Origin of the sequence: Nonomuraea antimicrobica (assembly GCF_039536965.1) — a bacterium.
Taxonomy (GTDB): domain Bacteria; phylum Actinomycetota; class Actinomycetes; order Streptosporangiales; family Streptosporangiaceae; genus Nonomuraea; species Nonomuraea antimicrobica.
Window position 1 is genome coordinate 1 of the sequence record NZ_BAAAZP010000074.1, and the last position, 55,747, is coordinate 55,747.

The window sequence follows — 55,747 nt, forward strand, 5'->3', positions numbered from 1 at the left end:
TACGAACACCTGGGGACCTCTACTTGGCCACCAGCGGCGACACGCACTCGGCCGTTGACAGAGGCCCCCGCCGGAGGCGTGGTTCTAGACGTCCAGATACGTGAGGCACGCGATACCGACGATGACGAGGCCGATCCCTAACAGAATGATTCCGAATACGTTGAGGGAGCCCCAGAACAGCCAGAGCCACGCGCCCGTGACTGCGAGCGCCAACAAGAGCCAGAGTCCAGCTCGGACTGATCCACCGTACTCACCTGAGACGATCAGCGCTAAGGCCCCGAGAAGGATATACAGGCCGATCCCCCAGAGCAGCAGGCGCCCGAAGTCCTGGTTGGAGCCGAATAGCTGTAGCCGTTCCACAAGGGTTGGGACGGCGACCGGGAGTTGCGCTTGCTCGGGGTTCGAAGGATCGGAAAGGTGCCCTTCGCCCCACGGGGCTCTCTCGTCCCAATTCAGGAAGGTCATCACGGCGACCATGAGAGCTGCGACGGTGGCTACTTCCGCGAGGATCGTTAACCGGCTGCGCATCTTGCCATCGTCTGCTGTTCGGAACTGTCGTGTCCAGACGGTGAGTCGAATGCGCTGCGGTGGAGGGGCGCGAGGGTCGGCGGCTTCGATTGGTACGGCGAGAGCTGACGCGGGCCGGCCCGAGGCGCCGCCGTCCGGGACCGGCCCCCAGGCCGCATGCCCGGACGGCGGGCGCAGGCGGGCCGGTACGGCGGCGCGCCGCGCCGACGGTCTCGCACGCGGCGCGCCTGACAAGCCATCGGGCACGCAACGGGCACGAGGCCCCGAATAGCCCCCAGGAAGATCAAAAGCCCAGGCCACTGACCTGGGCTTTTGTATGTGTGGAGCCTAGGAGATTCGAACTCCTGACTTCCTGCTTGCAAACGAGAGCCAGTCACGATGTGGGGACCTCCTCTCCCTGCTCGGGCGGTAGATGCCGTCCAGTGGCGAGTGATCGTGTGAGGCGGTGTTGCTGTACGACGCTGCTGTACTGCTCTACACAGCGACCCAGTCGACAGTAGCCACTTCGTCCGTTGGCAGGTGGATCCGCACTGCAGGGCTGCCAAGCCTGAAGAGCGGAAGCCGCGCGGCAGCTAGCGTGTCTTCTCAAATAGGAAGAACGAGGTTAGAAAACCGTAGATAAGCTCTGACCTACGGAAGCATCCTGATCGGCATACTAGTTGGTCACGAGTGGTTCACCTATAGCGCACGAACGCGCCCCAGGGCCCGCCTGGCTCAGTCATCGATTCCCAGTCTGCGAGCCACGTGACGTGGTCGACGCGCTCTAAAGTACTCCTGTGGAAGCAGACTCGGACCGCATGGAGCGCATCGGTGTGCACGGCGTCGCCATGCTGGTCGTCGAAGCACTGGGCTGGAAGTTCCGTGAGCAACATGAGTCCGATCAAGGAATCGACGCCATAATCGAGATCGCATCACAAGGGCGGGGTACCGGTAGGCTGGTCGCACTGCAAATCAAGTCAGGGCCTTCTTGCTTTCGCGAGAGAAACTCCTCAAATGCATGGATCTTTAGAGGCCCCAAAAGACATCTCACGCTATGGCTGGAGTATCAGTTGCCAGTCTTGGTCATCCTTTTCAATCCCGGAACCCGCCAAGCCTACTGGGCTCACGTCAATCAGAAGTCTGCGCAATTTACACCAGCAGGATACCGGATAGACGTACCAACTACACAGCTTCTAGGAAACTCCTCACGTGATCAAATTGAAAGAATAGTAGAGCAGTGGACCCCTCTACGGGGAGACAGCTGGTCTCGAGTCCAGAACGCCATAGCCCTTTGCCGCGCGGAAGGGATACCGGTCCATCCCTCCGCTACACTTTGGGATAGGTTCACTAGGGCGAAAAATGAAGCAGCCCCAAGGTTGGCTTCCTCTGTGCTGACTTGCAATCTTGCGCTAGCTGGCGATGCACCGGCCGTTATGTTGTCAGCACTTTCTCGCGGGCGACCACTCTCCCTCGCTCTCAATGAGTTGCGAGGGGCATGGTCCGTGCCACCAGACACTTCTGTATTTGTTTGCGAAAACCCTCTCATTGTAGAGGCGGCTATCGCAGCACATGGAACGCAAAGCCATCCGCTAGTGTGCCTTGGCGGCTTTCCGTCGATTTCCGTTGAATATCTGCTGCTAGGGCTCGGATTCTGTGGCGCACAAATTAAAGTGCATACAGATAACGATTTCACGGGGTCTCAAATATTGCGAACCCTGTTCGCTCGTACCATCGAGTATGAGGAATGGTGTCAGCGAAGAATCAATGACCGAGCACCATTATATGAAGAGGACTGCCTTAAGCATATACTAGAAGATCTTGCCCTCTGAGATGCCCAACGAAGTCATGCGCTGAGTAGCTACCGCATGCTGGCTGGTGCGGGAACTGATCCACCGGGCTGTCCAGGCCGGTGCTATCGGGGGACGGCGCACTGAGTGCAGGTCCACCTCCAAGGATGAAGGACTTGTGGACCACAAATGCTGGCAACGCCCCCTCCGCGATCGTTCAAAACTGTTGTGAGCAACTCCGTTAGCAAGAGCAGACCTTAGCCTTCATGCTCAGTAGCAAGCCGACCCGGACCGCAGGGCCGCTATTAGCACTGGAAGCGGTGTGGCAGCCGGACCCTCCGCCTTTCAGGCAAGCAATCACCCTGCTCGGCTGATCGAGACTGTGGTCGGGCGCGTGTGTACGGTGGCGCGAATGCTCGGTGTGGGCGGCTGTCACCCCAGCCTGGTCACCCGGTGCCGGGGCCCGACGAAGGAGGGTCTCGGCGTCGATCGCCCCAGCCCGTATGGTGGATACCGAAGTCGGCGATCGTCACGGCCTCAGCCAGGCGCGACGCAAGGTTGCCACACCCATACGCCGAGCCGATCTCACATGATGCCTAACCATGCGCCCACCTGTCATGCACGGATGATGATCAGGAGGATGCATGCAGGATGGAAACATCGCCTCGATCCTTTGCCGGGAGGTCCGATGGGCAGCATCCTGGATGAGAAGGTTCTTGGGTCCTAGATCGTCTTTCCATGGAAAATGACTATTTGTTCGGCAATAAAGCGCATCAACGGCACTTCGAGTTCAAGGTCTGAATCATGCTTAAATGGAGCATACTTTGGGAGCGCCCCTTCCTTTGAATGAACAAGCGCATTTCTGACTCTGTAGATACGTTTGGCGAGGGCGTTTACTACTGCAGTCACATTCGGGTTCGATAGGTCTACGGCCGGAGCATCCGCGAATGACACCCCGGTATTAGCATAGTGCCTTACGAGGTTGGCGTCGTATGCGGTAAGATCGTCAATTAGACGGGCGAGATCTACAAACCTTTCCAGGACGAGTTGGAGTGATCGTTGCTCGTTGATGCCCCCCTCTACTTTGACTTGGTCCTGAGCTTTTTTGACGAGCCTTATTATTCTCTGTATATCTGTTGAGCGTCTAACCGAAAAGGACGGGTCGATCATTCCCTTTCGCACCTGCTCCACGAGATCGTCGTCGAAGACTTTTCTAAAGAAATGTTCGGCGACATGGTAGAATGAGAGGTATTCCAAAAGGGGAACGCTTGCTGCTACACCCATAAGATAGTGCTGAGTAAGCTCGTGCTCGTAAGCCTGTCGTGGAACATCGAACGTCTTGACGCTTGATCTACGGAGTCTCTGGATCCTATTGCTTCTCGTCAGTTGCTCGAACCCATTACTAAGACGCATCGCAGAATCGAAATTGTATGCCCAGTGGAACAGAAAAGACTCCGCAAGAGATTCGAAATCACTGCGCCCTGAGGGGGCAATTATCTCAAGCGTTCGAATCGGAAGCAAGGTGCCTACGAAGGCGAGCGCAGATACCTCCTGCGCGAGAGGTTCAGCATCGTCCGACAAAATCGGTGCGCGACTACGCTTTCTGAGACGCAGTCGGTCCCTAACACGGTATAGCGTTGATGATCCTCTGCCCAGCAAATTGTTTGCAATGAGCACCAATAAGAACATAACGAATTCACTCGAGGGCGAACCCAGTCTATAGGAGATCGAGCCTTCGCTTGTGTCACGCACTTCTAGTTCTTCGGCTAGTAGTGCAGCTGGACGATCCTCTAAAAGCGAGATCATAAATTCAGCTCGCGTTGGCCAAATTAGCGCTGACTTATTGTTGAGCCTCGCAGCCTCTAGAGCTCGGATGACTTCATCGATTTCATTATACGCGATTAGATTGTCGACCCTTCCCTCGAAATCTCCACTATTATAGGGAAGGATAATTCCTTCCTTCGTTTCCTCTATATCACGGAGAAGCAACTTTAAGCCAATAACTATCTTTTCCTTAGTGATTTCGGGAAGATTCTCCAAGCTGGTCACCGCGTTTCCTTTAGTGTGGGTATTGGCGAATGTCTGGGTTGTGAGAGTCCCCCCAAGCATGCCAGGCAGTTCTTCAGCGCGCTACGGCTTCGATCTATGAAAGGTGTGCGAGTGGCGGCGCTGGCCGCGACCGGCCGAAGAGCCGCAGCGCGGCCAGCGACCGCCCGACGCGCGCGGGGCGCCGCAGGCGGCACGCGCCTTGAAACCGTGGAGCAAAGTCTCATCCGGTCGAGCTAGGCGCCGAGTTTTGTGCCTCTTAGCTGTGGTTATGCCACTGGATGTCAGCGGATGCTGATGCTACTGGCCCTGGATGGTTCAGCCGATGTGCGCACTTCCGCCTTGGAGGTAGTGACTGATCCTGAGCCGCATGGAGCGGTGCATGACGTAGTTGCTGACCTCGTGCCGCGGTACCCAGCAGGCTTCTCGGGATTCGCTGCTCGGCGTCGGCTGCCCATCGATAGGCCGGGCTGCGAGGACGATAGAGAACTCCTGGCGGACCTCGTCGTTGCTGGTGTAGTGGATCACGTGTTGAGGGTCGCTGTAGGTGCCGACCAGGCCGGTGATCTCGCAGGTGATCCCGGTCTCTTCGAGGATCTCCCGGATGGCTGCCTGAGGGATGGACTCACCGAGGTCGATGGCGCCGCCGGGGAGGGCCCAGTTGTCGTTGTCTGAGCGGCGGATGAGGAGCAGGTCGCCGGCGTCGTTGGTGACCACGACGTTCACGGACGGGACGAGGCTGTTGGCGGCGGGCGCGTTCGGGTCGTTGTAGTAGTCGATCCGCTTGCTCACGTCCCGGGAGCCTACTCCGTCGAGGACCTGCCGCTGAGGGCGTCCGTGTCGGTTTCGCGGTCGGTCTTCACGAAGCTGCCCAGGTTGGGGACGGTGTAGATCTTGCCGACGCTTCTGAGGCGTTCCATAGCCTTGCGTATGGTGGGGCGGGCGACTCCGAACTCCTCCATGAGTTTGACCTCGGAGATCTTGAACTTGGGTCCCCACTCGCCCGAGTCGATGCGCGCCGTGAGGACTTCGAGGATCTGCTCCCAGCGGGAACGGTCCTCATCGAACTCCCAGGTGCGCGTGTGCTCGATATATCTGGCCACGGTATGAGGTTAGGAGGGCGTTTCACGGCCCTTCACGCCGGATCGTGGAGCTCCATGGAGTTTCATGGAATAGACAGGTGCTTACAGGCTTGCTAGCTTGGGAGGTATGGCGTTGGTGGGCGTAGGTCCATGGCCCCTCCGGGTGGGGCTCCGCAGGTGCGCTCCGGCTGGCCGCCTTGATGGGGCGCCTCCTGCTGTCAGAGATGGCTCCTCGCTCACCAGCGCCTGTTCATCGATCGCGATCTTCCAAGGCACCGTCGGCGCTACGTGGGTGATCGCTCGTTGCGAAGGACGGTGTACCTGTGTCGGATCTGGGCGATTTTCACGGCACGCACCCCACCTCGCCTCGTCCGGATGCGGTACGGGTGAGGTGGTTCCCGGTCAAGCGCCGCCCGGACCGGGCCCGGGTCCGGGACTACACCTGCGAATGCCTGTCTCTGGTCTTCGAGCAGTGCGTTGCCGGCGGTCAGGGGTTCATCAGGCGGCACGACCGGTCCGTCTCGCCCTGGGTCGTCGCCGAGAGCCCGCGCGTTCGAGTCGTCGACGCCGAGGCGCTGTGGCAGCAGCTCATGAACGGGGAGGCGAGGTAGCCAAGCACCGAGACCCGCAGCCCACGCACACGTAGCGTCACAATGCACAACTGATTTGTGACTGACGTTTCCGCAGGTCGAGGGCCGACCTGCGGTTTCGCATGCCCTCCGACTGGCAGTTTTTCTGCCAGTGACTCAGGTCACCCGTCTTATCGTCGAAGCAAGCGACGACGAGAAGGAGGGGCTCGGACGTGGCAACAGAGTACGTGACGCAGGGCCAGCGGATCGCACGGGCTCGTCACCGCAAAGGGTGGGATCAGACCGCTCTCGCCGAGAAGGTCGGCCGTTCCGTCTCCTGGTTGTCCAAGGTGGAGAACGGGCGGCTACCTCTGGACCGTATGAGCGTGGTGGGGCAACTCGCCGAGGTCCTCGGGGTGGAGGTCGCCGAGCTCACAGGGCAGCCGTACCAGCACGAGACGACCGAGCTCGACTCCGGGCACGCGGCGGTTCCGGGGCTACGGCTCGCGCTTCAGCAGGCTTCGCTGCCCAACGGTGTCTTGCGGGTGCCCAGACAACCGCGGTCGCTGCAGGAACTCGAGGCGAACGTCCGTCTTGCCGAGCAGCTTCGTCAGGACGCCAAGTTCACCGCGCTGGGAGAGGTGCTGCCCAGCATCCTGACTGAGCTCATCGCCATCACCAACGACTCGTCGGCCGAGCGCGACCGGGCCGAGGCGTTGATGCTGCGGGCCTGTCACATGGCGCGGGTGTCGTCCAACCTGCTGGGGCATCATGACCTCGGCTGGACTGCCGTGCAGCGTGAGCTGGTCGCCGCTCAACGAGTCGGCGCTCCTGACCTGGTCGCCGCAGCGAGCTGGGATCTGTGCGGAGTTTGGCTGCACGAGGCGCAGCTCGACCCCGCCAAGGACGCGGCTCTGTCGGCGCTCGATCAGATCGAACCGCACGTGGGCGGGGACGACACGGTAAAAGCGATGTGGGGCGCACTGCACCTGCGGGCCGCCGTGGCGTACTCCCGGCTCTGGGATCAACGAGAGGCGGAGAGCCATCTTGAGGAGGCTCGCCGGGTCGCCGAAGTGCTACCGCGGGACGGCAACGTCTTCCAGACGCAGTTCAACCAGGTGAACACGACGATCCACGCGGTTGAGGTCAGCATGGAGCTGGGCCGGCCGCGCGATGTCATCACCCGGGCCGAGCACGTCGAGATCGCGAACATCGCCTCGTCCGAACGTCAGGCCCACTACTGGACCTGCACCGCGGCGGGCTATCACATGAACAGAAAGGACAACGAAGCGGCAGATGCCGTGCTCCGAGCCGACCGGATCGCTCCTCAGCACGTCCGGAATCGTCCGTTGGTCCGCAACATCGTGCGCGACCTGCGAGACAGCGGCAAGGTGCATCGTCAGCGCGAGATCCTCAACCTCGCGAAGGTGATGCGCCTGCTCTGAGTGCGGCACAGGAGGGCTATCCGCGCAATGGCTCCCCATCCGTCAGGTAACCCGGGGGCGCTTCGGCGTCCTGCCTACACAATGGGGTGGTACGTGGGTCTCAGTGAGATCGAACGACAGATCCTGCTGCGTGAGCTGGCGGAGATCACGGTCGACCTGGCCGAACTCCAGCGGCGCACCGAAAGGATCACTTCTCGGCTTGATCAGGACGAGTCCGGGCGTCCAGCTCGTCCAGCCTGACCGTCAGCTTCTGCACATGCTGACGGATCTCGCTTAGCTGCTCGGAGATGATGCGGAACTCTTCGCTGTGCTCGCCGGGGGTGGGGGTGGCGGTTTCGTCGTCGGGAGCCCGGCTGACGAAGCTGCCGGCCCCCTGGCGGGTCTCGATGAGTCCCTCATCGCGGAGGACGGCCAGGGCGTTGCCGATGGTCATCATGGCAACGCCGTACCGGTCCGCCAGTTCGCGGGCCACGGGGAGGCGTTCCCCGACCGCGTATCGGCCGGATGCGATGTCGCGCCGGATGTCCTCGGCGATCTTCAGGTACGGCCGGCGGCGGTCGGTTGCCATGACCTAACTTTAACGGTTCTAGGTGCCTAGGTCTCTGGGCAACCTGTAAGGAATTTCGAAGCAACTTAGCTATCTCGGTTTACAGAGCTAGATATCTAGGTATCTTTATATCTAGAACAACACCTCAGAAGGAGACCAGCTCTCGTGCGTACCATCCCGATCCCTGTCGACACCTCCAAGCTCACGATCACCTGCGTGAAGGCACCCAAGCCGCGCCTGCTCAACAAGGACACCGGCGAGATCAAAACCGACAAGAACGGCAACACCGTCTACGAGATCACCGTCTCGGTCGAAGACGAGTTCGGCCGGATCGAACTCGTCAAGATCGGAACCTCGGGGGAGCCTCCGATCGCCGCAGGCCAGCAGGTCAACCCGACCGGCCTGGTCGGGTACGTCTGGGAGATCGCCGGACGGTGGGGCATCTCCTACCGCGCCGCCGCGCTCCTACCTGTGGACACGGAGCCGCTCCGTGTCTGACACCACGCTCATGGTGCTCGGAGTCCTGGCCGCTTCGGCGGCCGGGCTCTGGGCCTGGCGCCGCTGGCACTACCCGTCGTTCTGGCTCGCGGCCGCCTTCCCGCTGACTGCGATCAGCGTACGGGCGTCCTGGCGCAAGGTCGCCCTCGGCTGCAACCTCACCAAGAAGCGGCAGCGCTTCTGGTTCACCACCGTCCCGGGGCTGGTCGCCTCGACCGGTGTCGTCCGCGTCCGCCGGAAGTGGCAGCGCATCGCCGTGGACACCAAACCGTTCATGTGGCTGCCCAAGCCCACCCGCCACGGCTGGCGCGTCACCCTGCACACCCTCGAAGGCCAGATCCCCGCCGACTACACCAACGCCGCCGAACGGCTCGCGCACTCCTGGGGCGTGCACGCGATCCGTGTCTCGTCCCCGCGTCCCGGGCGGGTCGTCCTGGCCGCCACCGTCCGCGATCCACTCGTCCGGGTCGAGACCCTGCCTGCCTCGCCCGAACTGCTCAAGGTCATCGTCGGCCGTCTGGAGACCGGCGGTCCGTGGATCATCGACTTCAAGACCGTCCCGCACCACATCAACGCCGGAGCGACCCAGTCCGGCAAGTCCAACCTCGCCAACGCCCTGGTCCAAGGGCTCGCTCCGCAACTGGTCGCCCTGGTCGGCTTCGACCTCAAGGGCGGCGTGGAGTTCACCCCGTACAGCCCACGCCTGTCCGCCCTGGGCACCACCCGGACCGAATGCACCGCCCTGCTCGATGACCTCGTCGGCCTGATGACCAGCCGCATGGCCCAGTGCCGCGAGGCCGGCGCCCGCAACATCTGGCAGCTCCCGGACGACCAACGGCCCGTGCCCATCGTCGTCCTGGTCGACGAACTGGCCGAGCTGTACCTGATGGCCGACAAGAGCGAGAAAGACGAGATCGCCAAGACCTCGACCGCGCTCCTTCGGGTGGCACAGCTCGGGCGGGCGTTCGGCATCTACCTGTTCTGCTGCGGCCAGCGGATCGGCTCCGACCTCGGCCCCGGCGTCACCGCCCTGCGGGCCCAGTGTTCCGGGCGGATCTGCCACCGCGTCAACGACCCCGAAACCGCCACCATGACCCTCGGCGATCTCGACCCCGCCGCGCTCGCCTCGGCACGCGCCATCCCCGCCGAAACGCCGGGTGTCGCGATCGTCGCCTCCCAGGACGGCCAGTGGTACCGGGCCCGCTCCTTCTACGTCAGCGAGCAAGCCGCCGAACTCGCCGCCACCACCTACACCGACCTCACCCCGTCCTGGGACGAGGTCGTCTCCGGCCGCACGACGCCGCCGACCGACGCCGACCTCGCCACCTTCCTCGACTCCATCCCGGACCCGCGAAAGGCATGAGCCGATGCGATGCCTCGTCCGCTGGCTGCTCGACACCGGCCCCGTCCTCGTCCTGGCCCTCATCGCCGGAGCCGGGTCCTTCACCCACATCCGCGACACCGCCAGCGAACACGGACAGTCCGGCTGGATGGCCTGGGCGATCGCGGTCTGCATCGACCTCACCTGCGTCATGGCCGCCCGCGAACGCCAACGCGACAAGAAGACCGGCCGCCGGCGGCGCGGCCCGATCTCCTGGCCCGTCCTCGTCCTGACCGGAGGCATCGTCCTGTCCCTGGCCGCCAACCTGCAACAAGCCGACCCGACCTTGTGGGGCTGGATCACCGCGGCGACTCCCGCCGCAGCCTTCCTCGTCGCCGTCTCCATGCTCGAACGCCGGACGTCCGGCCCACGTCCCGAACCGTCCCCAGAGCCTTACGAGCCGTCCCAGACAGACCGCCCGTCCCGTCCTCGTCCGGACGAAACACCGGCCGTCCCCAGCCATGATCGTCCCGCTCTCGTCCCCGCTGAGGACAGCGAGGACGACAGACCCGAACCGTCCCCAGCACTGATCGACTACGCCCGCCGAGTAGCCGACGAACACCACACCAGGCACGGGAAGCCCATCACCCGCGACGTTCTCCGCGCCCGCCTGGGTGTGTCCAACCAACTCGCCTCCGACCTGCTCCGCGCCCTGCGGACCGTCCCAGACACCACCTAAAAGGCGGATCACTATGAGCAACGACCGAGACACCCTCATCGCCGGGCTCATCGCCCTGGCGGGCTTCCTCAAAGCGCACCCTCAGGTGCCGACGTCGATAGCACCCGTCATCATCCGCGCCTTCCCCGCCAACGGCCCGGACGACGAGATGCGCGCCGAAGTCGACCAGGTCGCCGCCCTGCTCGGCACCGAGATCGACCCGTATCACCTGCCCTACGACCACTACATGACCGGCATCGACTTCGGACCGGTCCGCTACGAGTTCATCGCCATCCTCGCCACCGCCCGCGCCCGCCACGCCGCCGAAAACAGCTACCGCGACTGCATCCAGACCGACAACACCCAGGAGCGATGACCATGCGCATCCGCCTCGAAGGCAGCCGCGCCGAGCTCACCCTCGGCATGATCCACCTACGCCAGCACTTCACGGTCACGTCCATGTCGCGAGCCTTCCCCGCCAGGAACCGAGCACGGCACTACCGCATCTACCTCACGATCACCCCGCGCGAGAGAAGCTGACATGGCCCCGGAAGAACCCTGGACCGGCTGGCTCCAGATCCTCGCCGCCATCCCGTTCCCGCATGGCTGCTGCTGCACCTGCAACGGCTCGGGCCTCGACGGAGACGGCAACACCTGCCGCGACTGCGACGGCATCGGCATCGACAACCACGGCGCATAGCGCCGGGACCCCCTCACCTGGCCACACAACCGCCAAGTTCCGCGCCAGGTGAGGGGCCATCCCACTCCAGAACGCATCCGGATAGGACGGATCCATCTTGCACCACCCACACGCCATAGCCGGGATGATCGCCCGACTCCATGACCCCGACTACAGTCGCTGGGCCCACCAGATCAAGCGCTCCGGCGGCTGCCGTCAGCCCATCCACCTGCACGGCAAGGTCGAACACTACGACCAAGCCACCGGCCAACTCCTGCACCGCTACACCACCCGCACCGAACCAGGCGGCGTCCTACGCGTCCCGTGCAAGACCCGGCGGGCCTCCCGCTGTCCGGCCTGCGCCGAGGTCTACCGCGCCGACACCTACCAACTCGTCCGCGCCGGCCTCGTCGGCGGCAAGGGCGTGCCCGAGACGGTCAACTCCCACCCGTGCCTGTTCGTCACCCTCACCGCACCATCATTTGGAGCGGTCCACGTGCAGCGGGAGAAGAACGGCAAGGTCCTGCCCTGCCACGCCCGCCGCAACGCCGAAACCTGCCCGCACGGGCAGACGATGTCCTGCACCGAACGACACAGCGCCGACGACCCGCGGCTCGGGGAGCCGCTCTGTCCCGACTGCTACGACTACGACGGCTCGGTCCTGTTCAACGCCATCAGCCCTGAGCTCTGGCGCCGTTTCACCCTTGCCCTGCGTCGACGCTTCGCCCGGCTGAACGGCCTGACCGTCAAGGCCCTACGCGCGCAAGCAAGCATCGCCTTCGCCAAAGTCGCCGAATACCAGCGCCGCGGCGTCGTCCACTTCCACGCCGTCATCCGCCTCGACGGACCGGACGGCCCGGACACACCGCCACCGGCCTGGGCGACGGCCGACGCCCTGGCCCAAGCCGTCCAGCACGCGGCAGCCGCGGTGACAGCAGAGGTCAAGCCCCTGGGCCGCACCTTCCAATGGGGCACACAACTCGACGTCCGCCGCATCACCATGGACGGCGACCTCACCGAGCAAGCCGTCGCCGCCTACGTCGCCAAGTACGCCACCAAGGCGGCCGAATGCGTCGGCACCCTGGACCGGCGCATCCAACCCCTAGACGACCTGAACGCTCTCCCGGTACGGGAGCACGCCCGCAGCCTGATCGCCGCCTGCATGCACCTGGGCAACCACCCCGGGCTGGCCGAACTCCGCCTCACCCAATGGGCTCACATGCTCGGCTTCCGCGGCCACTTCTCCACCAAGAGCCGCCACTACTCCACCACCCTCGGCGAACTCCGCGCCGCCCGCGAAGAACACATGCGCGCCGAAGAGATCTCCACCGGACGTCTCCCCCTGTTCGAGGAGGACACCGTTCTCGTCATTGCGCACTGGCAGTACGCCGGACAGGGACTCTCCATAGGCGAACAACTCCTCGCCGCCGCACTCACCGGCCACCACGTGCCGAACCTCGGGGGACCAGATGACGCCTGAGCTGCTCACCGTTCCGCAAGCCATGGCCACCTTGCAGGTCAGCCGGTGGACCGTCTACAACCTCATCCGCTCCGGCGAACTCGGTTCCGTCGTCGTCGGCGTGCGCTGCCGCCGCATCCCCCGAACCGCCCTGAACGACTACGTCACCCGACTCTGTGAGGAGGTCGCTTGATGCCCGACAAGACCGCACTCGCCTCCCCGGAGGAGCCGACGCGTCCGCGTAAGGGCCGCCGCACCCGCGCCAACAACGAAGGCTCGATCTTCCCGTACAAGACCGGCTGGGCAGGCTACGTCTGGGTCACCACACCCGAGGGCAAGCGCACCCGCAAGTGGGCGTACGGCAAGACCCGTGAGGAGACCCACGAGAAGTGGCTTAAGCTGCATGAGCTGGCCCGCAGGGGACCGGTGGTCACCAAGTCGCCGAAGCTCTCGGACTACCTGGCGTACTGGCTCACCAACGTCGTGGAACCCAACCTCGCGCCCAAGACCGCCGCGAACTACGAGATGTTCGCCCGTCTGTACATCACTCCGGCGCTCGGCTCCAAGAGGCTCGACAAGCTGACCGTCAGGGACGTCCAAGGCTGGCTGAACAAGCTGCGCCGGACATGCCTCTGCTGCGACCAGGGCAAGGACGCCGCGCGCCCCGAGACCCACAGCAACCCGAAGCGTCGCCGACACTGCTGCGCCATCGGCAAGTGCTGCAAGTCACTCCCCTCAGACTGGACAGTTCACGACGCCTACATGACCCTCCGAGCCGCACTGAGCAACGCGGTGCGAGAAGAGACGCTGACCCGCAACGTGGCGGCCAACGTCAAGATGTCGGTTCCGCGCAAGCGCAAGGTCAAGCCCTGGTCCGTCGAGGAGGCACGAACCTTCCTGGAATCAGCCCGCCAGAACGAGGACCCCATGTACCCGGCCTACGTCCTGGTGCTCGTCCTCGGGCTGCGCCTCGGCGAAACGCTCGGCCTGCGCTGGGAAGACGTCGACCTCGACCAGGCCGAGATGACGATCGGCTGGCAACTCCAGCGCGTCGGAGGCAAACTACTGCACCGCCAGACCAAGACGGACGCCTCCGACGCCACACTGCCCTTCCCCGAGATCGTCACGACGGCCCTCCATGCCCGTCAACGGGCACGCGACACCGCCCGAGATGCAGCGGGGGATGACTGGCGGGAGACCGGCCTCGTCTTCACCACCGGCAGTGGCCGGCCGATCGAACCGTCCAACTTCCGCCGCAGCTTCGCCAACGCCTGCGCCAAGGCAGGAGTGCGAAAAGTCCACGTCCACGCCACCCGCAAGACCTGCGCGTCCTTGCTCGTCGCCCTCGACGTCCACCCTCGCGTCGCCATGCAAATCCTCCGCCACTCGCAGATCGCGGTGACTATGAACATCTACAGCGAAGTGTCCTCGGAGGAGACACGTAAGGCACTCAAGCGCCTGGGAGACCATTTGGAACGATAGAGAGCGCAGCATTGGAAGCCAAAGGCCATCCCTTCGGGGGTGGCCTTCGTGTTGCGGTGCCCTACGCCTGATGAAGAGTCAGTCGTGGCAGATAGCGTCACCCGCTATGAGTATCGCGTACGCATGGTCTGATCTCTTGCCGAAGGATGAGCCGATGGCCGAAGGTCCAAACCATCCGCCGTTGCCGCCGGGCCACGGTCTCCACCCTCCGGCCGGCGAGTTAGAAGTCAGTCAGCTCGAAGAGCGGTTGGGTGTGAGCCTGCCGCCGAGCTATCGGCAGTTCCTGCTGTTCTCTGACGGCTGGGGCGTCGAGGAGTACTCCCTGTGGCCGGTCGCGGAAGTCGGCTGGCTCCGTGACGTCTGGCCCTCAACGGTCGAAGCCTGGACATCGCCCAGAGACGAAGAGCGCCCGAGCGTGCCCGATGACCTCTACTTCGTCTACGGAAAGGAGCAGAACAGCCACGACATCAGAAACGAATACCTGCCTGACACCCTTCTCGTCGGGCAGTGGGATGGAGACCTCCTTCTCAACCCCCACGTCACGACCTCTGATGGCGAGTGGGAGGCCTGGCTTCTCGCGGCCTGGATGCCTGGCGCCAATCGCCACAGGTCCTTCTGGGATCTGATGAAGGACCTGTGTACCCCACGCAGACGACTTTGAGTCCTCCGGCGGTAGGGGACCGCGTCCATCCCCGCCCGGCTATGCCTCTCCACACGGGCCGATGTGATCCCGGCGAACCTTTCCGAGCACCGCACCAGTGATCAACGGCCGTGCAGGCAGGCGGCTACTGGTGCGGCATTGATCGATCAAGAACGCCACCGTGCGATTGAGATTCGCCTGGCGCAGAAGCAGGCTTGGACCATGCCCGGTATCGAGTCCGGCCAACGCTGGTAATGATCGCGTTCGCAATGCCGAGCCCTGAGCAGGTCCAGATATGCCACAGCGGCCATGGCTCGGTGGGGTCCAAGAACACGAACCCTGCACCCGAGATCAACCAACCGATGTTGAAGAACACCATCGCCAAAGCTGTTCTGTGCCAGAGGGACCGCCGGTACTGATCCATGGAACACACGATTCCACGAACGGATCTTGCCGCCTAGAGGTCCGCTCGAGGGTGGTGGTTGAGCAGCGCCGCCGTTGCTGTACTTTGCGGCTGTACAAGATCGAAAAGGCCACTTCCTGACCCGAGGAAGCGGCCTTTGACCTGGGGTGGAGCCTAGGAGATTCGAACTCCTGACTTCCTGCTTGCAAACAAAATCGAACGTGCGTTCGATCGTTAAGAGTGGCCATGCAGCCAGCATCGGACTGTCCACCAGCGTCCACCTATGTCCGTGACCGGCTTCCGTCGTTGTCACCCAGTTGGACACCCAGAAGCCAGCGTGAAGGCGCTTCGCGTGACAGCAGCCCTCCTCCAATCGTGCGAAGCCCGCAGGGGACGCGCGAAGCGCCTTCACGCTGTTAGAGAATCTCGGGATCGATGGTGATCGGGTGATCAGGGTACTCGTACATACCTGAAAGCGCCGGCGCGAAAGCTTCGAGGTGCTTTCGCCACAGCTCCCCCAAAGCTTCTCGGGCAGGCCCGTCCGTGAGCGTCAGGAATCGGAAGTGCCTGAGCCCGTGTAGGAGCACATCGACATGGCGGGGAAAGGGCTCACCGCGGGGCGGGGTTGGGATCGGTTTGCCGACGTGGGGAGCCAGGTCAGGAGAGAGGGGGGCAGCTTCGGGCCACCAGGTGCGCACTGGCGCTCCTGAGGGCGTATCGATGGCAGCAACGTACGTGAGGATGACATGGCCGTCTTCAGCTCGCCAGCTTGTGGAGTGGATCACTCGAAGCCGGTCAGAGACGCTGTGGGTATCCAGGACGATCTCTACTTCATCGCGGGGCCCCGTGTCGTAGGGCACGTTGTCACTACGCCAGGCATCTAGCCCACTGATCAACCAAAGGCCGACCCCGTCCGCAGCGACAGGCCAGATCTCGACTCGGACGTTTGCCGTCTCGTTCACTCGCTGTCTCCTGTCTTGGGTTGAGCTGCACGGATGATCTGTCCAGCGCGGGTTTTGCTGACACCCCACCGTTCAGCTAGAACGCTAAGGCTCAGCTTCTCGGTCTCATAGATGCGCGCGGCAACTTGGGACCTCAGCGCGGTTAGGTCTTCGTACAGCTTCCTTACATGCTCGCTGGCCTGATCCACCCTGCGGTATGCGCGATCAAGGTCTTTGTCTGTCAAGACCGCATGCTTGGTGCGCTCGGACGCGAGGGTGAAGGCGTTGAGCAGAGAGGCCAATCGCTTGTCCTCTGCGTCGTTATCCATGGTCACAGCGTACGTGTAGTGCCCCCTACCGTAAAGTGGCCATTTCCGTGCAGGGGGGCTTGCCAAACCGTGCAGGGGGGGCTTACAGTCTTGGAAAGCACCCCTGCACGATGGGGCGCCCGCAGCCAGGAGGAATGGCCCAGTGAGGAACATCGCCGTACCGGCCCAACCGCAGAAGCGTGGCGGTGGCCTGCTGTCCCTGCTCATGTTTCTGGCCGTCGTTGGCGCGATCGTCTACGGCATCAACGACCCCGTGGGGGCGGCTCACGCCGTCAAGACCGTTTTCCGCGCGGTGGGGACCTTCGTCGAAACCCTCGCCAAGAACTGACTGCCCACCCAGGGTGCGGCCCTCATCCGCCAAGACACGAGCCGCCCCCTCGACTCCCGCAAAGGAGCACCACCCATGATGACCCGCTTCGGCGGCATGACCAAGTCGGACTACTGCACGTCCGACTGCCGCAACGGCGTGATCTGGAACCCCGGTTCTGGCCCGTACCCGTGCCCGATCTGCCAGGGCAACAACGGCGCCGCGAACAACGGCAGCAAGGGCAGCCGATGACCGGCCGCGCTGCGCTCGCCCACCCGGCCCTGGCGCTGCTGGCTGCTCTCACCGAGGGCATGCCGCGCCATCTGGCCGATGAGGGGTCGTGCCGGTTCGACCCCGAGCTGCACACCGGTCCGGACGCCTTCACCGACGAGCCCGCCGACGAGCGGGCCGCCCGTGAGGACGTGGCCCGCGAGGTGTGCCAGCAGTGCCCCGTGTTGGCCTCGTGCCTGTTCTTCGCCCTGGACGTCCGTCCAGAGGCGGGGGTGTGGGCGGGGCTGACCCCTGACGAGCTGCGCGCGCTGCCTACGCCGCCGCTTGCCACCGCAACGCCGTCTCCGATCCGGAGGTGACCCCCATGAGCCGCTTCCGCTGCCTCGACTGCGGCCAGCGCTCCGCGAACGTCATCGGCTGCCGCCGCTGCGGCACCGCCACCGGCCGCCGCGTCCAGCTCTGCCCGATCCACGGCGCGACCTGCCTGCCCGGCTGCCGCACCTGCCGTATCCGCTTCCGCTCCCCGTCCAGCCGCTAGGAGCCACACCATGACCACCTCAACCACACGAACCCTGTCCGCCCCGATCGCCGGTCCGGTCGCGTTCGACCTGACCATGGCGCACGGCCTGATCCGGGTCACGGTCGGCGGCACCGACCGCGCCGAACTCACCCTGACCACGCCAAGCCCAGCCGACAGCCCCGCCGGTAAGGCCATCGCTGCGGCCAGCCTGTCCGCCGACGTGCGCGTCATCACGGCGCACGTGCCGACGCCGGAAGCCGGGGTCACGATCGTCAACCACCACGGCGGCGGCCAGGTCACCATCACCGACACCGGCGGCGGTGTCATCATCGCCAGCGGCGGCACGATGCACATCTCCGGAGCCGTCATCGGCCGTGGTACCCGCATCACCAGCCTGAGCGGCGGGAACGTCGCGGCGGGCGTGACCGCTGAACTTCGCCTGCCCGCCGGATCGGCTCTGGGCGTCAGCACCAAGACCGGCCAAGTGACCACCTCCGGTGAGCTGGAGTGGGCGCGCTTCACCTCCACCTCCGGGGACCTGGCGCTGGACGCCTGCGGCAAGCTGGTCGCCTCCTCCAAGTCCGGCGACATCGCCGCCGACGTCGCCGACGTGGTGGAGGCGCGCACCGTCTCCGGTGACATCCGGCTTGGCCGGACCGACGCCGTCAAGGCGAACTCCATCTCCGGGGACGTCGCCATCGCCGACTTCGGCGGCAGCGCCACCCTGGGCACGGTGTCCGGGGACATCACCGTCCACGCCACCGAGCCCGGCCACCTGACCGCCACCTCCACCTCTGGCGACGTCACCGTCACGGCCCCCGCCGCGCTGGCCGCCGCCACCGGCCCGGACGCGCTCACGGTGAACGCCCGCTCGGTCTCCGGCGACGTGCGCACCCCGCGCCCCGCCGCCACCACCGCCCGTCCGCGCCGTCCCCGGCACCGCTGAGGAGCATGACATGGCCGACATGATGACCGTCGTCACGCACCTGATGGCGCTGCTCGCGGGGTTCCTCACCTGCGACGCGCTGCGTGTCCTGCACGCCCGCCGGATCGCCGAACTGACCACCGCCGACTGGGACGCCGCTTGCCAGCAGTGGGCGGCCGACCCGCACAACTTCTGCGACCGGCCCGGCTGCCCGCGCTGCTGGGGAGGGTGGGGACACTCATGAGCCGCATCCGTGCCCGCTTCTGGGACCCCACCGGCGCCCGGCACAGCATCCCCACCTACCCATGGCAGATGGCCCCCGCCCACCTGCTCACCCTGCGCCAGCTCGCCGCGCGCGGGCTGCGGCCCGGCGGGCAGGGCGTGCAGGCGCAGATCCTGTGGCGTTCGAGCCGCTACCGCGCACGCGGTGGGGTGCGGGCCGCCTACCTGTACGACGTGCGGTTCGCCCTGCCCAAGCGCACCCCGAGCCCGGCCCAGCTCGCCGCGCTGGCCAAGGCCAACGCCGCCCGCCGGACCTGCCCGACGTGCCGCCGGGACGCCGGTTACGTGCTGCCCCGTCATCTCGGCACGTGTCTCGACTGCGCCGAAGGGTGGGCCGCATGACCTGCCCGAGGAGGACTGACCAATGACCGCCACCGTCACCGAGGACACCGCGACGGCCAAGACGCCGGCACGCTGGCCGCTGTACCTGATGGCGCTGCCCGCCGCCGTCGCGACCTGGTCGGGGTGGGTCGGGCTCGGCAGGATGACCGGCTTCGGCGTGGTAACCCCGCTGCCCGGCATCGCCGATGACTTCCAGATCGACACCGCCATCACGCTGCCCATCGGCGTGGAGACCTACGCCGCCTACGCGCTGGGGGCGTGGTTCTCCTCCGCCACCAGCATCAGCCCCGGCACCCGCGCGTTCGCCAAGTGGTCGGCCATCGGCTCACTCGCGCTCGGCATGCTCGGACAGGTCGCCTACCACCTGCTGGAGATCTCCGGACAGGACAAGGCACCGACCGCCATCACCACCCTGGTCTCCTGTCTGCCGGTGCTCGTGCTCGGCATGGGCGCCGCACTCGGCCACATGCTGGCCCGCGACGCGCACAACACCCCGGCGCCCGCCCCCGAGGAAGCCGAGACCGCCATCGCGGTAGCGGCCGACCCGCCGGAGGAGACCCCGCCCGCGCTGCCCGCCGCCGGTCCGGCCAAGCCGCGCAAGCCCCGCACCGCCAAGACCGCGCCCGCGTCGGCCAAGTCCCGCCGCACGACCGCACCGCCGGACGTGGACGACCTGATGCCGCTCGGCTGGCAGATCGCCAACGATCTGGACGCCAAGAGCGAGCCGCTCACCCGTGACCGGTTGCGCGAGGCCATCCGCGAGAGCGGTCAGTCCATCTCCACCGACCGCGCTGGGGCGCTGCTGGCCCGGCTGCGGACCGAAGCACCCGCCGACCCCTCGACCGCCCTCGACACCCCGCCCGCCGACCGCGTCAACGCCGACGCCGCCTGAGAGGACCGACCGCCCGTGTTCACCACCATCTTCACCATCGCCGCCCTGATCAGCCTGGCGTGCCTGGCCGTACCAGTCTCCATCTTCGTCCGCATGCTCATCGACGGCCCCCGCGTCCGCGCCCGCATCCGGACCGGCATGAGCGCGGTTCGCTGCGAGCACCTGACCCACCGCGACACCGACCAATGACCGCCCGCATGGACCGAGCGCGGACCGACCGCGCATCGTCCCTGGCCACAACCGAACAGGGCACGGCCCCAACTCCGCCAAGAACCGTGGCCGTGCCCTGCCACCCCGCCCGCTGCAACGCACACGAGGTGCACACATCATGACCCACCACCCGTACGAGCCCGACGACCGCCCCACCGAGCACGCCCCGGACCGGTCCGACCTGACCGCCGCTGAGCGGACCGACCGCCCGGACGACAGTACCGACGACAGCGAGGGCGGGCGCGTCGTCCCCCTCGACGCCCACCGCCGCGCCCGCCAGGCCGACCCCGACCCGGGCACCGGACCGACCGGCGAGCCGACCGAGAACGGCACGGGCACGACCGCGCGACGGTCCGCCGCCCGTGACACCTCCTACGAGATCGACCTCGACCCGTCGCCCGCCGACACCACACCCATCCCAGTGGACCTGCCCGACAGTGCGGTCCCGACCGCTGCGCCGGTAGAAGGCCGCCGCCCGATCATCCCGACCGGCCTGCACAAGGCGAACCTGCCCGCCACCGCCCGGCAGACGGCGGGCCGGTGGGCGCACACCGCCGCCTTCCACGCCGTCCGCGCCCCCTGGTACGGCGGGCAGGTGCTCACCTTCGCCATCCGCGGGGCGTTCCGGCTGATCAACCGGCAGCTCCGCTGGTGGTGGGTCAACGAACAGTACGCCCTACTCCAGCAGGCCGCGAGCGACAACGACCCGTCGATGTGGCTCAAGCTGCACCGGGAGGGCAAGGCCACCCGCCGCTGGCGTGGCGTGGTGCTGTTCTTCCAGGCCATCACCCTGACCGTCGCCATCGTGGTGGCCGCCCACCTCGACGCGCTGTGGCAGACCGCGATCGTGGCCGCCCTCGTGCCGGTGCTGGCCCGCTACGGACGACCCGCCGGACGGTCCATCATCCCGGCCGCCGTGGTCACCCGCCGCTACCGCAAGCTGAACAGCGACATCGTCCTGCGCGCCTACTACGCCGCTGGGCTCGGACACCCCGACCGGGCGAACATGCAGATCGAGTTCGGCACCGGCATGGCCCGCGAGGGTGACGGCTCCAAGGTGCTGGTCAACCTCCCGTACGGCAAGACGTTCGCCGACGCGGTCAACGCCCGCGAGAAGATCGCATCCGGTCTGGACGTGGCGCTCGCTCAGGTCACCCTGTCGCGTGACCCGCAATCACATCGGTCCCACTGGCTGTGGGTGGCCGACGCCGATCCGCTCGCGACACCGGCGGGCCGTACGCCGCTGTTGGCCTGCAAGGAGACCGACATCTGGCAGCCCGCCCCGCTCGGGGTGGACGAGCGCGGGCGCGTGGTCGCGCTGCTGATGCTGTGGGCGTCGATCCTGGTCGGTGCTCAGCCCCGGCAGGGCAAGAGCTTCACGGCCCGCCTGCTGGCCCTGTACGCCGCCCTGGACCCCTACGTCCGGCTGGACGTGTTCGACGGCAAGGGCTCCCCGGACTGGCGCAAGTTCGCCCTGGTGGCGCACTCATGTTCGTTCGGGTTCACCCTGACCCGCGACGGCGACCCACTGGAGACGTTCGTGCAGATGCTCCGCGACCTCAAGGCCGACGTGCAGGCCCGCTACCAGAAGCTGTCCGAGCTGCCGGTAGACGTGTGCCCCGAAGGCAAGCTCACCCGCGAGATCGCCCGTGACCCGCGCTACGGCATGCCGGTACGGCTCGTGGTGATCGATGAGTGTCAGGAGTACTTCGACACTGGCGACAAGGAGCTGAACAAGGAGATCGCTTCGCTGATGGTGTTCCTGGTCAAGGTCGCCCCTGCTGCCGGGGTGATCCTGGTGGACGCCACGCAGAAGCCCGGCGGAGTCGGCACCGGCGACGTGGCCACCGCCTTCACCAGCTTCCGCGACAACCACCAGGTGCGCGTGGCGCTGCGTACCGGCTCGTGGCAAGTCTCTGACCTGGTGCTCGGGTCCGGCGCCTACTCCGAGGGGTTCGACTCGTCCGCGCTGCTGCCCTCCTACAAGGGTGTCGGCATCCTGCGGGGTGCCGGGGACGACACCCCGACCGTACGGTTCTACCTGGCCGACGCCGAAGACGCGGAAAAGATCCTGCACGCGGCGCGCAAGCTGCGCGAGCGCGCCGGGACCTTGTCCGGGTTCGCCGCCGGGCAGGCCGCCGTGCGTGAGGTGCGCGACGTGCTGGCCGACGCCCTGACCGTCTTCCAGAGCGGAGAGACCGGCCTGCCGTGGGCCGTCATCGCCACCCGGCTGGCCGAACGCATCCCCGAGCACTACGCCGACCTGACCCCCGAAGCGATCTCGGCTCAGCTTCGCGCGCTCGGCGTGCCCAGCGTGGACATCAAGCGCGACGGCAAGGCGCTCAAGGGCGCCAAGAAGGCCGCCGTCACCGCCGCCATCGCCCGGCGGGAGGCCACCACCGGATAGCCGGTGCCGCACCCGGCGAACCCCCGATTGGAGGGTTCGCCGGGTCGCGACCCGCCCGCGACCGGTCGCGGTGGCGCGACCCGCCCCGCGACCCACGAAACAGCACCTGACCAGCCCGGATATCCGCAGGTCGCGGGTAGCGGGCTCGGCTTCCCACGCCCTGAAACCGGCTCTGGAGACCTTCCATGACCTTCCTGGCCGCGACCGCGACCAACCAGCCCGCGACCAACATCGCGACCATCACCGACCTTCTACCGCCCCTGCCGCTCGTGCTCGCCGCCGCGTTCCTCGTGGCGCTGGTGTGGGTACTCGGCTACGCCGCCGCCTGTGCCGCCAACCCGTTCGGACGCTGCCACCGCTGCGACGGACACGGCAAAACCATCAATCCCAACGGACGCGTCAAGCGGTTCTGTCGGCACTGCGACGGCACCGGCCTACGCCTGCGCCTTGGCCGCTGCCTCTTCAACTACCTACGTCGGCTCCGCCGCGACGGCACCCGCTAACCCGATCAAGGAGCTTCACCATGAGCGTCACCATCCGAACCTGCTTGGTCATCACCTGCACCCGCTGCGGTGAGGTCAACGACGAATGCCAGGACGTCCACGCCGACACCATCGACCAGGTCCGCGACTTGTTCACCGACTGGCAGTGGAGCACCCCCGACACCCCGGAGCTGTGCCCGGACTGCGTCGCCCACCTCGACTGCGAACGCGACGGCCACCAGTGGGACGACTGGCACCTCCTCACCGCACTTCGGCGCCGCTACCGCTGCTGCCAGCACTGCCGGGCCATCGACGGGCAGGAGGCCGCATGAACGACCGGACCCGCTACGCCTTGGCCGCTGCCCGCCGCGGCTGGCACGTCTTCCCCGTTGCCATCGGGGACAAGCCCCCGGCCAAAGGCTTCACCGACTGGGGGGCCAACGCCACCACCGACCCCGATCTGATCCGCCGCTGGTGGACGCGGGCACCGTACAACATCGGCATCGCGTGCGGACCCTCCGGCCTGGTGGTGGTGGACCTGGACACCCAGAAACCCGGAATGGAGGGGCTTCGCCCCCCGCCCTCCTGGGACCTGCCGGGGGTGACCGAAGGCGCGGACGTGCTCGCCGTCCTGTGCGAGCGTGCAGGACAACCCCTGCCGTTCGAGACGTTCACCGTGCGGACCCGGCGCGGCGGAACCCACCTGTACTACACCGCCCCCGAGGGCGTACGGCTCGGCAACACCGAGGGCGACAAGGGCAACGGGCTGGGCTGGCTGATCGACACCCGCGCCCACGGCGGATACGTGCTCGGACCCGGCAGCTACGTGGACCTGCCGGACGGCACCGGCACCTACCAGGTCATCCATAACACGACCCCGCCCTCGCTGCCCCCCTGGCTGTCCAAGCAGCTTGCCGCCCCGCCCCCGGCGGCGGCCAAGCCCGCCCGTCTGGCCCTGCCCGATGACCGGCGCGGTGCGTTCCTGCGTGCCGCGATCACCGGCGAGCTTGAACGGCTCGCCGCCGCACCGGTCGGCGAGCGCAACCGCACCCTGTACCTGGCCGCCACCGCCCTTGGGCAACTCGTCGCAGGCGGGGCGCTCGATCAGGCCGAGGTCACAACCTTGCTTGGACAGGGAGGGGGCGACGTCGGGCTGAGCCCCGCCGAAACCCGCCTCACCATCGCATCCGGGCTCAAGAACGGCGCCCGCCGCCCCCGGAGCGTGGCCGCATGACCACACCACCACACGCTGGGAGCACTGATCTCATGAACCGACCCACCACCCACGGCGCTACCCTGCTGGACGCGCTCTTGGCCGCGCTCACTCGCTACGTCATCCTGCCGACCCCCGAGGCCGCCCACGCCGTGGTGCTGTGGATCGCCGCCACGCACGCACAACCTGCCTGGCCCCACGCCCCGCGCCTGGTCATCCGCGCCCCGGAAAAGCGGTGCGGCAAGTCCCGACTCCTGGACGTGGTCGAAGCCACCTGCCACGACCCATTCATCACCGTCAACTCCTCATCCGCCGCCGTCTACCGATCCATCACCGAGGACCCACCCACCATGCTCGTCGACGAAGCCGACACCATCTTTGGTCCCAAAGCAGACGGCAACGAAGACCTGCGCGGCCTGCTCAACGCCGGACACCAGCGCAACCGCCCCGCCAAAAGGTACGACGCCAACACCCACTGCGTGGAATCCATCCCCACCTTCGCCATGGCCGCACTCGCCGGAATCGGAGCCATGCCCGACACCATCGAAGACCGCGCCGTTGTCGTCCGGATGCGCCGACGCGCCCCCGGCGAAACCGTTGCCCCTTACCGCCACCGCCGCGACCGCCCCCCGCTCCGTCAACTGGCGGAAGACCTCCGCGCCTGGCTACGCGCCGACCTCGACACCCTGGAGAAAGCAGAACCCCCCATGCCCGTGGAAGACCGCGCCGCCGACACCTGGGAACCACTCGTCGCCGTCGCCGACCACGCCGGTGGACACTGGCCGGACCGCGCCCGCTCCGCCGTACTGGCTCTGACCGCCGACGCCGACGACAACGGCGCGACCTCCAATCGGCTCCGTCTGCTGGCCGACTGCCGCACCGCGTTCGGAACAGACACCGCTCTACCGACCGCCGTCCTACTCGAACGGCTCAAGGCCGACCCGGAAGCACCCTGGGCTGACTACGGACCCAACGGGCTGACGGCCATGAAGCTCGGTGCCCTGCTGCGCGAATACGAGATCCGATCCACCACCAGCCGCTTTCCCACCGGACAAGCCAAAGGCTACGAACGCGCCGACTTCTGCGACGCCTGGACCCGCTACTGCCCTGCCCCCGACACCCCGTCCCTACAGGCCACGCACGCGCCGTCCGAGGGCGACGTGGTGCCCTTCGGCAGGGGTAGCCGTACCAGCCGTACCAGCCTCATTACCGCAGGTGAAACACGGTACGGCTTGGAACCCGGTACGGCTCAAGCCGTACCACCGGACATCCCCGGTACGGCTTGAGCCGTACCAGAAAACAAGCCGTACCAGCCCCGACCAGCCAAAACGAGGCTGGTACGGCTGGTACGGCTACCCCCCTCAAACTGCCACGCCCATGGTGAGGAGAGCCACCCATCATGACCGCCTCAACCCCGGACACGGTCCGCCTCGACGACACCCAGCTCTACCGCGTGCCCGACGCCATGCGCCTGCTGCGCATGAGCCGCAGCGTCATCTACGAACAGCTCCGCGCCGGACGACTCCGCTCCGTCCGCCAGGGCCGCACCCGCCTGATCACCGCCAACGGCATCCGCGCCTACATCACCCTCCTGGAGAAGGAAGCAGAGGAAGCAGCCTGATGACCAAACGACGCAGCAGGGGAGACGGCGGGCTCCGCTGGGATGAGACAAGACAGCGATGGGTCGCCACCCTGACGGTCGGCTACACACCCGCAGGGAAGCGCATCGTCAGGAAGGGCACCGGCAAGACCAAGACCGAAGCCAAGAACAAGCTCAAGGAGATCATCAGGGACTACGAGGACGGGCTGACCATAGCGCCGGGGGACTACACCGTGGCCGACGCCGTAACGTACTGGCTTGAACACGGTCTCAACGGTCGCGACGCGAAGACCGTACGGCTGTACACGGACTTCGTGCACCTGCACATCATCCCTGCGCTTGGTGCTCGCAAGCTGCGCGACCTGTCGGTGGAAGACGTGGACAAGTGGCTGGCAGGGAAGGCCGCCCTGCTGAGCACACGATCGCTCAAACTTCTCCACTCCATCCTCAACCGCGCCGTCAAGAACGCCATGAGGAGGGACAAGGTCAAGCGGAACGTGGTGGACCTCTGCGACGTCCCAGACGGACGCGCTGGCCGCCCCTCACACGCGCTCACGTTGACGCAGGCCGAAGCCGTAGTCACCGCCGCCGAGCGGGCAGAGGTACGCATCCGCGCCTACATCCTGCTGTCCCTGCTCACCGGCGCACGCACGGAAGAGGTACGCGCCTTGACCTGGCCGCACGTAGTGGCGTTTGACGAGCGGCGGCAGGCATGGCTACCTGTCGAGGAGATCGGATGGGATCACCGCGAGTTCGCGGTCTACGTCTGGCGCTCCGTCCGGAAGAAGGGCGACACCAAGACCGTGAAGTCGCGCCGCACGCTCAAGATGCCTGCCCGAGCGGTGAACGCCCTTCGCCTGCTCAGTGAGGCTCAGGACAAGGTGCGAGCCACCGCAGGCGACTCGTGGACCGATACGGGCCTGGTCTTCTGCACCAAGACCGGTACGCCGCTGACCGCCACCAACGTGCGGCGCGACTTCCGGAAGGTGCTCGAAGACGCCGGGCTCACCGCCGCAGAGTGGACGCCGCGCGAGCTCCGGCACAGCTTCGTGTCGCTCCTGTCGGACTCCGGTGTCCCCATCGAAGACATCTCACGACTGGTAGGCCACGCGAACACCGTAGTGACCGAGACGGTCTACCGCTTCCAGCTCCGGCCTGTCCTGCTGCAAGGGGCAGAAGCCATGGACGACATCTTCCCCATGAGCGGGGAGGCGTAGGCACCCAGTTAGTCACCCACCCCCACTAAGCGATCATTAGTGGGGGTGGGTTTTTGCTGGTGGAGCCTAGGAGATTCGAACTCCTGACTTCCTGCTTGCAAAGCAGGCGCTCTGCCAACTGAGCTAAGGCCCCTTCGACGAAGATAGCTTACCGGGCGGAAGAAGCTACCTGCGTCGTACCAAGGTCGTCGCTCAGGACCAAGCTCGGAAAGTCCGCGATTGAGTCGAGGATGTGGGTGGCACCGCCCTTGAGCAGGCGTTCCCGGCTGTGTACGCCGGTCATCACCCCCGCCACGATCGAGGCGCCGGCGCGTTTGCCGCACAGCATGTCGCTCTCCGAGTCGCCGAGGACGGCCACCTGGCGTACGTCGTCCACCCCCGTGCGGAGCACCGCGTGCAGGACCATGTCGGGCCAGGGGCGGCCGCGGCCGCCGGCGTCCTCGGGGGTGATGGCCAGGTCGATCTTGTCGTGCCAGCCCAGGATGCCCAGGACGCGGCTCAGCGTCGCGCGACTGAAGCCGGTGATCAGGGCGAGCTTGATGCCGGTGCCGCGGAGCTTGTCGAGGACCTCGAGGACTCCGGGCATGGGTGTGAGACCTGCCCGCTCGATGGCGCCCTCATAGGAGCGTTCGAACGTCAGGTTCGCCGCCTGGGCCTGGGCCTCGTTTCCGGGGAAGATCCCGCGGAAGACGTCGATCTTGGGGCAGCCCCGGGACCGGTGCACGTGAACCATGGCTCGCGCGTACGCTCCGGTCCCGGGCACAATGCCTTGGGTCGCGATCGCCTCGGCGAAGGCGCGCTCCACCATGGCGATGTCACCGACTGTGGTGCCTGCCAGGTCTAGGCACACCAGCTTGATGGGGACGATGTCACTCATCGCCTCGCCGGTCGGTTAGTTCTCGCTGCCGGTCGCCTCGGTCCAGAGATCGAGCTCTGCGCGGTCGGCCTGCACCTTGCGCCAGATCAGCAACCCCCCAAGGGCGATCAGCGCCAGAACGAGCAGCTTCTTCACGGTGTGACCCCACTTCTTCGACGGCCTCACCTGCCGGGGTGAGACCCAACGGTTGACAAGCAGCCTAGCAAGCTATGGCTGCGCTCCCTGTGTTGCGCACGGGTCAGATGTGCGGAATGCGTGAAGGGAGGGCGTTCAACCCCTGGTGGGGTCGCTATACCCGTCCCGTCTTGGATGACATCCCAGACGACAACGTTCTGGGCATCCGTCGTTCCGGGCATCCATCCTGGGCAACAGCTCGATCATGCCAAATATCCTGCCGGGATGCGCAGGCAGGTCGTCCCACCTCACCTTTTATGTCCTCTTCGCGGCACATGTTTTTTCGTTCTGGACCCTGTACCTCTCCGGTGACCGCCCTGCGTGGTCGGCAACCAGCCACACAAAGGTGCCGACTCAAGGGTGCCGCTTCAGCCGCCTCACGGGTGCCGCTTCACGTGAAACGGTCGTCGTCTGGCTCCTGGCTGGGCGCGATCTGGTCGGGCTGCCCATCTGACGGCCGGGCCCATCGTCAGGCCCGCCGCCGCGAACATCGTCCCCGTGAGCAGCCAGCCCGCCGTCCCGCCGCCCAGTACGAGCGTGGTCAGGACGACCGGCCCGAGCATGCGGGCCACGGCCGTCCCCGTGCCGAAGAACGCCTGGTACTGCCCCTGCTGATCATCGGGCGCGAGCGTGAAGCCGATCTCCCAGGCCCCCGAGGCCAGCGACAGCTCGGCGATCACCTGGAGCACCGCCGCCACCAGCAGGAACACCCATCCGTACGGGCTCAGCGCGAACACCGCGCAGGCCGCGAACATCACGAACCCGGCCCGTCGCACAGCCGCGGCGGCATCCCCCAGCCCGCGAACACCCCTGGCCACCCGCACCTGGAAGAGCACCACGCCGCCCGTGTTGATCAGCAGCAGGACGGAGACCACCCAGGTCGGCGCGCTGGTACGGTCGGCGACCCAGAGCGGTACGACCACACTGAGCAGCGGCATGTAGAACAACATCACCGCGTTGATCAACGTGATGAGCGCGTAGGGCCGATCCCTGAGCACCGCCAACCGAGGGCCGGAGGAAGTGGGCGCGAAGGGCGGCATGGAGGACGGCACGGAGGGCGGTACGGGCGGCAGTCGCAGTAGCAGTGCGGCGGCGAGCAGGAAGCCGGCGGCGTCCAGGGCCAGCACCGCCAGATAGCCCTCCCGGGTGCCGGCGTGCAGCGCGAGCCCGCCCAGCGCAGCGCCCGCGGCCAGACCGCCGTTGAGGGTGGCCTGCAGCATCGCGCGTACGGAGGTCCGCTCGGCGGGCTCGACCAGGGCGGCGAGCAATGCCTGGCGGGCGGCCGACAGGCCGGTCTGCGCGGTGCCGTACAGGCAGGCCACCAGGGTGAAGAGCGCGAACGAGCGCACGAACAGGAACGAGGCGACCGCCACGGCGGTGGCGAGCGCGAGCACCACGGCGACGCCGCGCGGCCCGCGCCGGTCGGCCAGGTGGCCGAGTGGCACGCCGGCCACGGAGCCGACGGCCCAGCCCAGGGTCAGGCCGAGGCCGATCTCGGTGGCGGAGAGGCCGACGATCCTGGCGAAGTAGAACGCGGAGGTGACGAGGTAGACGCCGTCACCGATGGAGTTCGCGAGCTGCGCGTGTGCCAGGATCCGCTGGTATCTCATGAGTCGTGCGGTGCTTCATGGCTCACGAAGACACCCCTCATGGCTCCACGACACACCTCGTGGCTCCCGACGACACACCTCACGGCTCACCAGGACGGATCTCATGGCTTGTACGACTCCGGCGTCATCCGCGTCGCGGCCGCCATCCGGTTCCAGGCGTTGATCGCCGCCACGGCCACCACCAGCGCGGCCAGCTCCGGCTCCGAGAAGCACCGGGCGGCCGCCTCCCAGACCTCGTCGGTGAGGTCATCCGTGGACAGCCGGGTGGCCGCCTCGGTGAAGGCAAGCGCCGCGCGTTCCTGCTCGGTGAAGAAGGGCGCCTCGCGCCAGACGGCGACGGCGTGCAGGCGGGCGTCGCTCTCCCCCGCGGCCTTGGCGTCGGAGCTGTGCAGGTCGACGCAGTACGCGCAGCCGTTGATCTGGCTGGCCCGCAGGCGTACCAGCTCCAGGAGGGGCTTGGGGAGCGTACTGTGGGCCACGAACCCGTCCAGCCGGGCCATCCCCTTGTACGCCTCGCCGGCCAGCGTTCCGAGATCCATCCGTTCGGTCATGGGCTCATCTTCGCGACCCGACTTGTCCCGAGATAAGCTCCAATTTCCGGCAAGTTGATTGGGCCAAGATGGACGTTCACATCAACCTCGACAGCGGCCGTGACCTGGCCGCACAGATCTACCGGCAGCTCCTCGACGCCGTGCTCGACGGTCGGCTCAGATCGGGCGAACGGCTGCCCCCGACCAGAGAGCTGGCCCGCCGCCTGGAGGTCTCCAGGAACACCGTCGCCCTCGCCTACGACCGCCTGGTCGCCGACGGGTTCCTGGTGGGGCGGGCGGGCGCGGGGACGTTCGTCTCGGCGGAGCCGGTGCGGGGCCGGGCCGCGCCGAAGGGCGTCGTACGGCCCCGTCCGGTCTGGCGCGACCTGCACTTCCCGGAGGACGTACCCGCCGCCCGGTACGACTTCCGCGTCGGCACGCCCGACGCCCGCCTGTTCCCCATGGAGAGCTGGCGCCGCCTGGTGGCCAGGGAGTTGCGGGCGAGCGCCGCAGGCTACGCCGACCCCGCGGGGCACGAACCCCTGCGCGCGGCCATCTCCCGGCACATCGGACTCAGCCGCTCGGTGCACGCGGGCCCCGGCGACGTACTGATCACCAACGGCGCCCAGCAGGCCCTCGACCTCGTCGGCCGGGTCCTGATCGAGCCGGGCGCGGTCGTGGCCGTCGAGGAGCCCGGCTATCCCCCTGCCCGCCTGCTGTTCCGCTCGCTCGGCGCCCGGGTGGCGGGCGTTCCCGTGGACGCGGAGGGCATCGACGTCAGGGCCGTCCCGGACGCCGCCCGCGTCGTCTACGTCACCCCGTCGCACCAGTTCCCGCTGGGCACGCCCATGTCGCTGGCCCGCCGCGCCGCCCTGCTGGCCTGGGCCGAACGCCGCCGCGCGGTGGTCATCGAGGACGACTACGACAGCGAGTTCCGCTTCGGCGACCGTCCGCTCGAACCCCTCCAGAGCCTCGACCGCGCCGGCCGCGTCATCTACGTGGGGTCGTTCTCGAAGACCCTGCTCCCCATGCTCAGGCTCGGCTTCCTGGTCGCGCCCGCCTCGCTCGCGCCCGCACTGCGCGCGGCCAGGCGGCTGTCCGACTGGCACGGCGAGTTGCCCACGCAGGCGGCGCTGGCCCGCTTCATCGACGAGGGCCTGCTGGCCCGGCACATCAGGAAGGCGACCCGCGAGTACGCCGCCAGGCACGCCCTGATCGCCGAGCACCTGGCCGCCGACGAACGGCTGCTGCCGGTCCCGTCGACGGCCGGGCTGCACCTGTGTGCCCGCTTCGCGCCGGGCGTGTCCATGCGGCCCGGGCCGGGGCTGGCGGTGGAGGGGCTGGAGGCGTACTGCGGTGAGCGTCCGCCCCAGCGCGGCCTGGTGCTGGGCTACGGCGCGATCGGGACGGACGCCATCCCCGCGGGCCTGCGCCTGCTCACGTCGAGGATCAGGCTGACGATCAGGTCAACGATCAGGTCGAGGCCGGGGTCAGGGATGTCGGCGGGTCCAGAAGCGGCGGCTGCGCTCCCCTGAGAGCTGCGGGTCGTCGGGCGGCGAGGGCTGTTGCACGATCACGACCGTCGTACGCGCGTGGCGGGCGCAGTACATGCTGGTCGAGGGCAGGAAGATGCGGCTGAGCAGGCCGCGCCGCCCTCGTCCGAGCACCAGCAGGTCGCCCTCGCGCGCCAGGTCGACGAGGTGATAGCCGGGATCGCCGACCCGGCCGATCACGGCGATCCTGAGGTCGTCGGGCATGCCGCCCGCCACGTCCTCGAACGCGCCCGTGACCACCTCGGTGCAGCGCGCCTCCTCCCCCACCCGAACCGCGTGCTGCACGGGCAGCGCCTCGGGGAAGGGATGAACGGGCGCGCGACTGACATGTACGGCCAACAGAGCCATCCGGTGCAGCCTGGCCGCGCCGATGGCCCAGGCCAGAGCCCAGCGCGCGGCAGGGGATTCGTCGACCCCCACGATCAGCCGCGGACCGCCGGGCAGATCCTGTTCCACGGTGCCTCCTGTCGAAGTACGACCATAGTGCGCCCACCGGCTGGTTACCGGGAGGTGGCACTTTGCGAACTCCGGAGTCCCTCACGAAGGCGGGCGTCGCATGCGGGGGTGGAACGAGGGTGGGTGCAACCCCGTCCCGCTCTCGATTGGCGGGCTCGACGGGGCACTCGCGCGGGAGTGGGAGGCGTTCAGACCAGTTTGAGCAGGACGTCGTGCAGGGTTTCGCGTTCGGGCTCGGACAGCACCTCGTACGGCGCCGCGGCCCGCCGGTTCGTCTCCGCCTCGATCCCGGTACGCAGGGGCCCGCCCGCCAGGCCGACGATCTCGGTCGCGGACAGGCCCGCCGCCTGCCAGGCCGCGGCGTGCGCGTCGGCGCGGTGGTAGCGAAGCGTGGCCAGCCGGTTGAACAGCAGCAGGCCCGGCCCCGCCCCGTCCGGCTCGTACGGCGGAGCGAGCAGCTCCAGCGCCCCGCCCGGCAGCCGTTCCGCCCCGTCGAGCATCCGGCCCATCAGCGCGGCCGGTCCCGCCAGGTCGTGGCCCGCCCAGGCGCGATGGGTGGCGGCGGCGTGCCCGTCGTACAGCCGGTGCACGAACTCCAGCCCCTTGTCCGTCAGCGACAGCCTCCCGTCGGCGTCCTCGGTCAGGGCTCCCTGGCTCAGGTGCTCCTGGAGGACCGGTTCGTGGTCGGACGGGTCGCCGTACCGGTGGATGACGGCCAGCGCGGGACGGGTCAGCGGGCGCAGGGGGAGCGAGAAGCGCAGGTCGTACAGGTACCCGGGGGTCAGTCCTGAGGTCGCGGCGAGGTCGGCGACGGTGCGGGCGGCCGAGGCGTGCACGTTGACGTGGGCGGCGTCGATGATCGGTGCGATGGACGCGGCATATTCCGATAGGTCCTGAAATTTCGGCATCGGGTTGATTATGGGGCGATAGGTTGCGGATCCGCAGGAAATCGCAACGCCCCTACGCCGAACCTGACCTCACGTCCAACCCTCCCGACCTGAGCTGAGCATTAGCCGACCTGAGGACTGGCCGACCTAAGAGCTGGCCGACCTGAGGGCTAGCCGTACCGCCCGCGGGCGGCCGGGCGCAGGGCGGCGGCCAGGTCGTCGGCGAGCGGCTCGATCTCCCCCACGTCCAGCGGCGAGACCGTCAGCCGTACGGCGGGCGGCGTGCCGATGCGGTTGCGGGCGCCCGGCGCGCAGGCCCATCCCCGGCCCAGCAGCCGGGTGATCGCGGCGGCCTCGTCCGCGACGGGGATCCACACGTTCAGCCCACTGCGGCCGTGGGCCGGGAGGCCGCGTTCGGCCAGCGCCGCCACCAGTCCGTCCCTGCGCAGCCCGTACGCCCTGGCCACCGCCGCGGTGTCCACCGCCCGCGTACGCCAGAGGTGGGCGACCGCCCGCTGCAACAGGTGGCTCACCCAACCCGCCGCCAGCCGCTGCCGTCCCCGCAGCCGATCGAGCGTGACCGGATCGCCCGTGACCGGCGCCAACCGCAGGTCGGGCCCGAACGCCTTGGCCGTCGAGCGAACGAGCACCCACCGCGCCGTGACCCCCGACAACGCGTGCAGGGGCAGGTCCACGAACCCGGACCCGTGATCGTCCTCGATCAGCAACACCTCCGGGTACGCCGCCAGCACCCCCCGCAACTCCCCCGCCCGCCGCGCGGAGACGGCGGCGCCGGTCGGGTTCTGGGCGCGGGCGGTGATCACCGCGGCCCGCGCCCCGCCCCGCAACGCCCGTTCGAGCTCGTCGGGCAGCGGCCCCTCGTCGTCCAGCCGCATCGGCACCGGCCGCAGGCCCATGACGCCGACCAGGTCGAGCAGGGCCGTCCAGCCCGGGTCCTCGACCGCGATCGCGTCACCGGGACGCAGATGGGCGGCCAGCACGCGCTCGACCGCGTCGAGGGTGCCCGACGTGATGGCCAGCGCCCCCTCCGGTGCGCCGTCGGCCCGCAGCCGTTCCCCGGCCAGGGCGATGAGCTCCTCGTCGTCGCCGGTGCCGTACATGGCGGGTCGTTCCTCGTGCGCCCGCGCCGCGGCGGCCAGCGCGTCGTGCAGCGGCGGGAGCAGCCGGGGATCGGGGTTGCCCTTGGACAGGTCGCGCACGCCCGGCGGCACCTCGATCTGGATCTCCTCCCTGAAGGTGCTGGCCGGACGCGGCCTGACGCGGGTCCCCCGGCGCCCGGCGGTCTCCACCACGCCGCGTTCACGCAGCAGCCGGTACGCGGCCGCCGCCGTACCAGGGCTGACCCCGGCCGCCACCGCCACCTCGCGTACGGGGGGCAACATCGTCCCAGGTGACAGCCGTCCCGCCGACACGGCCGCCTCGACACCCGCCGCGATCTCAGTGGCCGTCTCACCGACGATCCGGTATGTTTCTGACACAAAGCACATTATGTACTAATACAAAGGGGCTTCGCGTGCTTATTCACCCGTGGGACGCCGCTCGGGACTCCGACGAGTGGCGAAGCTGGCTGCGTACGCGCGACTTCGGCCAGATCGTGGCCAATGGCGTGGACGGCGCGGCACCCGTGGTCGTGCCGACGCACTTCCTGTTCGACGGACAGGAGGTCGTGCTCCATCTCGCCAGGCCCAACCCGATCTGGGCCGCGCTGGAGGCCGATCCGGCGGCGGTGGTGAGCGTGCACGACGACTACGCCTACATCCCGACCGGCTGGCGCGCCGACTCCCCCGAAACCGGCGTGCCCACCAGCTACTACGCCTCCGTGCAACTCGTCTGCCAAGCCGAGATCGTGGACGACAAGGAGGGCAAGGCCGACATCCTGCGCCGCCAGCTCGCCCACCACCAGCCCGATGGCGATCATGGGGAGGTGTCCGCCGACGGGGGCCCGTACCGGAAGATGCTGTCGGCGATCCGGGGGCTACGGCTGCGGGTCGTGGACGTACGCGCCAAGTTCAAGTACGACGACCGCCGCCCGGCCGAGTTCCGCGAGCGCGTCGCCGCCGGGCTCGCCGAGCGCGCCCACCCCGGCGACGCGGGCGCCCTGGCCCAGCAGCGCAGACGCGGCGCCACCAGCTGACCCGCGAGCCGACCGACCCACAGCCTGTGGATAAACAGCGCACTCTGTGGATAACCCTCTCCACCCCGGAGGCCACCCCACGCGCCGAATGCGGATGCTGTCAGGCCGTGGACACACCTGCTCGCAGCCCCTGCCGACCTCGCCCTTGGCCTACAGTTTCCCAGCTCAGAGCCCCATCGCCGACGCGCGGCGACCGCCCGCCCCACCTGGACGACCGCCCTCGCCCGACCTCCCGCACCCCGCTCCGACGCCCCTCTCCGCCCCCACATACCACAACCCACACCCTGTGGACGACGGAGCCCTTCCGGGGCATTCGCCCCGAGGTACGCAGCCGGTAGTGCTGATCCCAGTACGCCTGAGCCGCCGCCACGACCGCAGCGTGACGTCGAAGCCGATGTTGTAGGCGGAGCCCTCCGCCCAGAGCACCTCGAAGCTCCCGTCGGGGAAAGGCAGGTCCGCCATGGACGCACGGACGGGGCAGCCGCACAACCAACTGCCGAATGTTCAGGCTCAGTGAGTCTCGTTCACCGGCACATCGCGTCGATCAGATCCGGGAACTGCGGGAACTCCGTTCGTGCGGCGGTCACGATCTGGACGGGGACGCGGCGGCGGCCGGGTGCGTGCCGCTCGGCGATCGCCCGGAATGTCTCATTCGGCTGCTCAGGGGAGTCGGGGGCCCAGAAGGACTCGGCGGGGCCCAGCCCGGCGGCGAACAGCCAGAGGAGGTCGCCGAGATCCCCAGCGACCACTCCGTGCTCGCCCTCGGAGCCGATATAGACAACGGGCTGGTCGATGATCGCCGCGTCGGGCCGTACCAGCCAGAAGCCGACGTAGTCTCCCGCCCCGGTCTTGCCGAAGAAGCGGAACTCGCTGCCGTCGACCTCCTGGTTACCCGTCCACAGGCGGAACCACCACGCCGCCCGGTCGGGCTCCTGGAACCGATCGAACGGCTCGAAGTCACAGCCGCCGGCCTCTTCGGTCTCCTCGTCCCACTCCCACTCGAAGCCGACGTGAGCCACCTCGGCCAGGGCGGTGGGCAATGCGAGATCTTGGGATATGTCCGCCACGCCGAAAGAATAGGGGACCGCTCAAGGCCGCCGGCCAAGGGCGCGGACTGTGCGGGGGCGATCGGTCGACATCCGATGCCGACTTTCCTAGGGTCACAGTATGGATGTGGGCACGGGGCTGACCGCCGCCGGTCTCGTCGTCGCCGTCGTGGGCGCCGTGATCGCATGGCTCCAACTGCGGAGCGCGCAGCACACGAAACCGGCTCTGTCCCCCGGCCGCCCGAGCAACGGGCCAAACAAGGGACCGAACAATCCGCCGGCACCGCGAGCGAGAATCCTGCCACCCCCGCACGGACAATTGCCGGAGTTCCTGCGTGGCCGCGACTCCCTCCTGAACGAGCTGAGGTCCCTGGTTCGCCGGCCGGACGGGAAGACGCACGTGGTGTCCGGCCTGGGCGGCGCGGGAAAGACCACTGTCGCGCTTCAACTGGCCGCGGAAGTCCAGTCGGAGGGACGGCCGACGTGGTGGGTGTCCGCGACCGACTCGCATACGTTCGTCCTGCAGATGCTGAGCCTGTGCCGCGAACTGGGCGCCACGAGCGGCGAGGTCGAGGAGGCGCTGGAAGGGCGGCGCAATGCCGCCGACCTGGTATGGCGGTTCCTGGACGAGTCCGAGGGCTGGCTTCTGGTCATGGACAACGCGGATGATCCGCGCGTGCTCGACTCCGGGAACCAGCATGTCAGCGGCGGCAACGCCTGGCTGCGTCCGACGCGCGCCGGCCTGCTCCTGGTGACGAGCCGAGTGGGCGCGAGCGCCGAGTGGGGCCGACATGCCGAGGTGCACAGGATCGGCGCATTGTCGCCCCGGGACGGCGCACGCGTGCTGCTGGACATGGTGCCTTCGGCGGGGAGCCCGGCAGAGGCGGAGGAACTGGCGGAAAGGCTCGGAGGATTGCCGCTGGCGCTGCATCACGCCGGAATGCACCTCGCCGCGACTTTCACTGTGGAGCGCGATTTCATGGCCTATCGCGATGCGTTGGACGACGACTCGCACGGTTTGCTGCACCAAGGCGCCGATAATCGGTCGGACATGGCGACCACGTGGGAGATGTCGCTCAATTTGCTGGCGAGCCGGTCGGTCCCCCAGGCGCGTACGCTGCTCGGCGTCCTTTCCTGCTTTCCGGCTCCGCTGCCGGTTCCCGAATGGCTCATCGACCAGCGGGTGCTCGCCGACGAACTCGGCCTCGCCGGAAGTGGCCGGGTGGCCGACGGGCTGATGGCACTGCACTCGGTGGGGCTGGTCGAATCGGTGGGGCCGGTCGAACACGTCCGCCCGGCCGATCACGATGCGGCCGGCGTGGCCGTCCATCCGCTGGTGGCCGAGACGACCCGGCGCAACCTCTCAGGCAGCGAACTGGGCAGGCAGACCGCCACCGCGGCCGTCGCCCTCGTCACCGGAGCCGTCAGCCGGCTGAGCGTCGACCGGACGACCGACTGGCCGAGGTGGGCGGCGCTCTCGGCTCAGGTCCGCGGGATCTGGATGGCCGTCGTCAAGGATCTGGACGATGCCGGCCTCGCGGCCCTCGCCTCGAGCACGGCCATGTGCGCGATGGGATCGACGTACGGGGGCTCGTACCGCTCGGCCCTGGAATTGACGATGGTGGCCTTGGACAGGCTCGAAGACCGGCTGCCCCCGGACAACCTGGCCGTCCTCGACCTTCGGCACCGGCACGCCAGCGCGAAGATGTTCCTGGGCTTCGCCGTGGAAGCCGAGGAGGAGTTCCGCGGGATCCTCGCGGACCGAACGCGGGTGCTCGGCCCCGACCACCCGAAAACGCTGGCGATCCGCCACAACCTGGCACGCGTACTGGCCGACCAGGAACGATTCGACGAGGCTCTGACACAGTTCGAAGACGCCCGCGAAGCCAAAGCGCGAGTCCTCGGGCCGGAGGATCCCGACACGCTGGCCACGCGGCACGAGGCGGCTCGGGTCCTGCTGGCCCAGGGCAAGGGCGCAGAAGCGGAGGCCGAGCTGCGTGCCATCCATAACATCAAGGTAAGAGTCCTCGGCCCTGAACACCCTGACACGCTTGTCACCCGGCACGAGATCCCTCGTTCGCTCCTGGCTCAAGACAAACCGCAGGAGGCCGAGACCGAGCTACGAGACCTCCTGCGGCTTCGCCGCCGATTGCTGGGTGAGGACCACCCGCACGTTCTGACCACGGGAAACCTGCTGGCGCACGCGCTGGAGGCGCAAGGACGACACCCCGAGGCCATCGAACAGTTCGGCCAGATCCTCGATGCTCGACGACGGATCTTGGGCTCCGACAACACCTACACCCTCGCAACTCAGGAAGCGCTGTCGAAGCTGCAGGAGAAGACGGCTCACACCAGCCCATGAGCAGGCGCCGGAAAGCCGTGCCCGCGTCGCTGCCGACCTGTCGCCGGGTCCTGAGCGCTGGTCGCCTTGGGCGGGCTACTCGCCGAGCTTGATGTGCTGGGCGTCCATGGGGACGGCGCCGCCGCGGAAGGGCGGGCGGTGCCAGTGGATCGCGGCCTCGTGGCAGGCCGCCGCGCCTGCCGCTCCCAGCGCGACATCGACGCCGTCGGCCGAGGCGGAGGCCGCCACGTCCCCGAACAGCCGCATCGCGTCCACGGTGATGATGTCGTGGCCGTTGGCGCGCAGCGCGGCGGCGAGGCGGTCGTGGCGGTCCAGCCCGGCGCGGCCGATCAGGTCGATGGTGCAGTGCGGCTGCGGGCCGACGAAGAAGTCGACGTGGCCGCTCTCCTCCAGCGCCACGGCGCGGGTGGCCACGCCCGCGGCCTCGATGAGCTTCAGCATCCAGAAGTCACCGGCGCTGCGCAGGTCGGGCAGGGTCAGCACCGTTGCGGACGAAGGAGCGGTCTCGGGCCAAAGCAGCGGCGTTCGCGCGTGTTCCCGGGCGAACGCCGCCAGCAACCCGCCGACCTCGCGACCGAAGCCGGTCAGGTCGCGGCCGCACAGGCCGAGCACGCCGGCTGACAGGGAGACGTACCCTGCGGCCGGGATCTTCTCCGTCACCTGCGGCAGGGGCACCAGGCGTACCTGGTCGGCGGTCTTCACCAGGGCGGATTCGCCGTTGGTGGTCAGCGCGACGGTACGCAGGCCGGCGGAGCGGGCGATGCGCAGGGCCAGCACCGTCGCGCCGGTGTTGCCCGACTGGGAGACGCCGACCACCGTGTCGCACCGGGGCGGGATCTCCCCGGTCCAGGCGATGTCACCCGCCGACAGTGCCCGGTGACCGTACCGCTGCGCGAGGAGCGCGGCGGCGAGCGAGTCGCCCGAGCCGACGAACACGGCGTTCCCGAGGTCGCCGCGGTCGTCCGGGCTCGGGGCGGCGGGAGAGTTCAGGGCGGGCAGGGACTCCAGGGCGGAGGCCAGGGTGGTGAGTTGTTCGGCGGCGAGCGCCGGTTCGGACGTCACTGCTTATCCTTCCTTCGTGATCGTGACACCGGGCAGCGGTGCGGTGAGCGGGGTATGCCCGGGGAGTGCGCGATGGCCGACCCCGGACAGGACGATCCTGGCCGCGCTGACCCCGTACGCGGTCGCCTCGGCCACGTCGGCTCCGGCCGCCAGCGCGGCGACGGTGGCGCCGGCCATCGTGTCGCCCGCTCCGGTCGTGTCGATGATGTCGTCGCCGCCGATGGCCGAGTCGCGTACCGTCCAGGACGGACCCGCCGGATCGGCGACGTAGGCGCCTTCGGCGTCCAAGCGGGCGACGACTGCGAGGTTCAGCCGTACGGCGAGCCGCCTGGCCGCGACGCGCGGCTCGGGGTGCAGGGCGGCCAGTTGCACCCGGCTCGGCAGCAGCACCCCCGAGGCCACACTGATCGCTTCCCAGTACGCCCAGCCAAGCTTGCTCACCTGCGATTGATCCGGGTCGACGCCGACGACGGTCCGCTCGTCGTAGCGGCGGTCGAGCTGGGCCGGCGAGCAGAACAGCAGGCCATCCAGGCCGGTGAAGAAGCCAGGCGGAATCGGGCCGGGCGCGGAGACGGTGTCGTCCGCCTCGGCGATCTCCATGCCGGGCGGCGGCGCGGTCGTCACCACGCGGCGGCCCTGCGGCGAGTCGAGCAGCCAGACCCGCACCGGGTCCGGTACGGGCGTGCAGGCGGACAGGTCGACGTCGGCGGCGGTGAGGGTCTCGGCGAACTCCTGGACCGAGTCCGGCAACTCGCACCGCAGCCGCGCCCGCGTGCCGGCGACGAGACGCGCGCCCAGGGCGGCGTACAGGCCGGGGCCGCCGAGGCGGTCGTAATGCGCCGGCCGTCCGACCCGCACGATGTGGTCCACGGAGAGGCCGCCGACGACACCGACCAGCGTGGTCATCGGCTCCCGCCCGGTGCCATGGCTTCGGCCGCGGCCTCGATCTCCGCCAGCAGGTCGTTCTTGCGGGTGCGGTCGAGGAAGGACGCCTCGATGGAGTTCTCCGCCAGTTCGCGCAGGTCGGCCGGGGTCAGATCCAGTGCGCGGGCCGTCGCGCCGACGTTGTCGTCCAGGTAGCCGCCGAAGTACGCGGGGTCGTCGGAGTTCACGGTCACGTGCAGCCCGCGCCGGAGCATCTCCCGGAGCGGGTGCGCGGCCAGATCCGGCACGACGCGCAGCCGTACGTTGGACAGCGGGCACACCGTCAGCGGGATCCGCTCGGCCACCAGGCGGTCGACCAGGCGGTCGTCCTCCAGGCAACGGACGCCGTGGTCCACGCGTTCCACCCGCAGGACGTCCAGGGCCTCCCAGATGTAGGACGGCGGGCCCTCCTCACCGGCGTGCGCCACGCAGTGCAGGCCCTCGGCCCTGGCGCGGTCGTAGACGGCGGCGAACTTGGACGGCGGGTGACCGACCTCGGCGGAGTCCAGGCCGATGCCCAGGATCGGCGTGCCGAGGGCGAGGATGCGGTCGAGGGTGCGCAGGGCGTACTCGGCGTCCAGATCGCGCAGGAACGCGATCAGCAGCCCGGTGCTGACGCCGTGCTCGCGCTCGCTGGAGGCGAGCGCGGTGGACACGCCCTCCAGCACCGTCTCCAGCGCGATCCCGCGGTCCAGGTGCGCCTGGGGGTCGAGGAACACCTCGGCGTGCCGCACCCCGCCCGCCGCGGCGCGGGCGAGGTAGGCCGTGGTCATGTCGGCGAAGTCCTCGGCGGTCCGCAGCGTCGCCATGTTCGCGTAGTACAGGTCGAGGAAGGACTGCAGGTCGGTGAAGTCGTACCGGCGGGCCAGGTCGGCGACGTCGGCGTAGGGGAGGGTCACCCGGTTGCGCTCGGCCAGCGCGAAGATCGTTTCGGGTTCCAGTGTGCCTTCGAGGTGCAGATGGAGCTCCGCGCAGGGCAGGGTCACGACGCGCCGCCCGGCTCGGCCGTCAGTGCGTCGACGAGCATGGTCAGGATCTTGTTGTGGTCGGCGCTCACGGCGACGTTCAGCAGCGGCAGGTGGTCCCAGCGGAAGTGCTCGCGCTCGTCGACGACGGTCTGCCCGAGCGTGGCGGTGCCCGCGGTCTCGACGGTGACGTGCAGTTTCTGGGTGGTGAGCACCGACGGGTCCAGACAGGCGGCGACGGCCATCGAGTCGATCAGCCCGCAGTACGAGTCGAACCCCATGTCGCGCACGTAGTCGGCGATGTCGAGCAGGAACGCCGCCTCCGGACGGTCGGACGTCGCGAGCCGTTCGCGGTCCTCCGCACGCAGGTCGAGGTCGGGGTGGGTGACGACGTCCAGCCCGAGCGCGGTGATCGGCACGCCCGACTGGAAGACGTGCTGGGCGGCCTCGGGATCGACGTAGACGTTCCACTCGCTCACGGGGTTGTCGCCGGTGGCGCGGGTGTAGGCGTACCGGTTGCGACCGAAGGCGCCGCCGATGAGGTAGACATGGGCGATCCTGGTCGCCAAAGACGGGTCGCGCATGAGGGCCAGGGCGAGGTTGGTGAGCGGGCCGAGGGCCAGGACGGTGATCTCGCCGGGGGCGGCGTTCACCACGTCGGCGATGACGTCGGGGGCGAACCGCGGGTCCAGAGGCGTGGACGAGGCGGCCAGGCCCGTGTTGCCGAGCCCGTCGTCGCCGTGCGAGAACGGGTCTCTCGGGTAGGGGCGGACGAGAGGCGTCTGCGTCCCCCGCGCCACCGGGATCGACTCCGCGTCGAGCAGTCGCAGCACGCGCAGCGCGTTCGCGGCCGCCCGGTCGGCCTGCAGGTTGCCCGACACGGCGGTCAGCGCCTTGATGTCGAGCCCGGCGCGGCGCGCGAACATGATCGCTACCGCGTCGTCGATGCCCGGGTCAGTGTCGATCAGTACGGACCTCATACGCCTTCCTCTTGGATTCCGAGCCGGGGCAGCCACATGGGCAGCCCGGCCGCTTCGGCGGTGCGGTCGAGCCGGTGGAGGAGCGCGATCCCCTCCAGTGCGACGTCGATCGCGGTGATGTGCCCGGCGCCCGCCTGGAAGGTCGCGCCGGTGCTGATGTTGTCGGCGACCGAGCAGATCGATCCGCCGCGCCGTCCGAAGAGCTGCGCGAGCGTCACGATCGCCGCGGACTCCCTGTCGCCGTTGAGCACCCCGGCCCTGGCCCAGTCGTCGACGACAGTGGTGTGCCAGGACTGCAGGTAGCCGCCGACGCCGGGCCGGCCGCCGGCCACGAAGTCGCTGTCGGTGGACCGGGTGACGCCGACGTGGTACGGCGCGCCCGCGTCCTGGGCCGCCTGCGTGAGGGCGAGCACGACCAGCGGATGGCTGGCCGCCGGCCAGGACGACGGCACGTACGCCGCCGTCATGCCCTCGTCGCGCACCACGCCGGAGGCGATGACCAGGTCGCCGGGACGTACCTTCGGGTGCATGCCGCCCGAGCCGCCGACCCGGAGGTACGTGGTGGCCGAGGTGTTCTCCAGCAGTTCGTGCATGACGAGCTCCGCCTCGGGAGAGCCGGAACCGCCGGAGACCACGCTGACCGACGCGCCCCGGTACGAGCCGGTCCACATGCTGAACATGCCCGACCGGCCGACGACCCGCGCGCCGTCCAGCTTCGCGGCGATCTGCTCGGCCGGGTCCAGGTCGTACGCGCACAGCGGGTCTCGCACCGTGACGATGACGTACTCGCCGACCTGGGCGGGGTCGACGCGCGTCAGCGCCGGGCGTCCGTCGACGTAGAGCCCGCGAAGCGGGACGTGCGCCGCGTGGTCGTAGCGTTCGAGCACCTTGCGGTTGAGCGGGCCGACCGACGACAGATCGTTCGGGTCCGGGCTGCTCACCGCTACTGCCCCACGACCTGGACGTGGAACTGCCGGTTACGCGGCCCGTCGTGCTCCATGAAGTACACCTTCTGGGAATGGCCGAGCAGCGGCGCGCCGTCGGTGACGATCAGCGACAGGGACGTGCCGATCAGGGTGGACTTGACGTGACCGGCGGCGTCCTGCGGCGTGTCGTGCTGGTGCTTGAAGTCGATCCGGGTCGGGATCCACCGGTTGACCTCGTCCATCACGTCGACCAGGCCGAGAGGGTCGGGGAAGGAGATGATGCCGACGCTGGCGGTCGTGTGCGGCAGGCTGACCACTGCGACGCCCTCGCGGACGCCGCTTTCTGTCACCGCCTTGACGACCTCGTCGGTGATGTCGATGGCACGGTTGCCGTCGGTGCGGAGCTGGAATGTCGCGACCATGGGAGTGGGGAAAGCCTTTCAGGAGTTGGCGAGCGGCACGGTGATCCGGCTCGATCGGGTGGTCGAGCCGTCGGCTGAATCCGCCCATCCGTCCCGGCCGCCGCGACCGGGCTCCTCGCCGCGCAGCCGCATCAACTCCTCGGCGAGGAGCGCGAGCGGCACGATGTGCAGCAGCGGCTGCCACAGCTCGCGCACACCCGCCGCGTACGGGAGGTGCACGCCGGTGAGCGGCTGGTCGGAGACGGTGACGGTGGGACGGCCCAGCTTCTCCAGCAGCGCAGCCACCTCCTCGGCGCGGGACCGGGCGGCACCGTCACCGGGCGTGGTGAGGACGACCGGAATCGAGGTGTCTGCGGTGAAATACTCCAGGTGCGCGAACTCCTCGACGTCCTGGTCCCGGGCGGAGATCCCGGTGGCTTCGAGGACCTTCGCCGCGCCGTAGCCCGCGCTCGCCCGGGAGGGGCCGGACCCCAGGTACTGGAGCTGTGCCCGGTCGCCCCAGTCCGCGGCGAGGCGCGCGACCACGGGCGCGGCCTCGGCGACGGTCTGGTCGACGGCGTCGGCGAGCGCGGCCAGCTCGCGCCGCAGCGCGCCCGCCTCGTCCATCGTGTAGCGTCCGCGTACTTCGCCGCTGCGGATGGCGAGGTGGAACAGGCCGAGCAGGCTCATGGCGTAGGACCGCACACCCGGCGCCGCCGCGAAGGGCGGCGCGGCGACCGGAAGGACCTTGTCGGCCGCGGCGGCGAGCCTGCTGTCGGCGGCGGCGGTGACCGCCACCACGAAGTTGCCCAACGCCTGAGCGGTACGCGCCGCCTCGACGACGCGGGCGACCTCGCCGGAGTTGGAGACCGCGACGACCAGGGGCCGGAACCGCCGGCCGCCCGCGAGGTCGCCGATCCGGTACCGGGCGGCGGTGAGGGCGTCGTCGGCGAAGCACGGCAGCCCGGTCAGCTCCTGCCAGGCGAACTGGGCCGCTCGGGCCGCGAAGAACGAGTCCCCGCATCCGGTCAGGAGCACCAACTGGAGCGCGTGGTGGTCCGGTGTGCTGATCGTGCGCCGGGCGTGGTCTTCCACCTCCCAGGTCGTGTCGCGGATCAGCGCGCCCAGGCTTTCGACCTGGGCGCGGAGAGCGGTGTGTGTCATGCGAAATCCGATCGTGATGGGTCGGGAACTGTCGGAAAGAGGGTCAGATGGCGTGGTGGGTGACCGGGGTCAGCGCGGTCCGCTGCTCCAGCAGCTCCGCCCGTGCCGGGCCGTGGGCCGCGGGCGGCCCGTACTGCTCGATCACGAGCGACGCCGCCGCGGCCGCGCGGCGGGCGGCGAGCACGAGGTCGCCGGTGTCGACGAAGGCGGCGAGTAACGCGCCACTGTGGCTGTTACCGGCTCCGGTGGGATCGACGACGGGGCCGCTGGGGGCGACGCCGACGTGCGTCAGCTCACCGCCGTCGCACAGGATGGTCCCGGCCGCGCCCATCCGCAGGCTGACGCGCGCGGCGCCCGCCTCGGCGAGCATGGCGGCGCAGTCCGCGGGCTGCTCGACGCCGCACAGCCCGCGGGCTTCCGTCAGGTTGACGGAGAAGATGTCCACCTCGCGGAGCAGGACGCTGACCTGGTGGAAATGGTCCGGGTCACAGACGTCGGCCGAGATCTCCCAGAGCACCGGGCAGCCGGCGGCTCGGGCGTGGGCGATCACGCCGTCCCAGTCGCGGGGATCGACGCCGGCGAACAGATAGAGTCCGCGCAGCGAGCCCCAATCGGCGGGAATGTCGGCGATCCTGGGCGCCATGCTCGCGAAGTGGTCCAGCCCCAGCAGGGGGATCTCGCTCCGCTCCCCATCGGCGCGGTAGACGACCCTGGACCGGGGGGTGCGCTCCCCCTCCACCCTGAGCGCCGTCGTGACGATCCCCCATGCGTCCAACCGGTCGAGATCGGCCCGCCCCAGGTCACGGCCGATGCCGGAGATCAGACCGGCCGGACGCTCGCCGGCCGTGGCCGCGCCGAGGGCGGCGTAGAACCCGGCGCCGCCGAGCAGGCCGGGCACTTCGGCACCGTCGGCGAGCACCAGATCATCGATGATGAGGCGGCCCAGCACGGCGTATCCCGGACCGGGTTCCCTCATCGTGTCGTCCGTCATGCCGGCCGCCGTTCTGGCCGGGTCGCGGCGATGGCGATCCCGTCGGCGAGCATGGTGCCGCGTTCGATGAGGAAGCCGGCCCCGCCGTGCCGGTAGGGCATCGTCGTGTCGGTCGCGTGGAGTACGCGTTCCCCGTCCACCAGCAGCTCGATCTCGCTCCCCGTGCACGACAGCCGTACGTCGTAACCACGGTCCTGCTCGTACGGCCAGTCGCAGGCCGCCAGCACCTGCCGGTGGCGATCGCGCTGCTTGACCAGGCTGACGCGGGAGCCGCCGGAGAACACGGCCGCGTAGAAGCGGCGATGGCCCGCGCTGCGCACGACGAGGCCGCCGCTGTCGTGCAGGCTGAACATCAGGGTCGAGCCGGCGGAGTAGTCGTCCCAGTCGCGGCTGCCGATCGTGACCACGCCCAGCTCCCCCGGGTGCGACACGGAGTAGCTGTAGCCGAAGTCGGCCTCGAAGTTGCGTGCCGACGCGACCCAGGCGTCCAAGGGCACCGGGTGGGTGTCCCAGATGGACGACAGGAGGACGCCCGACTGGGTGAAGCGCGTGGGCGCGCCCCGCCAGTCGACCTCCTCCACCGTGACAGTGCCGTCGAACCGCTCGGCGGAATCCAGCTCGATGCCGAACCTGAACAGCAGGTCGGCGCCCACATCGGGCACCTGCCAACGCAGTGTCACCGGCTCCTGCCCCAGCACGAACGGCTCGCTGACGCTGCGCCGGATCTCGCCGCCGCGGTGGTGCAGCACGTACAGGCGCGCGGACGGCGCGGGCGACCGGTCCGCGCGGATCCGTGCCGTGACCACCTGCCCGGGGTAGAGGGACGGGCTGGCCACGGTGGAGAAGTTCGTCATCCGGTCGGCGGGGTCGAGGAAGACCGGGGTGGACGCGGCGGCGGTGAGCCCCGGGCCCAGCCCGCGGCAGCGCAGGAGCAGACCGGCGCCGCTGGTCCCCTCCACCTCGACGGCCGGGTGGGCGGCGCCGGCGTAGGGGCAGCTCTGGAAGCCCTGGACCGAGCCGCGGTACCGGAAGCCGAACCGGGGGCCGGCGTCGTCCCCAAGGTCTTCCCCGAGGCTTTCCCCACGGGCCCGGGCCGCCGCGCGTACGATCTGGTCGGCCTCGCGCACGGCGTCGGAGACGCACGCGCCGCCGTCCGCGGTGACGACGAGCAGCCGGTCGGCGACGGCGGCGCGCAGGTCCACCTGCGCGGTCAGGGCGTCCAGGCCGAGCCGTACGCCGTTGAGGCTGCCGACGCAGCCGGCGTTGCTGTCGGTGTCGAAACCGGCCGACGAGGCGATCATGACGGAGCGCTGGAAGTCGTCGCCGCCCAGCAGCAGGGCGGCCAGCGTCATGGCGTGGTTGGGCACCACGTGGCAGGGTCCGGGATAGTGGCGGTAGCCATGCCGCCGATCGATCCGGTCGCGGACCGCGCGCCAGTCGTCCTCCTTCGCGCAGAGATCGACGACGTCGTCGATCACCCGCTGGAGGAGAGGCGAGGTGACGTAGCCGCGGCACTGCTCGATGAGCCGGTGCAGGTCCGTGACGTCGAAGGCCAGGGCCCGCAGCGCGCCGAGGAACGCGGCGGCCTCGACGGCGATGCCGTCGTGGCTGACCGAGGCCGCCCGGCGGACCAGCGCGGCGGCGCGTTCCGGATCGCCCGGGTGCATCATCGAGAAGGCGTCGCTGAAGATCTGCGAGCCGACCTGCTCCGACAGGGTGTGCCCGTTCATCTCGGCCGACCCGCTCGCGGGCGCGGTGACTCCGGCGCGCAACCGGAGGAAGGCGGTGTGCTCGGTCGAGCGCCCCAGGCCGCCCCACCACAGGATCGTCTTGTCCTCGATGACGTAGTTCAGCCAGGTGTCGCCGATCTGCTCGGCGGTCGGTTCGGGGTCGGGCCCGTTGTCGGCGACGGCGCGGAAGAAGGCGAAGGTGCCGGAGATGTCGTCATCGGCGACGATCAGCGGGAGGCCCAGGGCGGAGTTGATGTAGTACGACAGCTCCCCGAACCGGGTCTGGATGTCCTCGTACGGCCAGCCCTCGACCGGGCGGCCGAGGTAGACCCCGATTATCTTGCCGAGCACCCCGGCGTAGATCGCCTCGGCGTAGTCGGCGGCTGACTTGCTCACCTGCGTGGTTCCCATCTCTGCACGGAAAAGCCGCGGGCCAGGATCGCCCCGCGGTCGACGACGAGCCCCGCTCCGCCGCCGGCGTAGGCGTCTTCGCGGGCTTCCGCGACCACGGCGCCGTCGACCAGGAGCGACAGCCTCTCGCCGAACAACCTGAACTCCAGGTCGCGCACGTCGTCGATGCGATGGTCGACCGGGGCGCTCGCCAGTACGGTCTGCGCGCCGTCACGACGGCGGACGATCAGGGCACGCCCCGCCGACAGCAGCCCCGCGTAGTAGCGGCGATGGCCGCGCGCGCGGCCCACGAGCCCGGCCGCGTCCTGCTGGTTGAAGGTGATGCGCGAGGCGACCGAGTAGTCCGACCAGTCCGCGGTGCCGATGGTCACGATCCCGTTCTCCTCCGGATGCGAGAGCGAGAACGTGGTCGTGTAGTCGGGTGCGAGGTTCGCCGCCGAACTGGTGAAGGTGCGCAGCCAGGCGGTGTCGGTCGTCCACGGGGTCAGATCGGGCGAGAGCTCCTCGGCCATGCCGAGGCGGAAGTCCTCGGGAGCGCCGGCCCAGTCGAGGTCGACGAGGGTGACGCTGCCGTCGAGGCGGGCGCCGGAGGTGAACTCGATGCCCAGGCGGTAGACGGCCTTCCCGCCGGTGTCGGGCAGGGTCCAGCTCACCCGGTTGACGCCCACGGCCAGCGGCCGGCGCTCGGCCCGGCGGGTCTCCACGACCTTGTCGTCGCCGTAGACGTCGATGAAGAAGTTCATCGCGGGCGCGCGGTCGCCTCGTACGTCGAGGGTCGCCCGCACGGTCTGCGTGCCGTACAGGGAAGGGCTGCCGACGACCTCGAAGTAGCTCGTCCCCGCCACCCCCGTCGACCGCGGATCGCAGTAGGTCTCGACCGAGATGTCGGCGCGCGTCCCGGGGGCGAGCGCGCGGAAGGCGGCCGTCAGCCCGCGGCCGGTGTTGGTCAGGGACGTCAGCGCCTGGTCGAGCCCGGCCCCCGGGTAGGGCATGAAGCCCTGGGTGGAGCCGGGGAACTCGAAGGCGAAGCGCGGAGTGACCGGTGGAACCGGCTCGCCGCGCAGTTCGGCGCCCGCGGCGAGGATCTTGCGGGTCTCCCGTACGGCGTCGGTCACGCACTCGCCGCCGTCGGAGCTGACGGCGAAGAGCCGGTCGGCGACCGGGGTACGCAGGTCCGCGCCGGCCGAGAGCCCGGCCAGGCCCAGCCGGATGCCGTTGAGGCAGCCGACGTTGCCGGTGTTGCTGTCGGTGTCCCAGCCGGCCGAGGTGCAGATGGACAGGCTGCGCTGGAAGTCGTCGCCTCCCATGAGCAACGACATCAGCACCGCGGCGTGGTTGGTCTGCATCGGGCTGTTGCCGGGATAGTTCGCGTAGCCGTGCCGGTCTTCGATCCAGTCCCTGACCTCGCGCCAGTCGTCGGTGGCCGAGCACGTGGTCACCACCTCTTCGACGAGGCGGTGCAGCCGGGGTTCCGTCACGAACTCCAGGCCGCGTTCGATCAGGGTCGTCATGTCCCGCTCGGTGAAGGCAAGCGCCTCCATCGCCGCGATCAGGCACGCGGCGTCCACGGCCAGTTCGTCGTGGCTGACCGAGGCGGCGGCCCGCGCGAGCGCTGCGGCGCGCTCAGGGTCACCAGGGCTGACCAGGCCCCAGCCGTCGACGAAGATCTGCGCGCCCACCCCCTCCGCCATCGACCGCCCGTTCAGGGCGATCGAGCCGGTGGCGGGCGGGATGACGCCCGCCTTGAGCCGCAGGTACGCGGTGTGCTCGGTGGACCGGTTGAGCCCGCCCCACCACAGGATCGTCCTGCCCTCGATCGCGTAGTTCAGCCAGGTCGACCCGACCGCCGCCGCGTCCAGCGGGCGGACGTCGGGGTGGTCGGCGAGGGCGCGGAAGAAGACGAAGGTGCCGGAGATGTCGTCGTCAGGGACGATCAGCGGGACGCCCAGGCTCTCGGCGACGTAGAACTCGATGGCGCCGAACCGTTCGCGGATCGCCGGGTAGCTCCAGCCCTCGACCGGGCGGCCGAAGTACACCCCGATGATCTTCCCGAGCACGCCCGCGTAGGTGCGCTCGGCGATCGTCTCGTCGTACGGCGCGGGGGGCGCCACCGCCGATACGGAGATGGTCATCCCTTCACCGAGCCGCTGACGAATCCGTCGACGAAGTGCCGCTGGAGCAGGATGAAGACCACCATGATCGGCGCCACCAGGATCACGGCACCGGCCATCATCACGCCCTGGTCGGTGCTGAACGTGCCGTTCATCGACAGGTACCCCAAGGTGGCGGTGATGCTGGACTCCTCGCCGCCCTGCAGGAACGTGGAGGTGATCAGGAACTCGTTCCAGGCCATCAGGCCCACGATCGTGGCAACGGTGATGAGCCCGGGCGAAACCACCGGCAGCATGACCGAGCGCAGCAGTTGGAAGGTGTTCGCCCCGTCCACCAGGGCGGCCTCCTCGACCGACTTTGGAATCTTCAGGAAGAAGGTCCGCATCAGGAACACCGAGAGTGGCATGTTGATGGCGGCGATCACCACACCGACGGCGACGACGTTGCCGAGCAACTGGAGCTGGGCGAAGACGTAGTACAGCGGGAAGAGGAAGAGCTGGATCGGCACCGTCATGGCCACCATGAAGTAGATCATCACGGCGGGCCAGACGCGGATCTTCTTCCCGGCCAGCACGTATCCGGCCAGGGACGAGCAGACCAGCACGACGACCACGGTGGTGAAGGTCAGGATGAAGCTGTTGACGAAGCCCTGGGCGAAGTGGCCGTAGTTCCACGCCTCGGCGAAGTTGTCCAACCGCAGCTCGGTCGGCGGCGCCAGCGGGTTCGCGGTCACCTCCGACGAGGTCTTGAAACTGTTGATCAGCACCAGCAGCAGCGGGAACAGCGCGGTGGCCGCGAAGGCGACCAGCAGGACGTGGCCGACGATGACGGCGACGTGCTTCATCCGGCCCCTCATGCGTTCAGGTCCTTTCGGCTCAGCCAGGTGTAGACGAACGACGAGATCAGCCCGAAGAAGCTCATGACGAGACCGACGGCCGCGGCCTTGCCGAACTGGAAGCTCGCGAAGGCGAAGCTGTAGGCGTAGGTGCTGAGCATCTCGGTCGCGTGCGCGGGGCCGCCCTGGGTCAGCAGCCACACGTAGTCGAACGCCAGGAACGAGAAGATGATGATCATCACCCACATGAGCTGCATGGTCGATCTGATGTTGGGCAGGTAGACGAAACGGAACACCTGCCAGCCGTTGGCGCCCTCGACCAGCGCCGCCTCGACCTGTTCGACGGGGGTCTGCCGGAGCGCCGCGAGGTAGATGACGGTGAGGAAGCCCCAGAAGTGCCAGATGTCGACGGCGGCGATCGCGTAGATCGCGGTGTTCAGGTTCGACAGCGGGGTGCCGAGGTCCAGCCCGTGATCGTTGGCGTATCCGACGACGCCCGAGATCGGGTTGTAGATGATGTTCAGCCAGAGGATCGCATTGGTGATCGGCGCCAGCACGTACGGCACGAGGAAGACGACCTGGTAGACCGTTCGGGACCGCGGCCTGGTCAGCAGCAGGAGCGCGGTCAGGAGCCCGATGCCCACCGGGATCGTCAGGAACAGCAGCATCCACCGGAGGTTGTTGCCGAGGGCGGTGGTGAAGACCGGGTCGTCCAGGATCTCGGCGAAGTTCGCCAGGCCGATCCACTGTGCCTGCAGGCCGATGCCGTCCCAGTCGGTGAACGCGGCGACGGCGGTCATGACGCCCGGCACGACGACGACGAAAGCGGACAGCAGCACCGCCGGCGCGATGAGCAGGTAGAACTTCAGCGTGCCGCGCCCGCGGCGAGACCGTCTGTGCGACGCTCCCGCGGGGTCGGCACCGGATCGACGCGCCATGGCGCCATTGCCACGGCGTGTCGCCCCCTCGACTGCGGCCAATTTCCCTCCTCGATTCAGGCGGCCGGCGCGGAGACGGGCACCTCTTGGGCCCGTCTCCGCCCGGCTCGTTTCTCCGCGGCACCGGAGCTTCCGCAGAGCCGGACAGCTTCCGCGGGACCGGAGCCTCCGCGGAGCCAGACAGCTCCTGCGGAGCCGGACAGCTTCTGCGGGACCGGACACCGGCGGCGGGTCCGGTCAGCGGATCGTCGTGACGGTCTGCCTCGTCAGCCCTGAGCGGCCGGCTCGGGGATCGGCGGCACCAGCTTCTTGTCGAGCTCGGTCTTGAAGGTGCTCTCCACCTTGGACAGGAAGGACTGCGCGGAGGTCTGACCCAGCCACACCGAGTCGATGTTGACCATCTCCTGCTGCGTGGCCGGCGGGAAGAACGTCGCGGTGAAGTAGCCGAAGTCGCCCTTGTTCACCGCGTCGCTCATGTCCTGGATCGCGAGGATGTACTGCTTCGACAGCCCGGTGAAGTCGTCCGGGTTGGCGTCGAGCGTCTTCAGCGGCGCGCCCCAGTAGCCCGGCCAGACCGCGGTCATCTCCTTGGAGAAGTCCGCGGACATCATGTAGTTGATGACCTCGGCCGCGCCGTCCTTGTTCGGCGAGGCGGCGTTGATCGACAGCGACGCGGTGGAGCCGAGCGTCCACAGCGGCGACGGGAGCTTGGCGTCGACGTTCGGGAACGCCGTGAATCCGAGGTCGTCGACGTTGCCGCTCTCCGCGTTGAAGTAGTCGGTCGCGAACTGGAAGGCCAGCGACGGCCCGATGAAGAAGGGGGACTTCCCGTCCTTCAGCAACTGCATGGCGTCGGTGAAGTTGAGGTTGCTGTAGTCCTCGCCCGCCAGGTAGCCGTTCTTGAAGAAGTCGGCGGAGTCCTGCACCGCCTTCACGATCGCCGGGTCCGTCCACGGGATCTCGCCCTTGAGTGCCTTGTAGACGGCCTCAGGCCCCGCGGCGTGGGTGAGGAAGAGCGAGGAGTAGTTCTCGTTGACCGGCTTCCAGCCCTTGTTGCCGGTCACGGAGGCGTACAGGCCGGCCGCCTTCGCCTTGTCCATGGTGGCCTGGAGATCGGCGAACGTCGTGGGGACCTGGGCGCCGAGCTGGTCCAGCACCTTCTTGTTGTAGAAGATGCCCAGGGTGTTCAGCGAGTTGGGCAGCGAGTAGAGCTTGCCGTCGACCGTTCCCGCCTCGTACATGGGCGCGAGGATCTTGTCCTTCCAGCCGTACTTCTGCGCGTACGCGTCCATGTCGGCGAGCTTCCCCTTGGCGACGTAGGCCGCGGCGAAGGACGGGCCGGAGCCGTACACGATGTCCGGCCCCTTGCCCGCGGTGAGCGCCACCTGCACGTTCTGGTCGACGTTGTTGTTGAACGTGACCGTCAGCGTGTACTTATTCTGGGCGGCGTTGAAGCCGTCCACCAGGATCTTCTTCATCGCGTCCTGGTGGGCGGGCGGCGCGCCCCAGAACCAGAACTGGAGATTCTGGCGGCCGCCCGAGTCTGCGGCGTCCGAGCCGCCGGACGAGCAGGCGCTGAGCGCCATCGTCGCAATACCCAGCGTGATCATTGCCGATCGCCATTTGGTAACCAAGGGCATCCTGACCTCCGATACGACATGGATGCGCACTGTGGGATGCGGCCGGGCTGCGACGACGAAGTAGCCGGCCGGACTTCCTGAGCCGCCACACACGGGGTCGGCTCGATGCGTCCTGAGACATGGTTTGTTGTATTGAGGTCAGTACGTTAATTCCGCGCCAGGCAGGCGTCAAGACCGCACGAGGGGGTTTTGTACGTATTGCCGGAAATGTTCAGACCCAACCAAAAGGTACGTCCGGATGCCTGGACAGTCCAGGAAGGGGCCATGTGCGGCCTGGTAAGAGGTATGGACTGGTACGCGCCGCTGTCAGATGTCGGTCGCCGGCTCGGCGTGGTGCACGAAGCGGAAGCGCACCCGCCCGCCCACCCACGAGGTCCTGGAGACGTCGATGATCTCGCCGTTCCGCTGCCGGCTGCGCGCGACGACGACGAACAGCGGAGCGTCGACGTCGGTGCCCAGCAACTGGGCGTCGGCGGCGCTCGCCAGGACCGTCTCGAGCGAGTTGTCGACCTCGGCGGGGAGGATCCCGTAGCGCTCGCGCAGGGTGAGCGAGAGAGAGCCCTCCATCAGGGGCTCCTTCGACAGCCCGGGGGCGAGCCGGGGCGGAACCCAGGATTCGCTCAGGCCGATCGCCTGGGAGTCGACGCACTGCAGCCTGCGGAGGTAGACCAGCTCCCCCGTCAGGGCCTCGTCCGGAAACCGGCGCGCCAGGTCGGCGGGGAGCTTCTCGTACGCCGCGACTCCGAGCTGGCGCGAGACGGCGTCGTGCCCAGCACCCCTGACCCGGTCGCGCCACGGGGCGCTGAGGGCGAGATCGTGCTGGACGAGGTCGGGCCTGGGCGAGACGAACGTGCCAACGCCCTGTCGGCGCTCCACGTAACCCTCGGCGGCGAGGTGGGCCAGCGCCTGGCGGATGGTGATCCGGCTGACGTCGAAACCCACCGCCAGCTCCTGCTCGGAGGGCAGCCGCTCACCGGCGTCCAGCGCACCGGCGTCCATCTGACGGCGGAGGATCTGCGCCACCTGCGCCCACGCGGGGACCGGAGAGGATCGATCGACACCTTCGGGCACCGCAGCCGTCCTTTCCGTCCGCAACAAGACCGACCTCGCGTTTTTACCTGACCGTAATAGTCATCATATCATCATGATGACTAGCCTACCTGTCGCGACTTCCGAGCAGAGCCCGGAGGCCTGACGGGTATATCAGATGGAGGCCGGTCCTATTGTCCACGAATGCCAGATGAGCCGGACCCCCGACCAACGGTCACAGACCGAGGGAACGGAGGGCAGTGGGAGCATGAGCAACATGGTCCTCCAAAGCGTGATGGCCAGGACGAGCAGGTTGAGTGCGACATCGCACCCGTGATTCCTCGGGGCCTGCCCTCCGCCGAGGCGAGTATGAAACCCACAACCCCAACGTCGCGAAGAAGACCGCCCGCGAACACAAGATCCACAAGAAACGACAGTGGCGCTGCACTGGGATCACGTGGACCTGGTCGGCGATCTCGCCGTTATTCCACCTGTACCACCGCACATCGCTGTGTGGCGTTCCGTACGGAACGGCGGGGACACCAAGACGCGCAAATCTCGCCGTACGCTCGCACTCCCAGAACTGCCACGTTGCCGGCCAACCCGGCAAGCAGATTCGCGCCTACGACCATGGCAGTACGGACCCAGGCCGTCAGTCGCTCTCTGAGTTTCGGCATCGTCCCGCCTCCCGTGGGATTCCGATCATCCAAAGGGGCGACGATCCCGGAGGAAGCACGCTGGCAGACGACAGCGGACACCAGTGGGCTATGAACGTGACTGACAGACCATGCTGCCAGGCCCAACCCAGCAGCCACGGCTCATACTGGCGATCAGGCACCCGGCTCGGGAACCGTAGTCACGCAGGTAGTCACTCAGAAGATCAAAAAGGCCATTTCCGATCTCCGGAA

61 protein-coding genes and 1 tRNA gene are annotated in these 55,747 nt (G+C 68.3%); 32 read left to right on the plus strand and 30 right to left on the minus strand.

Annotated features, from left to right (window positions below):
• Positions 1–84: 84 nt before the first annotated feature.
• A complete protein-coding gene (locus ABD844_RS18290; RefSeq protein ID WP_344878651.1) occupies positions 85–528 on the minus strand; it encodes a hypothetical protein in 444 nt (147 codons plus the stop codon).
• Between the two features lie 797 nt (positions 529–1,325).
• Here ABD844_RS18290 and ABD844_RS53205 point away from each other — a divergent pair.
• Positions 1,326–2,336: a DUF4365 domain-containing protein gene (locus ABD844_RS53205; protein WP_425568612.1), complete on the plus strand. Its 1,011-nt coding sequence runs from the start codon at positions 1,326–1,328 to the stop codon at positions 2,334–2,336.
• A gap of 681 nt (positions 2,337–3,017) precedes the next feature.
• Here ABD844_RS53205 and ABD844_RS18295 read toward each other — a convergent pair.
• From ABD844_RS18295 to ABD844_RS18305, 3 genes are all read right to left on the minus strand, one after another.
• Positions 3,018–4,343: a hypothetical protein gene (locus ABD844_RS18295; RefSeq protein ID WP_344878655.1), complete on the minus strand. Its 1,326-nt coding sequence runs from the start codon at positions 4,341–4,343 to the stop codon at positions 3,018–3,020.
• Positions 4,344–4,658: 315 nt separating this feature from the next.
• Positions 4,659–5,132, minus strand: coding sequence for an NUDIX hydrolase (locus tag ABD844_RS18300; RefSeq protein WP_344878657.1), 474 nt, complete (start codon positions 5,130–5,132; stop codon positions 4,659–4,661).
• An 11-nt stretch (positions 5,133–5,143) separates the two neighbouring features.
• Positions 5,144–5,443, minus strand: coding sequence for a winged helix-turn-helix domain-containing protein (locus ABD844_RS18305; RefSeq protein ID WP_344878660.1), 300 nt, complete (start codon positions 5,441–5,443; stop codon positions 5,144–5,146).
• A gap of 365 nt (positions 5,444–5,808) precedes the next feature.
• Here ABD844_RS18305 and ABD844_RS18310 point away from each other — a divergent pair, with 365 nt between their 5' ends.
• Together ABD844_RS18310 and ABD844_RS18315 are read left to right on the plus strand one after the other, a co-directional pair.
• Positions 5,809–6,033: a hypothetical protein gene (locus tag ABD844_RS18310; protein ID WP_344878663.1), complete on the plus strand. Its 225-nt coding sequence runs from the start codon at positions 5,809–5,811 to the stop codon at positions 6,031–6,033.
• A gap of 191 nt (positions 6,034–6,224) precedes the next feature.
• The gene (locus ABD844_RS18315; RefSeq protein WP_344878666.1) at positions 6,225–7,436 is read left to right on the plus strand and encodes a helix-turn-helix domain-containing protein; all 1,212 of its coding nucleotides are present in this window, start codon (positions 6,225–6,227) and stop codon (positions 7,434–7,436) included.
• Positions 7,437–7,623: 187 nt separating this feature from the next.
• Here the strand turns inward: ABD844_RS18315 and ABD844_RS18320 are convergent, their stop codons facing one another.
• The gene (locus ABD844_RS18320; RefSeq protein ID WP_344878669.1) at positions 7,624–8,004 is read right to left on the minus strand and encodes a GntR family transcriptional regulator; all 381 of its coding nucleotides are present in this window, start codon (positions 8,002–8,004) and stop codon (positions 7,624–7,626) included.
• A gap of 144 nt (positions 8,005–8,148) precedes the next feature.
• Here ABD844_RS18320 and ABD844_RS18325 point away from each other — a divergent pair, with 144 nt between their 5' ends.
• The 10 genes from ABD844_RS18325 to ABD844_RS18370 all read left to right on the plus strand — a co-directional run bounded on the left by ABD844_RS18325 (position 8,149) and on the right by ABD844_RS18370 (position 14,801).
• Positions 8,149–8,481, plus strand: a complete 333-nt coding sequence (locus ABD844_RS18325) for an SCO3933 family regulatory protein (RefSeq protein ID WP_344878672.1) — start codon at positions 8,149–8,151, stop codon at positions 8,479–8,481.
• Positions 8,474–9,844, plus strand: coding sequence for an FtsK/SpoIIIE domain-containing protein (locus ABD844_RS18330; RefSeq protein WP_344878675.1), 1,371 nt, complete (start codon positions 8,474–8,476; stop codon positions 9,842–9,844). Before ABD844_RS18325 ends, ABD844_RS18330 begins: the two co-directional genes overlap by 8 nt.
• Before the next feature lie 4 nt (positions 9,845–9,848).
• On the plus strand, positions 9,849–10,541 hold the full coding sequence (locus tag ABD844_RS18335) for a DUF2637 domain-containing protein (protein ID WP_344878679.1): 693 nt from the start codon (positions 9,849–9,851) through the stop codon (positions 10,539–10,541).
• Between the two features lie 13 nt (positions 10,542–10,554).
• A complete protein-coding gene (locus tag ABD844_RS18340; RefSeq protein ID WP_344878682.1) occupies positions 10,555–10,896 on the plus strand; it encodes a hypothetical protein in 342 nt (113 codons plus the stop codon).
• Positions 10,893–11,060, plus strand: coding sequence for a hypothetical protein (locus ABD844_RS18345; RefSeq protein WP_344878685.1), 168 nt, complete (start codon positions 10,893–10,895; stop codon positions 11,058–11,060). The genes ABD844_RS18340 and ABD844_RS18345 overlap by 4 nt, the downstream gene beginning before the upstream one ends.
• A gap of 1 nt (position 11,061) precedes the next feature.
• A complete protein-coding gene (locus ABD844_RS18350) occupies positions 11,062–11,220 on the plus strand; it encodes a hypothetical protein (protein ID WP_344878688.1) in 159 nt (52 codons plus the stop codon).
• 124 nt (positions 11,221–11,344) lie between these two features.
• Entirely contained in the window at positions 11,345–12,679 is a 1,335-nt protein-coding gene (locus tag ABD844_RS18355) for a replication initiator (RefSeq protein ID WP_344878692.1), read from the plus strand.
• Complete coding sequence (locus tag ABD844_RS18360) at positions 12,669–12,851, plus strand: helix-turn-helix domain-containing protein (protein ID WP_344878695.1); 183 nt, start codon at positions 12,669–12,671, stop codon at positions 12,849–12,851. The genes ABD844_RS18355 and ABD844_RS18360 overlap by 11 nt, the downstream gene beginning before the upstream one ends.
• Positions 12,851–14,140, plus strand: coding sequence for a site-specific integrase (locus ABD844_RS18365; RefSeq protein ID WP_344878698.1), 1,290 nt, complete (start codon positions 12,851–12,853; stop codon positions 14,138–14,140). The genes ABD844_RS18360 and ABD844_RS18365 overlap by 1 nt, the downstream gene beginning before the upstream one ends.
• Positions 14,141–14,246: 106 nt before the next feature.
• A complete protein-coding gene (locus ABD844_RS18370; protein ID WP_344878701.1) occupies positions 14,247–14,801 on the plus strand; it encodes an SMI1/KNR4 family protein in 555 nt (184 codons plus the stop codon).
• Between the two features lie 798 nt (positions 14,802–15,599).
• On the opposite strand, the gene ABD844_RS18375 is transcribed toward ABD844_RS18370, so the two are convergent.
• Both ABD844_RS18375 and ABD844_RS18380 read right to left on the minus strand, forming a co-directional pair.
• Positions 15,600–16,145: a hypothetical protein gene (locus tag ABD844_RS18375; RefSeq protein ID WP_344878704.1), complete on the minus strand. Its 546-nt coding sequence runs from the start codon at positions 16,143–16,145 to the stop codon at positions 15,600–15,602.
• The gene (locus ABD844_RS18380; protein WP_344878707.1) at positions 16,142–16,453 is read right to left on the minus strand and encodes a hypothetical protein; all 312 of its coding nucleotides are present in this window, start codon (positions 16,451–16,453) and stop codon (positions 16,142–16,144) included. The genes ABD844_RS18375 and ABD844_RS18380 overlap by 4 nt, the downstream gene beginning before the upstream one ends.
• Positions 16,454–16,595: 142 nt before the next feature.
• Between ABD844_RS18380 and ABD844_RS18385 the strand changes: the two genes are divergently transcribed.
• The 16 genes from ABD844_RS18385 (at position 16,596) to ABD844_RS18460 (ending at position 27,081) form a co-directional block, all read left to right on the plus strand.
• Positions 16,596–16,781, plus strand: a complete 186-nt coding sequence (locus ABD844_RS18385; RefSeq protein ID WP_344878709.1) for a hypothetical protein — start codon at positions 16,596–16,598, stop codon at positions 16,779–16,781.
• Positions 16,782–16,856: 75 nt separating this feature from the next.
• Entirely contained in the window at positions 16,857–17,012 is a 156-nt protein-coding gene (locus ABD844_RS18390) for a hypothetical protein (protein WP_344878711.1), read from the plus strand.
• Entirely contained in the window at positions 17,009–17,350 is a 342-nt protein-coding gene (locus ABD844_RS18395) for a WhiB family transcriptional regulator (protein WP_344878713.1), read from the plus strand. The genes ABD844_RS18390 and ABD844_RS18395 overlap by 4 nt, the downstream gene beginning before the upstream one ends.
• Before the next feature lie 5 nt (positions 17,351–17,355).
• Positions 17,356–17,529 carry a hypothetical protein gene (locus ABD844_RS18400; protein WP_344878715.1) on the plus strand — a complete coding sequence of 58 codons (174 nt, stop codon included), beginning with the start codon at positions 17,356–17,358 and terminating at the stop codon, positions 17,527–17,529.
• A 10-nt stretch (positions 17,530–17,539) separates the two neighbouring features.
• Positions 17,540–18,457 carry a DUF4097 family beta strand repeat-containing protein gene (locus ABD844_RS18405; protein WP_344878718.1) on the plus strand — a complete coding sequence of 306 codons (918 nt, stop codon included), beginning with the start codon at positions 17,540–17,542 and terminating at the stop codon, positions 18,455–18,457.
• 10 nt (positions 18,458–18,467) lie between these two features.
• The gene (locus ABD844_RS18410) at positions 18,468–18,680 is read left to right on the plus strand and encodes a hypothetical protein (RefSeq protein ID WP_344878720.1); all 213 of its coding nucleotides are present in this window, start codon (positions 18,468–18,470) and stop codon (positions 18,678–18,680) included.
• A complete protein-coding gene (locus ABD844_RS18415; protein WP_344878723.1) occupies positions 18,677–19,060 on the plus strand; it encodes an RRQRL motif-containing zinc-binding protein in 384 nt (127 codons plus the stop codon). Before ABD844_RS18410 ends, ABD844_RS18415 begins: the two co-directional genes overlap by 4 nt.
• A gap of 22 nt (positions 19,061–19,082) precedes the next feature.
• On the plus strand, positions 19,083–19,952 hold the full coding sequence (locus tag ABD844_RS18420) for a hypothetical protein (RefSeq protein WP_344878726.1): 870 nt from the start codon (positions 19,083–19,085) through the stop codon (positions 19,950–19,952).
• Between the two features lie 15 nt (positions 19,953–19,967).
• The gene (locus ABD844_RS18425) at positions 19,968–20,141 is read left to right on the plus strand and encodes a hypothetical protein (RefSeq protein ID WP_344878728.1); all 174 of its coding nucleotides are present in this window, start codon (positions 19,968–19,970) and stop codon (positions 20,139–20,141) included.
• 139 nt (positions 20,142–20,280) lie between these two features.
• A complete protein-coding gene (locus tag ABD844_RS18430) occupies positions 20,281–22,569 on the plus strand; it encodes a hypothetical protein (RefSeq protein ID WP_344878730.1) in 2,289 nt (762 codons plus the stop codon).
• 185 nt (positions 22,570–22,754) lie between these two features.
• Complete coding sequence (locus ABD844_RS18435) at positions 22,755–23,072, plus strand: hypothetical protein (protein WP_344878733.1); 318 nt, start codon at positions 22,755–22,757, stop codon at positions 23,070–23,072.
• Between the two features lie 20 nt (positions 23,073–23,092).
• Positions 23,093–23,383, plus strand: coding sequence for a hypothetical protein (locus tag ABD844_RS18440; protein ID WP_344878736.1), 291 nt, complete (start codon positions 23,093–23,095; stop codon positions 23,381–23,383).
• Positions 23,380–24,285, plus strand: a complete 906-nt coding sequence (locus ABD844_RS18445; RefSeq protein WP_344878738.1) for a bifunctional DNA primase/polymerase — start codon at positions 23,380–23,382, stop codon at positions 24,283–24,285. The genes ABD844_RS18440 and ABD844_RS18445 overlap by 4 nt, the downstream gene beginning before the upstream one ends.
• Positions 24,286–24,317: 32 nt before the next feature.
• Complete coding sequence (locus tag ABD844_RS18450; RefSeq protein ID WP_344878741.1) at positions 24,318–25,550, plus strand: DUF3631 domain-containing protein; 1,233 nt, start codon at positions 24,318–24,320, stop codon at positions 25,548–25,550.
• Positions 25,551–25,663: 113 nt separating this feature from the next.
• On the plus strand, positions 25,664–25,885 hold the full coding sequence (locus ABD844_RS18455) for a helix-turn-helix domain-containing protein (RefSeq protein ID WP_344878744.1): 222 nt from the start codon (positions 25,664–25,666) through the stop codon (positions 25,883–25,885).
• The gene (locus ABD844_RS18460) at positions 25,885–27,081 is read left to right on the plus strand and encodes a site-specific integrase (protein ID WP_344878747.1); all 1,197 of its coding nucleotides are present in this window, start codon (positions 25,885–25,887) and stop codon (positions 27,079–27,081) included. The genes ABD844_RS18455 and ABD844_RS18460 overlap by 1 nt, the downstream gene beginning before the upstream one ends.
• Before the next feature lie 57 nt (positions 27,082–27,138).
• Here the strand turns inward: ABD844_RS18460 and ABD844_RS18465 are convergent.
• The 5 genes from ABD844_RS18465 to ABD844_RS18485 all read right to left on the minus strand — a co-directional run bounded on the left by ABD844_RS18465 (position 27,139) and on the right by ABD844_RS18485 (position 30,293).
• Positions 27,139–27,214, minus strand: a tRNA-Ala gene (locus ABD844_RS18465).
• A 15-nt stretch (positions 27,215–27,229) separates the two neighbouring features.
• On the minus strand, positions 27,230–27,958 hold the full coding sequence (locus ABD844_RS18470; RefSeq protein WP_344878750.1) for an HAD family hydrolase: 729 nt from the start codon (positions 27,956–27,958) through the stop codon (positions 27,230–27,232).
• 15 nt (positions 27,959–27,973) lie between these two features.
• The gene (locus ABD844_RS18475) at positions 27,974–28,093 is read right to left on the minus strand and encodes a DLW-39 family protein (RefSeq protein ID WP_020542320.1); all 120 of its coding nucleotides are present in this window, start codon (positions 28,091–28,093) and stop codon (positions 27,974–27,976) included.
• Between the two features lie 416 nt (positions 28,094–28,509).
• A complete protein-coding gene (locus tag ABD844_RS18480) occupies positions 28,510–29,742 on the minus strand; it encodes an MFS transporter (protein WP_344878754.1) in 1,233 nt (410 codons plus the stop codon).
• 101 nt (positions 29,743–29,843) lie between these two features.
• Positions 29,844–30,293 carry a carboxymuconolactone decarboxylase family protein gene (locus ABD844_RS18485; protein ID WP_344878758.1) on the minus strand — a complete coding sequence of 150 codons (450 nt, stop codon included), beginning with the start codon at positions 30,291–30,293 and terminating at the stop codon, positions 29,844–29,846.
• Between the two features lie 68 nt (positions 30,294–30,361).
• Between ABD844_RS18485 and pdxR the strand changes: the two genes are divergently transcribed.
• Positions 30,362–31,807, plus strand: coding sequence for a MocR-like pyridoxine biosynthesis transcription factor PdxR (pdxR, locus tag ABD844_RS18490; protein ID WP_344878761.1), 1,446 nt, complete (start codon positions 30,362–30,364; stop codon positions 31,805–31,807).
• Here the strand turns inward: pdxR and ABD844_RS18495 are convergent.
• The 3 genes from ABD844_RS18495 to ABD844_RS18505 all read right to left on the minus strand — a co-directional run bounded on the left by ABD844_RS18495 (position 31,763) and on the right by ABD844_RS18505 (position 34,667).
• Positions 31,763–32,281 (minus strand): universal stress protein, encoded by a 519-nt coding sequence (locus ABD844_RS18495; RefSeq protein ID WP_344878764.1) that lies wholly within the window; start codon positions 32,279–32,281, stop codon positions 31,763–31,765. The genes pdxR and ABD844_RS18495 overlap by 45 nt on opposite strands.
• A 188-nt stretch (positions 32,282–32,469) precedes the next feature.
• Entirely contained in the window at positions 32,470–33,189 is a 720-nt protein-coding gene (locus ABD844_RS18500) for a hypothetical protein (protein ID WP_344878767.1), read from the minus strand.
• A 149-nt stretch (positions 33,190–33,338) separates the two neighbouring features.
• Positions 33,339–34,667: an aminotransferase class I/II-fold pyridoxal phosphate-dependent enzyme gene (locus ABD844_RS18505; RefSeq protein ID WP_344878769.1), complete on the minus strand. Its 1,329-nt coding sequence runs from the start codon at positions 34,665–34,667 to the stop codon at positions 33,339–33,341.
• 35 nt (positions 34,668–34,702) lie between these two features.
• Between ABD844_RS18505 and ABD844_RS18510 the strand changes: the two genes are divergently transcribed.
• A complete protein-coding gene (locus tag ABD844_RS18510; RefSeq protein WP_344878772.1) occupies positions 34,703–35,323 on the plus strand; it encodes an FMN-binding negative transcriptional regulator in 621 nt (206 codons plus the stop codon).
• A 524-nt stretch (positions 35,324–35,847) separates the two neighbouring features.
• On the opposite strand, the gene ABD844_RS18515 is transcribed toward ABD844_RS18510, so the two are convergent.
• A complete protein-coding gene (locus tag ABD844_RS18515; protein ID WP_344878775.1) occupies positions 35,848–36,390 on the minus strand; it encodes an SMI1/KNR4 family protein in 543 nt (180 codons plus the stop codon).
• 100 nt (positions 36,391–36,490) lie between these two features.
• On the opposite strand from ABD844_RS18515, the gene ABD844_RS18520 reads away from it, so the two are divergent.
• A complete protein-coding gene (locus tag ABD844_RS18520; protein ID WP_344878778.1) occupies positions 36,491–38,731 on the plus strand; it encodes a tetratricopeptide repeat protein in 2,241 nt (746 codons plus the stop codon).
• Positions 38,732–38,806: 75 nt separating this feature from the next.
• Here ABD844_RS18520 and ABD844_RS18525 read toward each other — a convergent pair whose 3' ends face one another.
• The 14 genes from ABD844_RS18525 to ABD844_RS18590 all read right to left on the minus strand — a co-directional run bounded on the left by ABD844_RS18525 (position 38,807) and on the right by ABD844_RS18590 (position 54,881).
• Positions 38,807–39,793 carry a hypothetical protein gene (locus ABD844_RS18525; RefSeq protein WP_344878781.1) on the minus strand — a complete coding sequence of 329 codons (987 nt, stop codon included), beginning with the start codon at positions 39,791–39,793 and terminating at the stop codon, positions 38,807–38,809.
• A 3-nt stretch (positions 39,794–39,796) separates the two neighbouring features.
• Positions 39,797–40,699, minus strand: coding sequence for a PfkB family carbohydrate kinase (locus ABD844_RS18530; protein WP_344878784.1), 903 nt, complete (start codon positions 40,697–40,699; stop codon positions 39,797–39,799).
• On the minus strand, positions 40,696–41,703 hold the full coding sequence (locus ABD844_RS18535; RefSeq protein ID WP_344878787.1) for an adenosine deaminase: 1,008 nt from the start codon (positions 41,701–41,703) through the stop codon (positions 40,696–40,698). Before ABD844_RS18535 ends, ABD844_RS18530 begins: the two co-directional genes overlap by 4 nt.
• On the minus strand, positions 41,700–42,662 hold the full coding sequence (locus tag ABD844_RS18540; protein ID WP_344878790.1) for a nucleoside hydrolase: 963 nt from the start codon (positions 42,660–42,662) through the stop codon (positions 41,700–41,702). Before ABD844_RS18540 ends, ABD844_RS18535 begins: the two co-directional genes overlap by 4 nt.
• Entirely contained in the window at positions 42,659–43,603 is a 945-nt protein-coding gene (locus ABD844_RS18545; protein WP_344878793.1) for a nucleoside phosphorylase, read from the minus strand. Before ABD844_RS18545 ends, ABD844_RS18540 begins: the two co-directional genes overlap by 4 nt.
• Positions 43,604–43,605: 2 nt before the next feature.
• A complete protein-coding gene (locus tag ABD844_RS18550; RefSeq protein WP_344878796.1) occupies positions 43,606–44,010 on the minus strand; it encodes a secondary thiamine-phosphate synthase enzyme YjbQ in 405 nt (134 codons plus the stop codon).
• Positions 44,011–44,028: 18 nt separating this feature from the next.
• The gene (locus ABD844_RS18555; protein ID WP_344878799.1) at positions 44,029–45,153 is read right to left on the minus strand and encodes an SIS domain-containing protein; all 1,125 of its coding nucleotides are present in this window, start codon (positions 45,151–45,153) and stop codon (positions 44,029–44,031) included.
• 43 nt (positions 45,154–45,196) lie between these two features.
• Positions 45,197–46,129 (minus strand): carbohydrate kinase family protein, encoded by a 933-nt coding sequence (locus ABD844_RS18560; RefSeq protein WP_344878802.1) that lies wholly within the window; start codon positions 46,127–46,129, stop codon positions 45,197–45,199.
• An 11-nt stretch (positions 46,130–46,140) separates the two neighbouring features.
• Positions 46,141–48,285 (minus strand): ADP-ribosylglycohydrolase family protein, encoded by a 2,145-nt coding sequence (locus tag ABD844_RS18565; RefSeq protein WP_344878805.1) that lies wholly within the window; start codon positions 48,283–48,285, stop codon positions 46,141–46,143.
• Complete coding sequence (locus ABD844_RS18570) at positions 48,267–50,417, minus strand: ADP-ribosylglycohydrolase family protein (protein WP_344878808.1); 2,151 nt, start codon at positions 50,415–50,417, stop codon at positions 48,267–48,269. Before ABD844_RS18570 ends, ABD844_RS18565 begins: the two co-directional genes overlap by 19 nt.
• Positions 50,414–51,253 carry a carbohydrate ABC transporter permease gene (locus ABD844_RS18575; RefSeq protein WP_344878810.1) on the minus strand — a complete coding sequence of 280 codons (840 nt, stop codon included), beginning with the start codon at positions 51,251–51,253 and terminating at the stop codon, positions 50,414–50,416. Before ABD844_RS18575 ends, ABD844_RS18570 begins: the two co-directional genes overlap by 4 nt.
• Complete coding sequence (locus ABD844_RS18580; protein ID WP_344878813.1) at positions 51,250–52,170, minus strand: carbohydrate ABC transporter permease; 921 nt, start codon at positions 52,168–52,170, stop codon at positions 51,250–51,252. Before ABD844_RS18580 ends, ABD844_RS18575 begins: the two co-directional genes overlap by 4 nt.
• A gap of 266 nt (positions 52,171–52,436) precedes the next feature.
• Entirely contained in the window at positions 52,437–53,780 is a 1,344-nt protein-coding gene (locus tag ABD844_RS18585) for an ABC transporter substrate-binding protein (RefSeq protein WP_344878816.1), read from the minus strand.
• Between the two features lie 336 nt (positions 53,781–54,116).
• Positions 54,117–54,881: a GntR family transcriptional regulator gene (locus ABD844_RS18590; protein WP_344878819.1), complete on the minus strand. Its 765-nt coding sequence runs from the start codon at positions 54,879–54,881 to the stop codon at positions 54,117–54,119.
• Between the last annotated feature and the right edge of the window lie 866 nt (positions 54,882–55,747).

Excerpts from the sequence above, each read along its gene's own strand:
- ABD844_RS18575 (WP_344878810.1), bottom strand. The coding sequence starts at position 51,253 with ATGAGGGGCCGGATGAAGCACGTCGCCGTCATCGTCGGCCACGTCCTG.
- ABD844_RS18345 (WP_344878685.1), top strand. The coding sequence starts at position 10,893 with ATGACCATGCGCATCCGCCTCGAAGGCAGCCGCGCCGAGCTCACCCTC.
- ABD844_RS18570 (WP_344878808.1), bottom strand. The coding sequence starts at position 50,417 with ATGACCATCTCCGTATCGGCGGTGGCGCCCCCCGCGCCGTACGACGAG.
- ABD844_RS18445 (WP_344878738.1), top strand. The coding sequence starts at position 23,380 with ATGAACGACCGGACCCGCTACGCCTTGGCCGCTGCCCGCCGCGGCTGG.
- ABD844_RS18580 (WP_344878813.1), bottom strand. The coding sequence starts at position 52,170 with ATGGCGCGTCGATCCGGTGCCGACCCCGCGGGAGCGTCGCACAGACGG.
- ABD844_RS18320 (WP_344878669.1), bottom strand. The coding sequence starts at position 8,004 with ATGGCAACCGACCGCCGCCGGCCGTACCTGAAGATCGCCGAGGACATC.
- ABD844_RS18585 (WP_344878816.1), bottom strand. The coding sequence starts at position 53,780 with ATGATCACGCTGGGTATTGCGACGATGGCGCTCAGCGCCTGCTCGTCC.
- ABD844_RS18335 (WP_344878679.1), top strand. The coding sequence starts at position 9,849 with ATGCGATGCCTCGTCCGCTGGCTGCTCGACACCGGCCCCGTCCTCGTC.
- ABD844_RS18395 (WP_344878713.1), top strand. The coding sequence starts at position 17,009 with ATGACCGGCCGCGCTGCGCTCGCCCACCCGGCCCTGGCGCTGCTGGCT.
- ABD844_RS18520 (WP_344878778.1), top strand. The coding sequence starts at position 36,491 with ATGGATGTGGGCACGGGGCTGACCGCCGCCGGTCTCGTCGTCGCCGTC.
- ABD844_RS53205 (WP_425568612.1), top strand. The coding sequence starts at position 1,326 with ATGGAGCGCATCGGTGTGCACGGCGTCGCCATGCTGGTCGTCGAAGCA.
- ABD844_RS18530 (WP_344878784.1), bottom strand. The coding sequence starts at position 40,699 with ATGACCACGCTGGTCGGTGTCGTCGGCGGCCTCTCCGTGGACCACATC.
- ABD844_RS18450 (WP_344878741.1), top strand. The coding sequence starts at position 24,318 with ATGAACCGACCCACCACCCACGGCGCTACCCTGCTGGACGCGCTCTTG.
- ABD844_RS18540 (WP_344878790.1), bottom strand. The coding sequence starts at position 42,662 with ATGAGGTCCGTACTGATCGACACTGACCCGGGCATCGACGACGCGGTA.
- ABD844_RS18390 (WP_344878711.1), top strand. The coding sequence starts at position 16,857 with ATGATGACCCGCTTCGGCGGCATGACCAAGTCGGACTACTGCACGTCC.
- ABD844_RS18380 (WP_344878707.1), bottom strand. The coding sequence starts at position 16,453 with ATGGATAACGACGCAGAGGACAAGCGATTGGCCTCTCTGCTCAACGCC.
- ABD844_RS18360 (WP_344878695.1), top strand. The coding sequence starts at position 12,669 with ATGACGCCTGAGCTGCTCACCGTTCCGCAAGCCATGGCCACCTTGCAG.
- ABD844_RS18350 (WP_344878688.1), top strand. The coding sequence starts at position 11,062 with ATGGCCCCGGAAGAACCCTGGACCGGCTGGCTCCAGATCCTCGCCGCC.
- ABD844_RS18405 (WP_344878718.1), top strand. The coding sequence starts at position 17,540 with ATGACCACCTCAACCACACGAACCCTGTCCGCCCCGATCGCCGGTCCG.
- ABD844_RS18420 (WP_344878726.1), top strand. The coding sequence starts at position 19,083 with ATGACCGCCACCGTCACCGAGGACACCGCGACGGCCAAGACGCCGGCA.
- ABD844_RS18365 (WP_344878698.1), top strand. The coding sequence starts at position 12,851 with ATGCCCGACAAGACCGCACTCGCCTCCCCGGAGGAGCCGACGCGTCCG.
- ABD844_RS18430 (WP_344878730.1), top strand. The coding sequence starts at position 20,281 with ATGACCCACCACCCGTACGAGCCCGACGACCGCCCCACCGAGCACGCC.
- ABD844_RS18480 (WP_344878754.1), bottom strand. The coding sequence starts at position 29,742 with ATGAGATACCAGCGGATCCTGGCACACGCGCAGCTCGCGAACTCCATC.
- ABD844_RS18500 (WP_344878767.1), bottom strand. The coding sequence starts at position 33,189 with ATGCCGAAATTTCAGGACCTATCGGAATATGCCGCGTCCATCGCACCG.
- ABD844_RS18415 (WP_344878723.1), top strand. The coding sequence starts at position 18,677 with ATGAGCCGCATCCGTGCCCGCTTCTGGGACCCCACCGGCGCCCGGCAC.
- ABD844_RS18400 (WP_344878715.1), top strand. The coding sequence starts at position 17,356 with ATGAGCCGCTTCCGCTGCCTCGACTGCGGCCAGCGCTCCGCGAACGTC.
- ABD844_RS18555 (WP_344878799.1), bottom strand. The coding sequence starts at position 45,153 with ATGACACACACCGCTCTCCGCGCCCAGGTCGAAAGCCTGGGCGCGCTG.
- pdxR (WP_344878761.1), top strand. The coding sequence starts at position 30,362 with ATGGACGTTCACATCAACCTCGACAGCGGCCGTGACCTGGCCGCACAG.
- ABD844_RS18440 (WP_344878736.1), top strand. The coding sequence starts at position 23,093 with ATGAGCGTCACCATCCGAACCTGCTTGGTCATCACCTGCACCCGCTGC.
- ABD844_RS18455 (WP_344878744.1), top strand. The coding sequence starts at position 25,664 with ATGACCGCCTCAACCCCGGACACGGTCCGCCTCGACGACACCCAGCTC.
- ABD844_RS18355 (WP_344878692.1), top strand. The coding sequence starts at position 11,345 with ATGATCGCCCGACTCCATGACCCCGACTACAGTCGCTGGGCCCACCAG.
- ABD844_RS18485 (WP_344878758.1), bottom strand. The coding sequence starts at position 30,293 with ATGACCGAACGGATGGATCTCGGAACGCTGGCCGGCGAGGCGTACAAG.
- ABD844_RS18290 (WP_344878651.1), bottom strand. The coding sequence starts at position 528 with ATGCGCAGCCGGTTAACGATCCTCGCGGAAGTAGCCACCGTCGCAGCT.
- ABD844_RS18460 (WP_344878747.1), top strand. The coding sequence starts at position 25,885 with ATGACCAAACGACGCAGCAGGGGAGACGGCGGGCTCCGCTGGGATGAG.
- ABD844_RS18435 (WP_344878733.1), top strand. The coding sequence starts at position 22,755 with ATGACCTTCCTGGCCGCGACCGCGACCAACCAGCCCGCGACCAACATC.
- ABD844_RS18550 (WP_344878796.1), bottom strand. The coding sequence starts at position 44,010 with ATGGTCGCGACATTCCAGCTCCGCACCGACGGCAACCGTGCCATCGAC.
- ABD844_RS18370 (WP_344878701.1), top strand. The coding sequence starts at position 14,247 with ATGAGTATCGCGTACGCATGGTCTGATCTCTTGCCGAAGGATGAGCCG.
- ABD844_RS18560 (WP_344878802.1), bottom strand. The coding sequence starts at position 46,129 with ATGAGGGAACCCGGTCCGGGATACGCCGTGCTGGGCCGCCTCATCATC.
- ABD844_RS18565 (WP_344878805.1), bottom strand. The coding sequence starts at position 48,285 with ATGGGAACCACGCAGGTGAGCAAGTCAGCCGCCGACTACGCCGAGGCG.
- ABD844_RS18410 (WP_344878720.1), top strand. The coding sequence starts at position 18,468 with ATGGCCGACATGATGACCGTCGTCACGCACCTGATGGCGCTGCTCGCG.
- ABD844_RS18470 (WP_344878750.1), bottom strand. The coding sequence starts at position 27,958 with ATGAGTGACATCGTCCCCATCAAGCTGGTGTGCCTAGACCTGGCAGGC.
- ABD844_RS18340 (WP_344878682.1), top strand. The coding sequence starts at position 10,555 with ATGAGCAACGACCGAGACACCCTCATCGCCGGGCTCATCGCCCTGGCG.